At 71.9% G+C, this 57,671-nt stretch carries 36 protein-coding genes; 11 read left to right on the forward strand and 25 right to left on the reverse strand.

The genetic code is table 11. The annotated features are described in order from the left end of the window. Positions 1-1,071: 1,071 nt before the first annotated feature. On the forward strand, positions 1,072-1,824 hold the full coding sequence (gene mftE, locus MXD61_RS19890; protein WP_248814982.1) for a mycofactocin biosynthesis peptidyl-dipeptidase MftE: 753 nt from the start codon (positions 1,072-1,074) through the stop codon (positions 1,822-1,824). A gap of 45 nt (positions 1,825-1,869) precedes the next feature. Here the strand turns inward: mftE and MXD61_RS19895 are convergent, their stop codons facing one another. From MXD61_RS19895 to MXD61_RS19905, 3 genes are all read right to left on the reverse strand, one after another. After that, the gene (locus MXD61_RS19895; RefSeq protein ID WP_248814983.1) at positions 1,870-2,850 is read right to left on the reverse strand and encodes an ROK family protein; all 981 of its coding nucleotides are present in this window, start codon (positions 2,848-2,850) and stop codon (positions 1,870-1,872) included. A gap of 175 nt (positions 2,851-3,025) precedes the next feature. Further along, positions 3,026-3,988, reverse strand: a complete 963-nt coding sequence (locus MXD61_RS19900) for an electron transfer flavoprotein subunit alpha/FixB family protein (protein ID WP_248814984.1) — start codon at positions 3,986-3,988, stop codon at positions 3,026-3,028. Between the two features lie 12 nt (positions 3,989-4,000). Then, positions 4,001-4,786 carry an electron transfer flavoprotein subunit beta/FixA family protein gene (locus MXD61_RS19905; protein WP_248814985.1) on the reverse strand — a complete coding sequence of 262 codons (786 nt, stop codon included), beginning with the start codon at positions 4,784-4,786 and terminating at the stop codon, positions 4,001-4,003. A 612-nt stretch (positions 4,787-5,398) separates the two neighbouring features. On the opposite strand from MXD61_RS19905, the gene MXD61_RS19910 reads away from it, so the two are divergent. Next, complete coding sequence (locus MXD61_RS19910) at positions 5,399-6,802, forward strand: transcriptional regulator (RefSeq protein WP_248814986.1); 1,404 nt, start codon at positions 5,399-5,401, stop codon at positions 6,800-6,802. A 112-nt stretch (positions 6,803-6,914) separates the two neighbouring features. Continuing rightward, the gene (locus tag MXD61_RS19915) at positions 6,915-8,000 is read left to right on the forward strand and encodes an endonuclease/exonuclease/phosphatase family protein (protein ID WP_248814987.1); all 1,086 of its coding nucleotides are present in this window, start codon (positions 6,915-6,917) and stop codon (positions 7,998-8,000) included. Between the two features lie 12 nt (positions 8,001-8,012). Here the strand turns inward: MXD61_RS19915 and MXD61_RS19920 are convergent, their stop codons facing one another. Beyond that, positions 8,013-8,789 carry an enoyl-CoA hydratase/isomerase family protein gene (locus tag MXD61_RS19920; RefSeq protein ID WP_248814988.1) on the reverse strand — a complete coding sequence of 259 codons (777 nt, stop codon included), beginning with the start codon at positions 8,787-8,789 and terminating at the stop codon, positions 8,013-8,015. 269 nt (positions 8,790-9,058) lie between these two features. Here MXD61_RS19920 and glgX point away from each other — a divergent pair, with 269 nt between their 5' ends. Beyond that, positions 9,059-11,431: a glycogen debranching protein GlgX gene (gene glgX, locus MXD61_RS19925; protein WP_248814989.1), complete on the forward strand. Its 2,373-nt coding sequence runs from the start codon at positions 9,059-9,061 to the stop codon at positions 11,429-11,431. A 63-nt stretch (positions 11,432-11,494) separates the two neighbouring features. Here the strand turns inward: glgX and glgP are convergent, their stop codons facing one another. From glgP to MXD61_RS19990, 12 genes are all read right to left on the reverse strand, one after another. Continuing rightward, positions 11,495-14,053, reverse strand: coding sequence for an alpha-glucan family phosphorylase (gene glgP / locus MXD61_RS19930; protein ID WP_248814990.1), 2,559 nt, complete (start codon positions 14,051-14,053; stop codon positions 11,495-11,497). Positions 14,054-14,220: 167 nt separating this feature from the next. Continuing rightward, a complete protein-coding gene (acs, locus tag MXD61_RS19935; RefSeq protein WP_248815063.1) occupies positions 14,221-16,164 on the reverse strand; it encodes an acetate--CoA ligase in 1,944 nt (647 codons plus the stop codon). 127 nt (positions 16,165-16,291) lie between these two features. Beyond that, on the reverse strand, positions 16,292-17,191 hold the full coding sequence (locus MXD61_RS19940) for a sucrose-6-phosphate hydrolase (RefSeq protein ID WP_248815064.1): 900 nt from the start codon (positions 17,189-17,191) through the stop codon (positions 16,292-16,294). A 44-nt stretch (positions 17,192-17,235) separates the two neighbouring features. Next, the gene (locus MXD61_RS28970; RefSeq protein WP_374629250.1) at positions 17,236-19,854 is read right to left on the reverse strand and encodes a phosphoribosyltransferase; all 2,619 of its coding nucleotides are present in this window, start codon (positions 19,852-19,854) and stop codon (positions 17,236-17,238) included. Continuing rightward, on the reverse strand, positions 19,854-21,161 hold the full coding sequence (locus MXD61_RS19955) for an HpcH/HpaI aldolase/citrate lyase family protein (protein ID WP_248814991.1): 1,308 nt from the start codon (positions 21,159-21,161) through the stop codon (positions 19,854-19,856). The genes MXD61_RS28970 and MXD61_RS19955 overlap by 1 nt, the downstream gene beginning before the upstream one ends. Before the next feature lie 369 nt (positions 21,162-21,530). Beyond that, entirely contained in the window at positions 21,531-23,189 is a 1,659-nt protein-coding gene (locus MXD61_RS19960) for a glycosyl hydrolase (RefSeq protein ID WP_308222802.1), read from the reverse strand. A gap of 754 nt (positions 23,190-23,943) precedes the next feature. Next, positions 23,944-28,026: a zinc ribbon domain-containing protein gene (locus tag MXD61_RS19965; protein WP_248814993.1), complete on the reverse strand. Its 4,083-nt coding sequence runs from the start codon at positions 28,024-28,026 to the stop codon at positions 23,944-23,946. 372 nt (positions 28,027-28,398) lie between these two features. Continuing rightward, a complete protein-coding gene (locus MXD61_RS19970; protein WP_248814994.1) occupies positions 28,399-30,069 on the reverse strand; it encodes an Hsp70 family protein in 1,671 nt (556 codons plus the stop codon). 91 nt (positions 30,070-30,160) lie between these two features. Continuing rightward, on the reverse strand, positions 30,161-31,804 hold the full coding sequence (locus MXD61_RS19975) for a hypothetical protein (RefSeq protein ID WP_248814995.1): 1,644 nt from the start codon (positions 31,802-31,804) through the stop codon (positions 30,161-30,163). A gap of 563 nt (positions 31,805-32,367) precedes the next feature. Then, a complete protein-coding gene (locus MXD61_RS19980; protein WP_248814996.1) occupies positions 32,368-33,045 on the reverse strand; it encodes a Tellurium resistance in 678 nt (225 codons plus the stop codon). Positions 33,046-33,294: 249 nt separating this feature from the next. Next, positions 33,295-34,470 carry a DUF475 domain-containing protein gene (locus MXD61_RS19985; RefSeq protein WP_248814997.1) on the reverse strand — a complete coding sequence of 392 codons (1,176 nt, stop codon included), beginning with the start codon at positions 34,468-34,470 and terminating at the stop codon, positions 33,295-33,297. Between the two features lie 214 nt (positions 34,471-34,684). Then, positions 34,685-35,260, reverse strand: coding sequence for a TerD family protein (locus MXD61_RS19990; RefSeq protein WP_163547736.1), 576 nt, complete (start codon positions 35,258-35,260; stop codon positions 34,685-34,687). A gap of 662 nt (positions 35,261-35,922) precedes the next feature. On the opposite strand from MXD61_RS19990, the gene MXD61_RS19995 reads away from it, so the two are divergent. The 4 genes from MXD61_RS19995 (at position 35,923) to glgB (ending at position 44,245) form a co-directional block, all read left to right on the forward strand. Next, positions 35,923-37,938: an alpha-1,4-glucan--maltose-1-phosphate maltosyltransferase gene (locus tag MXD61_RS19995; protein ID WP_248815066.1), complete on the forward strand. Its 2,016-nt coding sequence runs from the start codon at positions 35,923-35,925 to the stop codon at positions 37,936-37,938. Further along, positions 37,935-39,746 (forward strand): maltose alpha-D-glucosyltransferase, encoded by a 1,812-nt coding sequence (treS, locus tag MXD61_RS20000; RefSeq protein WP_248814998.1) that lies wholly within the window; start codon positions 37,935-37,937, stop codon positions 39,744-39,746. Before MXD61_RS19995 ends, treS begins: the two co-directional genes overlap by 4 nt. Positions 39,747-40,049: 303 nt before the next feature. Continuing rightward, on the forward strand, positions 40,050-41,453 hold the full coding sequence (locus MXD61_RS20005) for an aminoglycoside phosphotransferase (protein WP_248814999.1): 1,404 nt from the start codon (positions 40,050-40,052) through the stop codon (positions 41,451-41,453). A gap of 560 nt (positions 41,454-42,013) precedes the next feature. Continuing rightward, a complete protein-coding gene (gene glgB, locus MXD61_RS20010; protein WP_248815067.1) occupies positions 42,014-44,245 on the forward strand; it encodes a 1,4-alpha-glucan branching protein GlgB in 2,232 nt (743 codons plus the stop codon). 203 nt (positions 44,246-44,448) lie between these two features. Here glgB and MXD61_RS20015 read toward each other — a convergent pair whose 3' ends face one another. Both MXD61_RS20015 and MXD61_RS20020 read right to left on the reverse strand, forming a co-directional pair. After that, the gene (locus MXD61_RS20015; RefSeq protein ID WP_248815068.1) at positions 44,449-45,393 is read right to left on the reverse strand and encodes a tetratricopeptide repeat protein; all 945 of its coding nucleotides are present in this window, start codon (positions 45,391-45,393) and stop codon (positions 44,449-44,451) included. A 196-nt stretch (positions 45,394-45,589) separates the two neighbouring features. Then, positions 45,590-45,895, reverse strand: coding sequence for an MTH1187 family thiamine-binding protein (locus MXD61_RS20020; RefSeq protein ID WP_163547740.1), 306 nt, complete (start codon positions 45,893-45,895; stop codon positions 45,590-45,592). A gap of 321 nt (positions 45,896-46,216) precedes the next feature. On the opposite strand from MXD61_RS20020, the gene MXD61_RS20025 reads away from it, so the two are divergent. Beyond that, positions 46,217-47,995: a hybrid sensor histidine kinase/response regulator gene (locus MXD61_RS20025; protein ID WP_248815000.1), complete on the forward strand. Its 1,779-nt coding sequence runs from the start codon at positions 46,217-46,219 to the stop codon at positions 47,993-47,995. Positions 47,996-48,077: 82 nt separating this feature from the next. Here the strand turns inward: MXD61_RS20025 and meaB are convergent, their stop codons facing one another. From meaB to MXD61_RS20045, 4 genes are all read right to left on the reverse strand, one after another. After that, positions 48,078-49,139, reverse strand: a complete 1,062-nt coding sequence (meaB, locus tag MXD61_RS20030) for a methylmalonyl Co-A mutase-associated GTPase MeaB (RefSeq protein WP_374629254.1) — start codon at positions 49,137-49,139, stop codon at positions 48,078-48,080. A gap of 71 nt (positions 49,140-49,210) precedes the next feature. After that, entirely contained in the window at positions 49,211-50,398 is a 1,188-nt protein-coding gene (locus tag MXD61_RS20035) for an acetyl-CoA C-acetyltransferase (protein ID WP_248815001.1), read from the reverse strand. A 256-nt stretch (positions 50,399-50,654) separates the two neighbouring features. Continuing rightward, positions 50,655-51,671 carry a VCBS repeat-containing protein gene (locus MXD61_RS20040; RefSeq protein ID WP_248815002.1) on the reverse strand — a complete coding sequence of 339 codons (1,017 nt, stop codon included), beginning with the start codon at positions 51,669-51,671 and terminating at the stop codon, positions 50,655-50,657. Further along, the gene (locus MXD61_RS20045; protein ID WP_251080282.1) at positions 51,668-52,225 is read right to left on the reverse strand and encodes a SigE family RNA polymerase sigma factor; all 558 of its coding nucleotides are present in this window, start codon (positions 52,223-52,225) and stop codon (positions 51,668-51,670) included. Before MXD61_RS20045 ends, MXD61_RS20040 begins: the two co-directional genes overlap by 4 nt. A gap of 196 nt (positions 52,226-52,421) precedes the next feature. On the opposite strand from MXD61_RS20045, the gene ccrA reads away from it, so the two are divergent. Both ccrA and MXD61_RS20055 read left to right on the forward strand, forming a co-directional pair. Continuing rightward, entirely contained in the window at positions 52,422-53,771 is a 1,350-nt protein-coding gene (gene ccrA / locus MXD61_RS20050; RefSeq protein WP_248815004.1) for a crotonyl-CoA carboxylase/reductase, read from the forward strand. Positions 53,772-53,845: 74 nt separating this feature from the next. Then, entirely contained in the window at positions 53,846-54,559 is a 714-nt protein-coding gene (locus MXD61_RS20055) for a sugar-binding protein (protein ID WP_248815005.1), read from the forward strand. 109 nt (positions 54,560-54,668) lie between these two features. On the opposite strand, the gene MXD61_RS28975 is transcribed toward MXD61_RS20055, so the two are convergent. The 3 genes from MXD61_RS28975 to MXD61_RS20070 all read right to left on the reverse strand — a co-directional run bounded on the left by MXD61_RS28975 (position 54,669) and on the right by MXD61_RS20070 (position 57,637). After that, complete coding sequence (locus MXD61_RS28975; RefSeq protein ID WP_374629256.1) at positions 54,669-55,007, reverse strand: hypothetical protein; 339 nt, start codon at positions 55,005-55,007, stop codon at positions 54,669-54,671. Further along, the gene (locus tag MXD61_RS20065; RefSeq protein WP_248815006.1) at positions 55,004-55,621 is read right to left on the reverse strand and encodes a YkvA family protein; all 618 of its coding nucleotides are present in this window, start codon (positions 55,619-55,621) and stop codon (positions 55,004-55,006) included. Before MXD61_RS20065 ends, MXD61_RS28975 begins: the two co-directional genes overlap by 4 nt. A 180-nt stretch (positions 55,622-55,801) precedes the next feature. After that, positions 55,802-57,637 carry a 3-hydroxyacyl-CoA dehydrogenase family protein gene (locus tag MXD61_RS20070; RefSeq protein WP_374629274.1) on the reverse strand — a complete coding sequence of 612 codons (1,836 nt, stop codon included), beginning with the start codon at positions 57,635-57,637 and terminating at the stop codon, positions 55,802-55,804. Between the last annotated feature and the right edge of the window lie 34 nt (positions 57,638-57,671).

Below are 57,671 nucleotides of genomic sequence, written 5' to 3' on the forward strand. Positions count from 1 at the left end.
CCAGAGCCATGAAAAAGGGGGCAGTACATATTGGCACTGACAATCGGCACGCTGTTGAGTTCTCAAGGAGCAGGCGCAACCAGAACTTTTGTTTTTTGTTCCGTTCTGGTGCTTCTTTAACTTACCGGGCTGTTCGTTCGGTGTCAAATCGCGGTTTTCGCTGCGATTGTGGCCCCGGTTGAACAGGTTCCTGCCGAGCTGTGCAAGTTCAAGTGCCTCGGGGCTTTCGTTTTTCCTTGCCCCGGTGCTTCTTTAACTTACCGGCCTGTTCGTTCGGTGTCAAATCGCGGTTTTCGCTGCGATTGTGGCCCCGGTTGAACAGGTTCCTGCCAGGAAGTACACACTCTGAAAGCTTTTCGAGAAGCTGTCGAGTGGTGCTTACCTTACGAGCTTTGGCGGGATTGTGTCAAACCGCTCCGGTCTATGCGGGTTTACCACCCGGCTAACCGGCGACTGCCACTTCCTCAACCATATCGCACCGTCCGCGGCCCGTTTCCTCGGGGGGTCTGTGCCCCCTCGGAGGAGATCTGGTCCTGCGCGACATCGAGCTCGTTGTGAAGCTCGGTGGGCGACGAAGGAGAACTCTACACGACGAAAGCCAGTGCGCACGGCTGCGCAGGCATAACTTTCTGGCACTGCCCGTGGACAGTGCGCTATCTGCCTCAACGTACGAGGCGTCCAGACGATTCCCGTCTGTCCGGATCGACCGCGGTCCCGCAGGTCAGAGCCGCTCTGTAGCTCACCTACCCGCTGGAACGCCGACCCAAACCGCCCTGGCGACCCGGATCCCGCGGCGTCGAGACCTCGCCGGTCGCCTGGCTTCGACAGCCACTGCGGCGGGCTGGGGGCCGGCTGCCCGGCGCAGGCGTGGTGCGCCGGGCTCCGCTGACGGGGCTGCGGTCACGCCGGCGGCGGCGTGGGTGCGCAGCGCGGCACCTGGGGTGAGCCGCTGCCGCCTGGTCGATCCCTGCCCGGTCTCCCCCGCTCCCGCACGGACGCACGGACGCACGGACGCACGGGACTGTCGGACTGTGCTGGGATGCTGCGCAGCGGCGGTGGCGAAGGGGGCACATGGTTCAGCTCGGTGAGGTGGCCTGGCCGGATCTTCGCGGTGGACGTCCGCTGCTGGTCCTGCCGGTCGGCAGCCTCGAGCAGCACGGTCCGCACCTTCCTCTGGACACGGACACCCGGATCGCGGTCGCGGTCGCGGTCGGCCTGGCCGACCGTCTGCGCCCGTTGCTGGTCGCGCCGGCGCTCGCGTTCGGAGCCAGTGGCGAGCACGCCGGTTTCCCCGGCACCCTGTCGCTGGGGACGCAGGCCCTCGCCCACGCGGTGGTCGAGATCGTCCGCTCCGCGGATGATCTGGCGGCCGGCGTGGTCCTGGTGAACGGGCACGGCGGCAACCTGGTGGGACTGCGCCAGGCCGTGGCGACGCTCGGCGCTGAGGGCCGGCGGGTACTGCTGTGGGCACCGACGGCCGCGCTCGCCCGGGTCGCCGGTGTGCCTGACACCGCCGCGGGCGGGGTGGGCGACCTGCACGCCGGGCGCAGTGAGACCTCGCTGCTGCTGCACCTGGCGCCCGAGCTCGTCCGGCTCGACCAGGCCTGCGCGGGTCCCACCCCGCCCCTGAGCGAGCTCATCGCCCGCGGCGTCGCACCACTGAGCCCGTCCGGTGTCCTCGGTGATCCGGCCGGGGCGTCGGCGCTGGAGGGCTCCCGGCTGCTGGGCGCCTATATCGACCATGCGACCGATCTCCTGCTGGCCTGGGCCGAACGTCGCGGTATCGCGGCGCCCCGGCGAAGCCCACCGGCCACGTCGACCTGACGTCCGGCCGGGCGGCCCTGGGGGTGTTCGTCCGTGGCGGCTGGCTCAGGCGTGCGCTGGCGGCTGGTCGGGCCAGCCGCCGTACTGCTCAGGGGCGAGGACGAAGGCGGCGGCGCCCCACAGGGCGACGCGGTCCGGGTCGGCGCTGCGCAGGATGCGTAGCCGCCGGGAGAAGGCCAGGCCGGCATGGCGGTCGAAACCAGCCCGCATCGCATCCCAGAAGATCGGGCCGGACTGGGCGAACCCGCCGGCCACCACCGCGGCGTCGAGGTCCAGCAGGTTCGCCGCGGACGCGAGCCCAGTACCGACCGCGGCCCCCGAACGGACAAGTTCCCGTCGGGCGATCCGGTCGCCGGCGGCCGCCGAGGTGGCCAGGGTCCGTCCGTCGGCGGGCTGCCCGGCCGGGGGAACCCAGCCGGCGGCCTGCGCCCGGCGCACCGTGTGCGGGCCGGCGGCCATGACCTCCAGGCACCCTCTGCTGCCGCAGGGGCACGGCGGTCCGTCGGCCGCGACAGTGACATGACCGATGTGCCCGGCGTTGCCCCATCCACCGTGGAGCAGCTGGCCGGCGAGGACCAGGCCACCGCCGACGCCGGTGGACACCGTGACGGCCAGCAGGTTGCGCACCCCGCGCCCGACGCCGGCCCAGTGCTCGCCGGCGGCCAGCGCGATCCCGTCGTTGTGGACGTACACCGGCGCACCGGCCACGAGGTCGCGCAGCCGTTCCCGCAGCGGGAACTCACGCCAGGCCGGGATGTTCAGCGGCGAGACGGCCCCCTCGGGCCAGCGCATCGGCCCGGCACAGCCGCAGCCGACACCGACCAGGTCGCACGGGTCGACTCCGGCGGTGGCCAGGCTCTCGGCCACACAGTCGCGCACCGCACCGAACACCTCCTCGGCGCCGGTCGGGTCGACGGCCGCCGGGACCGGCCGGCGGGCCGCACCGCGCAGGGTGCCGCCGGCATCCACCACCGCTGTCGCGATCTTCGTGCCGCCGATGTCGACGGCCAGGGCCTGGGAGCGCACAACCCCGACCTCATCATCCGCGGGCCGGGTCTGGCCACTGTGTCCCGTCCGCGTCGGGTCTCGCGGCGCAGGCCAGGCGGTCCTGCGAGAGCGGGGTCTCCCCGGGTGGGGGCACCAGAGGACAGCGCGGGCGGCAGAAACAGCGACGGCCGGGCAGGCGAGGGATCAGACCAGATCAGCCGGCCTTGCGCTGCTCGATCTCCGAGGTCAGCTGGGGCACGACGTTGAACAGGTCGCCGACCAGGCCGTAGTCGGCGAACTCGAAGATCGGCGCCTCGGGGTCCTTGTTGACGGCGACGATCGTCTTCGAGGTCTGCATACCGGCCCGGTGCTGGATCGCACCGGAGATGCCGACCGCGATGTAGAGCTGCGGCGAGACGGTCTTGCCGGTCTGACCGACCTGGTTCTGGTGCGGGTACCAGCCGGCGTCGGTGGCGGCACGGGACGCGCCGACCGCGGCACCGAGGGTGTCGGCGAGCTTCTCCACGAGGGCGAAGTGCTCGGCGGCACCGAGACCACGGCCACCGGAGACGACGACCTGGGCCTCGGTGAGGTCCGGCCGACCCGACTTGGCCTCGACGACCCGGTCGACGATCTTCGCGCCCCTGGCGGCGTCGGAGATCACGACATCCACGATCTGCTCCGTGGGGGTGCCGGGAGCGGCCTCGGGAGCCGTGGCGTTCGGCCGCACGACGACAACCGGCACACCCTTGGTGACCTTGGAGGTCACGATCGTCGAACCACCGAAGATGCCCTGGGTGGCGACGAGCTCCGGGGTGAGGGCGGTGGCGTCCCAGATCAGACCGGAGTCGATCTTGGCGGCGATCCGGGCGGCGACCTCGCGGGAGTCCGCGGTCGCGGCCACCAGGACCGCGGCGGGCGAGGCGGTACCGACGAGGCCGGCGACGATCTCGGCCGCCGGAGCCCCGACGTAACCGGCGATGTCGTCGGACTCCGCGACATAGACCTTGGCGGCGCCGAACTGGGCGAGGTAGTCCTTCGCCTTGGCGTAGGTGCCGGGGGCGCCGAGGAAGACCGCGGCCGGCTCACCGAACGAGCGGGCCAGGGTCAGCAGCTCGGCGGTGACCTTCTTCGGCTCTCCGTCGGCGTGCTCGACGAGTACGAGTACTTCAGCCATCGAACAAACCTCTCAGATGAGCTTCTGCACGGCGAGGAACTCGGCGACCTTGGTTCCGCCGTCTCCCTCGTCCTTGACGATCGTGCCGCTGGAGCGCGGCGGGGCGGGCTCGGAGGTGACCACCGCGGAGGCGGCGCCAGCGAGCCCCACGGCGGCGGCGTCGAGGCCGGCGTCCGCGGCGGACAGGGTCGTCAGCGGCTTCTTCTTGGCCGCCATGATCCCCTTGAAGGAGGGGTACCGCGGCTGGTTGATCTTCTCGACCACGCCGACGACCGCGGGCAGGCTCGCCTCGACCAGCGCGTAGCCGTTGTCGGCGAGACGCTCGATCTGGACGGTGCTCGAAGCCGGGTCCACCGTCACCTTGCGGGCCTGGGTCAGCTGCGGCAGACCGAGCCGCTCCGCCAGCAGGGCACCGATGACGCCGCCACGGGCGTCGGAGGCCTCCGACGACGTGATGACGATGTCGGGAGACAGAGTCGAGATCACCTTGGCGAGCGCCGCGGAGGTGGCCAGCGCGTCCGACCCGTGCAGGGCGTCGTCGGACAGGTGCACGGCCTTGTCCGCACCCATCGACAGCGCCTTGCGGATCGTCTCGACCGCCTTGGCCGGCCCCATCGTGACGACGGTGACCTCACCGCCGTGCGCTTCCTTGATCTTCAGGGCCTCTTCGACCCCGTACTCGTCCATCTCGTTCATGACGTTGTCGACGCTCTGGCGGTCAACCGTCTTGTCCGCCGCGTCGAGCTTCTTCTCCGCCCAGGTATCGGGAACCTGCTTGACGGTAACGACGATGTTCACGCCTTGGGGCCTCCGTAGCCAACTTCCGATGTCACTGCTCTTGACATCGTCGCATCTGGGGCGCTCCCGCGCTCGATGATCGTAAGCGTGACGCGGGCCGCACCAGGCCTCTGACCTGGACAGCCGACGACGTACCGATCACGGCTACACGCCGTCGTCGACGTTAGTCCGTACGCCTCTCCGGGGCCATCCCCAGTGACGGGGCTATCACGACACCAGGCCGTCGACCACCGAGCGTGACCAGCCCTCGCATCTCAAGCTATGGGAACCCATCGGACCCACCACATCCAGTGGCCCGCGTCCGGGCGATGTCCGGTACTGGCCCCCAGTCGTCTCCCGCCCTCGGATGGCCGCCCGTCGAGCGGCCATCTGGCCCATCTGCGGCCACTGGCGGGCGCTCGACCTGCATTTTCCCTGCACGGTCACGGCGGAACAAATACGGATCATGTCGAGTTGGCCAGAGGCTTCCGCCCCTGAACAGGCGTGCAATTCGGCCATCTTGTGCACGCCCCCTTCCCCCAAAAGTGAATGATCGACTACTTTCTGCCTCACGCGGTGCGCACAGCGCGACCGACTCGCACGACGGTCACCCACCACATCGACGGGGGAACTATGCCAAACAAACCTTCAGACGATTCCGTGGACACCTCGGCCTTCGCTCGGCTGCTGCGTGAGGCCGAGGTGTCCGACACCAGGTTCGCCGCCCAGGTCAACATCCGGGCCCGCCAGCAGCGCCAGATCGACCTGGGGCTGGCCCGCACGACGATCGGTCACTGGCGGCGCGGCATGCGCCCCCGGGATCCCATGGTCGCCGAGCTCGCGGCGGCCGAACTCTCGGCCGGACTGGGTTACCCCGTCCTGCCCAGCGACCTTGGCTGGCGTGGCGAGTCCTACCGCCACGACGAGCTGGGGCTGACCGGCGCGGGGGCTCCGGTGGAGACCCTGCGCACGCTCGCCGGACTCTCGGGACGTGACATGCACCGACGTGACCTTCTGCAGGAAAGCACGGCCTTCATCGCCACCGCCTTCGCCGACCCCGTCCTGTCCAGCCTCACCGGTGTGATCGACCGCGTCACCGGCGCGCACGAGCCGGTGGCGGGCAGCGGCGCGCTCATCCGCGACGTGACCGAGACCTTCCGCCGGCTCGACGCCAAGTTCGGCGGCGGCGAGATCCGCCCCCAGGTCGTCAGTTTTCTGCACGACCAGACCCGGGCCGCCCGGGACCGGCGGCCCGACCGCGATCTGTTCAGCGCGCTGGCCGAACTCACCCAGTTCAGCGGCTGGCTCGCCCAGGACAGCAGACGTCACGGCCTGGCGCAGCGTTACTACATCCAGGCCCTGAGCCTCGCCGAGCACGCCGACGACACGATGCTCGCCGGACGGGTGCTCTCCGGTATGAGCGACCAGGCCGCCCAGCTGGGACATCTACGCCAGAGTCTGGCGCTGGCCCGAGCCGCGATGAACCGCTCGGCTGACGACTCGACGTGGGCGGTGAAGGCGATGCTGTTCGACAAGCAGGCCTGGGCCCTGGCCCGCAACAAGGACGAGTACGGCTGCCGGGCGGCGCTGGACAAACTGGACGACGCGATCTCCCGCGTCGGTGACGACGACGCGGAGTCCCCGTCCTGGGCCGGGCACTACAACCTCGGCGACGTCGCCGAATGCCGGGGGCACTGCCTGCGGCTGCTCGAGCGCCCCGAGGAGGCCGAGCGGCAGCTGGTCGGCGCACGGGCGCTGCAGGGGGCCGCCCGGGCCCGTACCCGCAGCTACGCCGAGGCCGATCTGGCCCTGGCCTACCTGCAACGACGTTCACCCGAACTCGAGGGTGCGCTCGAGGCCAGCGACCGGGCGCTCGACGTCGCCGGTCAGGTCACCTCGCTGCGGATCGTCACCAAACTCACCGAACTCGACGACGCGCTCAGCGTGCACCCCACCGTCGCCGTGCGCGAATGGCGCGCACGGGCCCGTCCGCTGCTGTCCGCCGCCCGCCCGGCCGGCGGTCCCGCCGCCGCCTGAGACGTCCAGCGCCGCCGCTCGCTGGTCGCCGCGTGCCCGGCCGCTGGACGGGGAGCCCTGGACGGGGCACCCTGCGCGCGGCCGGGCGAGCGGGGCGGGCACTCTAGGAATCGTGAGCTCCACGCAGGAATCCGGGCAGACCACGCCGGACCCACCGTCCCCCACTCCGCCCTCGACGTCGTCGCCCGGCGACATTCCGGTCGCCGCCGCGGAACCCACCACACCGACGCTGCCCAGCATCCCGACGGTGATCACCATCGTGGCGTGGGTGGTGACGGGCGGCCTGGCGCTGCTCGCGCTCGGTCGTCTGGTCCACCTCGACGACGCGATCGACTGGCCCTACACCGTCGTCAACGCGCTGACACCGCTGCTGTACCTGCCGGCCTACGCCGCCGTCGCGGTGGCCTTCGCCCGGCGGCGCAACCTGCTGCTGATCGTCTCGGTGGCGCTGATCGCCGTCCACGCGTTCTGGACGGTTCCCGAGCTCCTGCCCGGACACGCCGAGAACGCCGCGTCCGGCTCGGCCCGGATCAGGGTGATGTCGGCGAACCTGCGCTACGACAACGCCCACGCCGACCGGCTGGGCGCGCAGATCCAGAGCGCCAACCCGGACGTGCTGGTCCTGCTCGAACTGACACCGCTGACGTTGGCGAAGGTGGCCTCGACCGGAGCGCTGCGTCCCTACGCCTACCACGAGGTGCGGGCGACGAAGGGCGCGTTCGGGGCGGGGATCTACTCCCGGTTCCCGCTGCGCGACGCCGCGGCACCGACGGTCGGTGACGGGATGTCGCTGCGCGCCACCGTCCAGGTCGACGAGAACCGGCGTTTCGTGATGTACGCCGTGCACACCATCTCGCCGACCTCCAGCACCTACACCACCCGCTGGCGGACGCAGCTGACCGAACTACGCCACGAGGCGCGCACCGCCACCCTCCCGGTGATCATGGCCGGGGACTTCAACGCCACCCGCGACCACCGCCCGTTCCGCCAGCTCGTGGACGCCGGTGTCCGCGACGCGCACGACGTGGTCGGCGGCGGCTGGGAACCGACGTGGAGCGCCACGGCCGTGATCGTCCCACCGGTCCTGCGCATCGACCACGTGCTGGCCTCCCCGGCCTTCGCGGTGACCGGTTTCAGCGTCGGACGCGAAGACGGCAGCGACCACCTGCCCATCCTCGCCGATCTGGCCATGCGCTAGCTCGGACGCCGGTCAGCGGCCGGTGAAGACGGCCTTGCCGGGGCCGTCCGAGACGAAGGAGGTCAGGCCGACCCGTCGGTCCTCGGTGGCCCACAGGCCGGCGAACAGCGCCGCCTCCAACCGCAGCGCCTCCGACAGGGCGAGCTCCGCCCCGTCGTCGATCGCCTGCTTGGCCGCGGCCAGCGCCTGCGCCGGACCGGCCACGTACCGTCCGGCGATCTCCCGCGCCCGCAGCAGGACCTCCGCGGCCGGCACGACGACGTCGGCGATGCCGATCCGCTCGGCCTCCGCCGCCCGCACCTGACGGCCGCTGAAGACCAGGTCCTTGGCCCGCGACGGTCCGATCAGCCGCGGCAGCCGCTGCGTGCCACCGGCCCCCGGGATGACACCCAGCGTGATCTCGGGCACGCCGACCTTGGCGTTGTCCGCCAGGACCCGTACGTCCGCGCACAGCGCGAGCTCGAGTCCACCGCCGAGTGCGAAGCCGGTGACCGCGGCGACCACCGGCTTCGGGATCCGCGCGACCAGCTCGAACGTCGAGGACAGGTCGCGCACCCAGGCGGTCACCTCGGCGAAGTCCATCGACGCCATCTGCTTGATGTCCGCGCCGGCCGCGAAGACCTTCTCCCCGCCGTAGAGCACGACCGCCCGGACCCCCGGATCCCGGGTGGCCTCGAGCGCGGCCGTCCGCAGCTGGCCGGCGACCGTCGCGTCCAACGCGTTCATCGGCGGTCGATCAAGCCGGATGGTCCCGATCCCGCCGTCGACCTCGAGCCGCACGACGCTCATCTACCTGGTCCTCCCACCGTCGGAAACCTCCCCCACCCCCGATCGCGGAGGCAGGCAGTGCTGTGCGTCCGGCCCCCGGGACGACGTCCCGTCCGAGCCGAACACGCGCCGTGGCCGGTCCATCCGTCCAGCCCGTCGCAGGCCACGATAGGGCGATCAGCGCCGATCTTCATCGCTCACGAACCGTCACGACAGTTCGAACATCGACATCGACGTCGACGTCGGTGTTCGAGCGACGCCGTGGCGGACGGTGGGCTAGCGTCAACCGAATGTCTGATGTCGGCGCAGCTGAGCGGGTTCGTGAGCTGGGTCAGGTAAGCCGGGCCGACCGGAGCGCGGCGGCGCCGCTCGGGGTGACGTTCGACGGCGCCGGGGTGAACATCGCGGTCGTCGCACCGGGGGCGGACGCGGTCGAGTTCTGTCTGTTCGACACGGCGGGCGCCGAGACCCGGCACCGTCTGCCCGAGCGCGACGGCGGGGTGTGGCACGGCTACCTGCCGGGGGTACGTCCGGGCACGCGGTACGGGCTGCGGGCCCACGGGCCCTACGACCCGGATCGCGGGCAGCGGTACAACCCGGCGAAACTGCTGGTGGATCCGTACGCGCGGCAGGTGACCGGCGCTCTGCGGGCCGACCCGGCGATCTACGGCTTCGGTGGTGGCGATCCGTACGGACGTGACCCGGACTCCCGCGACTCCGCCCCCTACGTCCCCCGCTGCGTGGTCACCGATCCGCACGGCGACGCCAGCGACACCGGCCACTCCGGCGACGCCGGCGACGCCGGACGTCCCGGGGACGGTGCGCGGGAGCGGGGTCAGGATGGTGGGTACGGGCATCCGGCGCGGAACCGGCCGGCGACACCGTGGTCGCGCACGGTGGTGTACGAGGCGCACGTCCGCGGGCTGACCCGTCGGCATCCGGGGATACCCCGGGAGCTGCGGGGCACCTACGCGGGGCTCGCGCATCCGGTGGTGGTGGAGCATCTGGTCCGGCTGGGGGTCACCGCGCTCGAGCTGCTGCCGGTGCACGCGTCGGTCTCCGAACCGGTCCTGCTCGAGGCATCAAAGATCAACTACTGGGGTTACAACACGCTGGCGTTCTTCGCACCGCACGCGGCCTACGCGGCCAGCGACGATCCGGTGGGCGAGTTCCGGACGATGGTGGCCACCCTGCACGCCGCCGGGATCGAGGTGCTGCTCGACGTCGTGTACAACCACAGCGCCGAGGGCAGCGAGCGGGGTCCCACGCTGTCGCTGCGCGGCCTGGACAACACGACCTACTACCGGGTCGAGCCCACCGATCCGCGGCGCTACCGGGATGTCAGCGGCTGCGGCAACACGCTCAACGTGACGAACCCGCACGTGGTGAAGCTGATCTGCGACTCGCTGCGGTACTGGGTCAGCGAGATGGGTGTGGACGGGTTCCGTTTCGACCTCGCCAGCGCCCTGGCCCGCAACCCCGACGGCTTCGACCCGGCGTCACCGCTGCTGACCGCGATCCACGCCGACCCGCTGCTGTCCGGGGTGAAACTGATCGCCGAGCCCTGGGACGTCGGCTCGGACGGCTACCAGGTGGGCGCGTTTCCCGCGCCGTGGGCCGAATGGAACGGCCGTTTTCGCGACACGGTGCGCGACGCCTGGAACGGACGCACCAGTGCCGTCGCCGACCTCGGCTATCGGCTCACCGGCTCGTCCGACCTGTTCGAACATGGTGGACGTCGGCCGTGGGCGTCGGTCAACTTCGTCACCTCGCATGACGGCTTTCCCCTGGCCGACCTCGTCTCGTACGCGACGAAGCACAACGAGGCCAACGGGGAGGGCAACCGGGACGGGGAATCCGACAACCGGTCAGCGAACTACGGCGTCGAAGGGCCCACGGACGATCCGGGCACCCTCGCTCTGCGGCGCCGGGTCCGCCGTGGACTGCTGACCACGTTGCTGTTGTCCGCCGGGGTACCGATGCTGCTCGCCGGGGACGAACTCGGCCGCACCCAGGGCGGCAACAACAACGGCTACTGCCAGGACAACGAGACGTCCTGGCTCGCCTGGCCCGACAGCACCTCGAGTGACAGCACCTCGAGCGACAGCGCGCAGGCGGCCGGAAGCGGCGATCCGGCCGGCGACGATCCGATGCTCATGCGCCTGGTGTCGGGGCTGGTCGACCTGCGCGGTGAACTGCGTTCGCTGCACCGCGACCGGTTCTTCCACGGCGGCGAGTCCGATGCGCGGGAACTCGCCGACATCACCTGGCTACGGGCGGACGGGCAGGTCATGTCGCAGGCGGACTGGTGGGCGGCCAGGCTGCTCACCCTCATCGCCCATATCGCCGGCGACCCGGCCGGCGACGAGCGGTCGGGGCTGCTGTGCGTCCTGCATCCGCACGGGGAGGACACCGTCGTCACCCTGCCGGGCGCCCCCTGGGCGCAGCGGTTCGAACTCCTGCTGGACACCGCCGAAGAGGATCTCGGTGGTTTCGCGGCGCCGCGGCCGGCGGGCGGGCGGGCGCCGGCGGGCGGGCGGGCGCTGGCGGGCGGGGAACAGCTGGCCGTACGCGCCCGCAGCGTCGTGCTGCTGCGGGCGCATCGACCGGCGACGACGGATGCGCCCGAGCACCGGCCGACGGCGACGAACCCGGACTGGTGAACACCACCAGCCGCGCGGAGTCCGACGGCCGGCGGGGAAGCCGGCCACCGGATCCGAGGGTGGTTACGGGTTGGCGACCAGGCCCAGTTCGGCGACGCTGGCGGCCAACGGGTGCCGGGGCAGGACCCGCACGGTGTAGCCGAACGGGCCGGTGCGACCCAGCGGAATGACACCCTCGTAGCGCAGGGCGCCCTCGGCGTCCTCGACCCGCTGCAACGACAGCGTGGCGGGGACGAGGATGCGGTCGGCGAGGTCCACCCGGCCGTAGGAGGCGATCACGTCGACGTCGGTCGGGGCGAGCCCACCGAGGTCGACCGTCGCGCGGACCACCAGCGACTGGCCCACCTGGGGGGTGTCGCCAAGGCCGGCGGAGTCGACGTTGAGCACCCGCACACCCGACCAGGCGCCGCGCACCCTCGCCTTCCACGCCGCCAGGTCACGTGCGCCGACGAGGCCGTCGGCGGCGACGGCGCGGGCGGACGCCCCGGCCGGCACGTAGTACCGATCGACGTACTCCTGCACCATCCGGCTGGCCAGCACCTGCGGGCCGAGGGTGGACAGGGTGTGGCGGACCATCGACGTCCAGCGCCGCGGCGGCGAGGTGGGCGTCTCACGGTCGTAGAACCGGGTGGCGACGGTGTTCTCGATCAGGTCGTACAACGCGGCGGACTCGATGTCGTCACGACGGTCGGGGTCCTCGACGCCGTCCGCGGTGGGAATCGCCCAGCCGTTCTGGCCGTCGAACATCTCGTCCCACCAGCCGTCCCGGATGGACAGGTTCAGGCAGCCGTTGAGCGCCGCCTTCATCCCGGACGTGCCGCAGGCCTCCAGCGGACGCAGCGGGTTGTTCAGCCACACGTCCGAACCGGAGTAGAGGAACCGGGCCATGCCGATGTCGTAGTCGGGCAGGAAGACGATACGGGCACGGACGGTTGGGTCGTCCGCGAACTGCACGATCTGCTGGACGAGCTGCTTTCCACCGTCGTCGGCGGGATGCGCCTTGCCGGCGATCACCATCTGGATCGGGCGTTCGGGATGCAGCAGCAGACGGCGCAGCCGGTCCCGGTCGCGCAGCATCAGGGTGAGTCGCTTGTAGGACGGCACCCGGCGGGCGAAACCGATCGTCAGGATGTCCGGGTCGAACACCGACTCGATCCAGTCGAGTTCACCCGGTGCCGCCCCGCGCTCCAGCCAGGATGCCCGCAGCCGGCGGCGGACCTCGGCGACCAGGCGTTCCCGCAGCACCCGGCGGGCCGCCCAGACGACGTCGTCGTCCAGGGTGGCGAGGGCGTCGAAACCGGCGGTGTCGTCGCCGAGCAGACCCGCGCCGGACGCCCGCTCGGCGAGTTCGAGCACGGTGCGCGACACCCAGGTCGGGGCGTGCACACCGTTGGTGACCGAGCCGATCGGCACCTCGGCGGAGTCGAATCCGGGCCACAGGCCGGCGAACATCTCCCGGCTGACGATCCCGTGCAGCTTGCTGACACCGTTGGAACGCTGTGCCAGGCGCAGGCCCATGTGCGCCATGTTGAACACGTTCGGGTCGGGTTCGACACCGAGGTCGAGGATGCGCTCGACGTCCACCCCGGGCCAGGCGTTGTCCCCGCCGAAGTGGCGGGCGACCAGGTCGCGGGGGAACCGGTCGATGCCGGCGGGCACCGGGGTGTGCGTGGTGAACAGCGTGCCGGCGCGGGCGGCCTCGAGCGCCTCGTCGAAGCTCAGGCCGGTCTCGACCAGTTCGCGGATGCGTTCGAGCCCGAGGAAGCCGGCGTGCCCCTCGTTGGTGTGGTAGACCTCCGGTGCGGGCGTCCCGGTGACCGCCGCGTAGGCGCGCAGGGCCCGCACACCGCCGATGCCCAGCAGCATCTCCTGTAGCAGCCGATGGTCGGTGCCGCCGCCGTAGAGCCGGTCGGTGACGCCGCGTTCGGCCGGCTGGTTGTCCTCGACGTCCGAGTCGAGCAGCAGCAGCGGTACCCGGCCGACCTGCGCCTTCCAGATCTGCGCGTGCAGGGTGCGGCCCTCGGGCAGGCCGACGGCGACCTTGACCGGACGTCCGTCGGCGTCGGTGAGCTGGGTCAGCGGCAGACCGTGCGGGTCGATTCCCGGGTAGCGCTCCTGCTGCCAGCCGTCCCGCGACAGCGACTGGACGAAGTACCCCGCCCGGTACAGCAGGCCCACGCCGATGATCGGCACACCGAGGTCGCTGGCGGTCTTGAGGTGGTCGCCGGCCAGGATGCCCAGGCCGCCGGAGTACTGCGGCAGCACCTCGGTGATGCCGAACTCCGGGGAGAAGTACGCGATCGCCGACGGTGCGCTCGCCGCGTGCTGCCGCTGGTACCACAGGTCCGCACTCAGATATTCCTGGAGGTCGTCGGCGAGGTCGGTCAGCCGGCGGACGAACCGGCGGTCAGCCGCGAGCGCGACGAGCCGGTCGTGATCGACCTCGCCGAGCAGGCGAACCGGGTCACCCTTGGTAGCCCGCCACAGCTCCGGATCGACCGTCTCGAACAGGTCGAGTGTCTCGGGATGCCAGGACCAGCGAAGATTCAGGACTAGTTCCCCCAGCGGAGCAAGCTGCTCCGGGAGCTGCGCACGGACGGTGAACCGTCGGAGGGCTCTCACGAAGTGGTGAGCCTAGACAGTCCGGGTGACGTCAGCACACGCGGGTTCGACGTGCGGGTTACGTTCACCGAACAACTCACGTGGTGGCGTGCCGATCGGTCACGTTCCTGCGCGGTTCGCCCGGCCGGACGGCTCATCTGACCGTCCGGCCGGGCGCGCCGGGGCGGCTACTCCTCGTCGTCGTCGCGGGCGCCGCGGACCCGGTCGGCGATGACGGCCATGACGGCCGGGTCGCGCAGGGTCGTGACATCCCCGAGTTCGCGGCCGGCGGCGACATCGCGCAGCAGACGGCGCATGATCTTGCCGGAGCGGGTCTTGGGCAGGTCGTCGGCCCAGATGATCCGACGTGGCCGGGCCAGTTTGCCGATCCGCCGGGCGACATGGTCGCGCAGCTGCGCCTCGACCTCGGCGTCACCGATCCGCTCCCCGGCGAGCGTCACGAACGCGACGATCGCCTGCCCGGTCTGCTCGTCGGGTTCGGCGACGACGGCGGCCTCGGCCACCGCCTCGTGGGCGACGATCGCCGACTCGACCTCGGCGGTGGACAGCCGATGCCCCGACACGTTGATCACGTCGTCGATCCGGCCGATGATCCAGAAGTAGCCGTCGGCGTCCAGCCGGGCCGCGTCGCCGACCACGTACGTCGACGGACCGAACCGGGAGAAGTAGGTCTCGACGAACCGTTCGTCGTCCTTGTAGAGGGTGCGCAGCATCGACGGCCACGGTCTGGTGATCACCAGGATGCCGGTGCCCTCGGTGAGCGGCTTACCGTCCTCGGCGAACAGCGCCGGGCTGATGCCGGGCAGCGGACGGGTCGCCGACCCCGGCTTGGTCGCCGTGACGCCCGCCAGCGGTGAGATGAGCACCGAGCCGGTCTCGGTCTGCCACCAGGTGTCGACGATCGGGCAGCGGCCGCCGCCGATCACCAGGTGGTACCACAGCCAGGCCTTCGGGTTGATCGGCTCGCCGACCGTCCCCAGCACCCGCAGCGACGACAGGTCGTGGCGGCCGGGAAACTCCGGCCCCCATTTGATGCAGGTCCGGATCGCGGTCGGCGCCGTGTAGAACACGGTGACCCGGTACTCCTCGATGATCCGCCACCAGATATCCCGATCCGGATAGTCCGGGGCCCCCTCGTACATGACGGACGTCGCGCCGTTTGACAATGGTCCGTACACGATGTACGAATGGCCGGTGATCCAGCCGACGTCGGCGGAGCACCAGTACACGTCGGTGTCGGCGTCGATGTCGAACACCATGCGGTGGGTGTAGGTCGCGCCCAGCAGATAGCCGGCGGTGGTGTGCAGAATACCTTTCGGTTTCGCCGTGGAACCGGAGCTGTACAAGATGAACAACGGATGTTCGGCGGGCAGCGCCACCGCCGGGCAGTCCGGTTCCGCGGCGGCGAGCAGTTCGTCGTACCAGACGTCGCGCCCCGCCGTCATCGGCACCACACCGGGGTGTTCTCCCGGCCCGCGCACGACCACGATGTGCGCCAGCGCCGGCAGCTCGCCGAGTTCGGCGTCCACCGCCGCCTTCACCTCGGCTCGTTTCCCCTTGCGCCGCGCCCCATCGACCGTTACCAGCACCTTCGCCTCGGACACCGCCATCCGCTCCGCGACGGCGGACGGCGCGAACCCCCCGAACACCACGTTGTGCACCGCCCCGATGCGGGCGCAGGCCAACATCGCCACGGCCACCTCGGGAATCATCGGCAGGAAGATCCCGACGACGTCCCCGGCCTGGACACCCAGCTGACGCAGCCCGTTCGCGAACGCCTGCGTGTCGGCGAGCAGCCGCGCGTAGGTGACGTCGCGCCGTTCCCCCTCCTCCCCCCGCCAGTGGAACGCGACGCGTTCACCGCGACCGGCGGCGACATGCCGGTCGAGGCAGTTCACCGAAAGATTCAGCGTCCCGTCGGCGAACCAGGTGTAGAAGGGCGGATTACTGTCGTCGAGTACCTGGGTGAACGGGGTCTCCCAGGTGAGCAGGTCACGGGCGGCGTCGGCCCAGAACCCCTCGAGGTCGGCGTCCGCGGCGGCCTGGTCGGCCTCGATGTGACGGCGGCGGGTGAATCCGGCCGGTGGCTCGAACCGCTCCACCGCCAACATTGCCTCGAGTGTGCGCTCGAGTGAGACCTCGGTTCTGGCCTCGGGCGTGGCTTCCACGTCGGTCACGGTTCCTCCCACGTCGCTGTGTCCTGGGAACGGCTCTCCGGTATACCACGATTGTTCACCGTCAGGCCGGCACCACCGCCCCGCCATCGCAGCGGCCGTCGGCGCGGACCTGGGCCAGCAGGGCGCTCAGGAGCTGCTCACCGGCCCGTCCGCCGGCGTCCGCGGTGATCGTGACATGGGGGGCTGTCCAGGCGAGTTCGTGCAGTTCGCCGTGTGCCGGTCGGACGGCGGCGTCCGCGGCGAGCAGCATCGGGATGTCGAGCACGGAGTCACCGGCGGCCAGCTGGACCCGGGTGCCGGTGCGACGGCGCACCTCGTCCACCGCCCGTTGCTTGGTCAGGGCGGTGGGCACCAGGTAGACCTTGCGGCCCTGCTGGGACACCGACCAGCCGCCCGCCTCGACCTGGGCGGTCAGGGCGGCGAGATCGGGGATGTCGAGGCGGTCGTGGGCGACCACGTAGACGAACAGGTCGTCGGCGGCGCGCACCGTGCGGGCCCAGCCGGCGGCGAACCGCTCGGCGAGCGCGAGCATCGTGGCAGGTGGGGCGCAGTCGGTGAGGTCCGCGGCGACGGTGGCCGCCCAGGCGGGGTCCGGCTCGCCGTCGACCAGCAGGTGCCCGCCGTTGGCGGCGATCGCGTACCTCGGCCGGATGCCCAGGTCGACCCGGCGGTACTGGGCCAGCGTCCGGGTGGTGACGGGGACGACGACGGCGACGCGGTCCAGTTCGGCGAGCAGGTCCAGTTCCCGCGCGGTGGCGTAGGACTGCGGCGCGCCGTTGTACCGCTCCACCTCCCGCACCACCACCGCGGCACCCGCGGCACCCGCCGCACCCGCTGTCTCCGCGGGTGCGACCGGGATGGGCAGCAGCAGCGAACGGGCGGAGAAGATCAGCGTCTTGTCCAGGTCAAGGGCGGCCAGGTGGAGCGGCCCGGCGCCGGCGGTCGCCGAACCGGCGGTCACGGAACCGGGCAGGCACGACCCGGCGGCGACCGGTTCGACGGTGCTCACGTGGTCGGGGGACGCCAGCGGGCCCCGGGGGTGTGGAACGTGGGGGTGGCACCGAGTGGACGGACCAGGCCGACGCAGGAGAAGGGCAGGTCGGCCCGCTCCTCGACGGGGACCCCGCGGTCGGCGGCGAGGGCGAGCACATGGGCGAGTTCGTCGAGGCGGTCGGGGGCGACCAGGATGCGCCAGGGCACCCGGCGCAGCAGGACCCGGGTGGCCTCGCCGACACCGGGCTTGACCATGACCACGTCGGGGATGTCGTAGTCGGCGGCGATCCGTTCCACCGCCGCCCAGCCCTCCCAGGTCGGCGTGCGGTCGGCGGCCCACAGGGCCGGCCAGGTGGCATCGACCTCGTCCGCGACCGCGTCGAACTGCGCGGCGACCGTCTCGATGAAGTGGCGGGACAGGTCGTGCGGGGCGAGGTCACGGTAGAACTTGGCGCCGTGGAAGTCGTCCGGGCCGATGTGCTCGGCGTTCAGGACGGTGCGGCTGACCAGGCCGCTGACGGTCGAGTTCAGGCAGGCGCTGGGGATGAGGAAGTCGTCGCGGGTGCCATAGAGGGACACGCAGCGAGCCGGGTCGGCGAGCACGGCGAGGGTGTCGTCCAGGCCGAGACCTGCCAGCGCCTCGGTGAGCACCCGGGTCATCACGCCCTTGCCGGTCCAGCCGTCGACGAACTGGAGCGCGGCGCGGTCGAAGCGGTCGGTGAGGTGGCGCACGGCGTTCATGTCCACCCCCCGATCCTTGATCACCGAAATGGCGTGGTGGGGGACGTCCAGGCCGTGGCGGAAGCCGTACCAGCGACGCATCAGGATGCCGACCGGGGTGCCGGCCCGGGCGATCGACACCAGCACCGGCTCCGGCTTGGTCACCCGCACCAGTTCGGCGACCACACCGGTGGCCAGGGCCACCCGCCGGGCCGACCGTTCCAGTGCCTGGTGGTAGAGCCGCAGGTAGCTGTCGTCGGGCTGGTACTCGACCGGGAGATCCTCGGAGTAGTGCCGGCCGGCCTGCATCGCCTCCTCCCGGTCCTCGGTGGGCCGTTCGAGGTCGACGTCGCTGAGGTCGGTGAGCAGGAACGTGACGTCCGCCGGGTCGTAGGACCCCGACCCGATCGTGCGCACTGGCGTGGTCATGGAAGCGTTCTGTCCCCTCAGAGGGAGGCCACCATCGGCGCTGGTCGCGGCGGTGTCGGGACCGGTTGGACGGGCGGCGGCGGGGGGTGGCGGCGACGGTGCGGCCGGGCGGGGGGCCGGAGGCTGGGCGGCGATGGTGAGCACGGTGACGGGGGCGTGCGCGCGGAGCCGGGCGACGAGCCCGGACGGGTCGGCGACCGGGATCGGGGCGCTGGCGTCCACACCCGCGTCGACGATCACGACGATGTCGTCATAGCGGCCGGGACGCACGTTGTAGACGTGGCTGACCCGGCGCGGGTCGTCCGGTGCGGGGAAGGTGAGCGCGCTGCGGATCGCGCAGCCGTCGGCGTCCAGGGGATGCACCGGGGAGCGCGTCGTCGACTGGTAGCGGACGTCCCCCGCACCGCCACGCGCGAGCGCCCGCGCGATGCGCATCGGCACGTACATGAACTCCTCCGTGCCGAGCACCAGCGTGCGCCCGGACGGCACGGTCAGGGCGGCCCGCACGGTCGCGGCGAGGGGGTCGAGCAGCGCGTCGAGCCGGCGCCCGTCATGCGACGACCAGCCGAACCGCCCGCCATCGGGCAGATCCGCCGGCCACGACGCGCTCAGCCGGCGCACCGGCGAGGAGGAACCGAGAGCGAGCCCGGACTCGCGGCCGGACTCGGAGTCCGACTCGGGGGGGAGCGGGGCGAAGCGGGCGCGGATGCGGGCGGCCCGCTCGGCGATGTCCGGTGGCACGGCGACGGTGGCGGCGATCAGGGAGACGACGTCGATGCGGACCGCGAGTTCGGCGGCGAGCTCCGCGAACGCCACCTGCGCGAGCGCCGGACGGGCGTCGACCAGCGCCGCCACCACGTAGTGGCCGCGGGGCGCGTGGGCGTGCAGGCTGCGGATCGTGCCGAGCGCGGTCCGTCCGGTGGACAGTTCGTCGTCCACGAGCACGATCGGACGGGTGTCGTGCAGGATCGCCGGGTCCCGTGGGACCAGCCAGTGGAACGAGGCGTGGGAATGCGACTCGGTGAACTCCAGCACCGGCGGCACACCCGGGGTGTCCCGGCGGGTGGTGTGCAGGTAGTGGCTGCCCGGCAGGCCGTCGGCGACCACGTGGCCGAGCGCCGTCGCCGTCTCGCAGTAGCCGATGACCAACGGCCCGTCCTCGACGGCACCCTGGCCGACGGCACCCTGGCCGGCAGCAGCCGGGCCGAGGGCGGTGAGACCGGGGGCGGTGAGGCCGGGCAGGCGTCGGACCTGGGCGGCGAGACGGGCCCCGGCGGCCAGGGCCGTGGCCGGGTCGACCGGCAGGTGTTTGCCGAGCACCCGGCTGACCAGCAGGTGCGCCCGGCGGGGGTTGCGCCGAAGGGCGAGGCCGACGAGGGCGTCCAGACCGCCGCCGTCGATGTCGGCGGTCACCTCGGCGACCAGGCCGAGTTCCGACCACAGCCAGCCCGCGTCCGTCGCCGGACCCGCGGTGGTGGTCATCAGAGCACTCCAGCGTTCTCGGCGGCGACGTGGACGGCGGCCGGCTCGCGGCGGTCAGAGCCACCAGAGCCGACGGAGGCGACAGAGCCGACGGAGGCGATGCTCGCGGCGGCCGCGGCGGTCGCGGCGAGGACCTCGACGAAGGTGTCGCCCTCCCGCAGCACCCCGAACGCACGGGCCCGGCGCAGGACGGCCTCGGCCCAGGCCCGGTGCGGGCCGAGTTCGTTCATCTTGTTGGCGTAGGCGGAGCGGCGCACCCCACCGGCGTTCCCGGTCTGGGCGTTGCCGGTGAGGATGGTCTCGGCGTCGGCATACTCCTCCTGGCTGACCACGTGCAGGGCGTGCACGGCGGGGATGTGGCTGGGATGGATGACCGTCTTGCCGCACAGGCCGTTGGCCCGGTCGAGGACGACCTCGCGGATGAGCCGGTCCAGGTCGGAGGAGACCAGAGCGCTGCGCATCCGCACGGCCTGCTCGCCGTCGACGCCCTCGACCTGTTCGAACGGGGTGACCCGCAGGGAGCTGACGAACAGCCGCTCGGCGGCGGCGAAGTACTCCCACACCGGGCCGGTCACGATGTGGTCACCGCCGCGGGCGCAGATGTTCACGATGTCGGCGATGCAGTCGCGGACCACGGCGATGTCGTAGATCGTGAGGTCGCGGTCACGGCGCAGGCCGAACAGGCCGCACAGGTCGGTGGCGCCCAGGCGGATCGCCAGCACGTGGTCGGCGTGTTTGTCCACCAGCCGGCGCACGGCGCCAAGCGCCTCGACCCGGGTCTCCCGGTTGATCACCGGTGGGCTTTCCAGCACCGGCATCGCCCACAACGGCCGGCCGATCGTGTCGGCGGCTCGCAGCACCGCCTCGAGCGCCACCTCGCCGCCCTCCTCGGAGAACTTCGGCAGGACGAACCCGGCCAGGCAGGCCGCCCCGGCCGCCCCGAGCCGCCCGATCAGATCGGGGATCTGGCTCACGGCGCGGACCCGGACGAACAGCAGTGGCATGCCGGCGCCGGAGCGCGGCGGATCGTCGGCGAGGTCGCGCAGCGCCGCGACGACGTTCGTCTCGGCGGCGGCGACCTCGGTGTCCGCGATCGCGTCCTCCAGGCACAGCACCATGGACGTCACCCCGGCGGCGGTCTGGCGCCGCACGTCGTGGGCCAGCTGGAACCGGGTGCCGGGCGCGTAGAGGGTGGCGCCGAGCGCCGTGGCGAGCAGCCGGCGGTCGCCGTCGGCGGGGATCTCCTCCGGCGGCCGGTAGAACAAAGCCTCGACCACCGAGGGGTCGAGGAAGGCGAAGTGGCGCACGCGGCGATCTCCTCGTCTCCCGCGGCGACGTCGCCCGACCCTCGTCCTGACCTTCGTCCTGACTGTCGCCCGCGCGGCGCCCGGTGTCCCATCCCCGGACCCCGCCCCGAAAACGACAAGATCGTGAAACGTCGCGTTTGGGGTGACGCTACCCGTCCGGGTAGGCCCAGCGACAGACCATGACGACCCTCAACCAGATGACACTCTTCTGTCACTCGACGGTCATCATCGCGTCCACCCGGGGCCTGGCACGGAGAAGGACAGCAGGGGCCACGCCGCCCACATCGGGAGGCGTGGCCCCTGGGTGACCGGCCGCGCTTCGCCCGCGCGGGGCGCGGGACCGGCGGCCGGGATCAGCAGCTGCCGGGATCAGCCCGAGCCGCCACCGAACAGCGTCTTGTACTCGGCGGCGGACTTGGGGTTCTGACCCCCGTTCATGATTGTCGAGCAGACGTTGCCCGGGGCCGCGTCGGCGAAGTAGGCGTCGTAGCCCATCGTCGTCCCGGCCGACCTGAACGTGTCGTACATCTTCTTGATGTAGAACGGGTTGTCCCCGCCGCCGTCACCGGAGCAGGACGCCACGCCCCACTCGCCGACGCCGACCTTCTTCCCGTGCTGCTGGGCGAACCGGATCACGTAGCACAGGCCGTTGACGTCCTCGCACTGCTTGTTCCAGGTCGCGTCGTCCTTGGACGGCGGGAAGTGGTCGTAGGAGTCGATCCCGACGTAGTCGACGTACTCGTCGCCGGGGTAGGCGCTCCACGGGCTGTTACCGCTGGGCACCGGCGAGGCGTGCGCGTTGAACGTCCAGTCGATCTTGACCTGCGGGTCGGTGGAGCGGATCGCGCTGGAGATCTTCTGGAAGCAGGTCTTGAACGCTGCCGCGTCCGAGTCGCTGTGCCAGTACATGAAGGTCCCGTTGAACTCCCAGCCGATCCGGACGATCGAGTCGGCTCGGTTGTGGGCGACCAGGGAGGTCCCGAGCTTCTTCCACTGCTCGTCATAGGCGCCCTTGGCGCACTCGCCGTTGCTGCCCTGCCCCTGGGGGTAGGTCGGCTCGCTGATGAGCAGTTTGCCCGGGAAGGACTTGAACTGGTCCATCAGCGAGGTCGGGTCGACCAGGCCGCTCCACCCGGCGGTGCGGGTGGTGTAGACGTGCACCAGGTCGTTGGCCCGGCCCCGCCAGTTGCCGAACTGGGTGAGCGAGGCCAACTGGTGCGACTGGTAGCCGGACATCCAGGGCAGACCGGACTGGGCGCCGCGGGTGTCACCCGCGCCGCTGCCCGCGACCGCACCGGACGAGGTGCCGCCCGCGGCCGCCGTGGTGGCGACTGCCGCCGGGGCGGTCGCGGGCGTGGTCGCCGCCGGAGTCGCGGGCGAGACGGTCGGGGGCCCGGTCGTCGGAGTGGTCGGGCCGGTCGTCGGGCGGGCCGAGGGTGTCGGCTTCAGCGTGACCGAGGGAGTCGCGGCGGTCGGGCGCGGGACGTCCGCCGTGCTCGCGTCGGAGGTGGCTGGGGTGGCCGTCGCCGTCGGGGCCGCGGTGGCGGACCCGGTCGTACCGGAGGAGGTGCCGCTGGAGCCGACGGGAAGGTTCGGCAGCGGTGGCGCGGCCTTGAACTCCGCGGCGGCGGCCTCGGGACCGACGACGTCCAGGGAGCCGTCGGCGGCGGTGCCGCCCTGGGTCGCCTTGACGTTGACCGCGCCCTTGAAGTCGGGCGGGACGCGGAAGCCGAGGATGAACCGGCCGTCGGCGTCGGAGCGGATCAACGCGCTGCCGCCGAGCCTGGTCGTCAGAGCGGCGACGGAGACGTCGCCGTCGGGCGCGAAACCACGACCGCCGACGAGCACGATGTCCTCGTCGAACAGCACCAGCGCGATCCGGCTGGTGGTGTTCGGGGTCATCGTCGTGAGCGGAACACCGGGGACCGGCGTGGCCGAGGCGGCGGTGTCGCCACCCGGGGTCGAGGCCGCGGTCGGGGCCGGGGGGGCCGCGGTCGCGGGGGAGATCGTCGCCTGGAGCAACCCCACGATGAAGACCGTGGCGAGGCCGAGACGGGTGCCGGCAAGGATGGGTCGACGGGACGGTCGGGATCGACGGTGGGCGGCACGGGAACGGCCCGGCCCACCACGGGACAAGGGAGAGACCGGGCGGCCGACCAGAGGGGTAGGTCGGCGACGAGGGGTCGAGGCCATGCTCGCGCGCTGCCTTTCGGTGAGGGCGAGAGTCGACACACCTGTCGGAAACGGCACCGATCGACCACCGAACCGGGCCGCATCACGACCGCCGCTGGAACGTCCCCTCCGCGCTGGCCGCGATATGCGACCGCTCAGCGTTCCCTACGGGTTCGACGGCACAGCGTTGTGCTGCCAGGCGGGCTGCACGGAGCAGCCCGTTCGTGATGCCGGCCGACCCTTGCCACGCGATCAGGACGAACCGACAGGTGCCCCGATCCGATGTCAGATACCCACCAGATCGGTACTGGAACTGCACGTGATGGGACCAATCGTAAACGCACCGCAGGCGTCGAGGAACGTCGCTTGGGCGAATACTTTCCGTGGTAGCACCATCATTGCCGATCTGGCACGACATCTCCACATATGAACTACACCAAGACAACACAAGGCCGATATATGCACTCCGTACGCCCGGCCATGTGACCCCGGTGTGATCTCCGTCCGAACACGGGCCCTTCGTCCTGGCCCCAACGTCCGCCTGACCGGGCCGCCGCACCGGCCCGGCGGCCCCCGGCGAACCGCGCGGAACCCAACAGGCCCAGCGGACTCAGCGGACGATCAGGTCCTCGTCGGCGGGATGTGCCACCGTCCAGCCGCTCGGGTGCAGCGCCGGCAGCAGCCGCACACCCCACGGCAGTTGGGCGCCGTCCAGGGTGACGTCGATGGTCCGGGTGACGGACTGGTCCACCGCGGCGAGCCGGGACAGCTCGTGGGCCTCGGCGGCGGCCCGCGGCGGGGCGGTGCCCGGCCGGGCGTACAGGATCAGTTCACCGACCGGTCCGGAGGTGTGGACCTGCACGCGCATCGTCCGGCGCCGCCAACCCGACCGGCTCACCGAGTAGGTGACCATGGGCAGTGCCGTCCCGGCCGGCGCGCCCTCTCCCGCTCCCCCGGTCCCCGGTCGCGCCGCCGCGGTGAACGCGGCCCCGGCGCCGAACGCCCGGGCGAGTCCGATCTCCTGCGCGACCTCCGGCTGGCCCCCGTCATCGGCCGGGACAGGGGGAAGCGGCCCGGTGGCGGGCACCGTCGGCCCGCCCGCCGCGATGGCGAGCTCCTCGGACGGTCCCGTGCCGGTCGTCGGGCCCGTGCCGGTCGTCGCGGCCTGCGCGCCGGCCCCCGCCTCGGCGGCGGGTGCGGCCACCGGTGAACCGGCGGGTACGAAGGAGGCGGCCGCGGTCGGCCCGGTGCTGGCCGGGCCGGCCGGGATGACGGGCATCGGTCCGCTGGCCGGACCGGCCAGGTTCGCGGGCGAACCGAGCGGGGCCGGCGAGGCCGCGGGGGCGGGCGAGGTGAGGGGAGCGATCGGGCCGGCCGGCGCGGTGGGCTCGTCCCGCACGGGCAGTGGCCCGGTGACCGCGTCCAGGGGTGCGAACGGGCTGGGCCGACGCCGTGGCAGTGGCCCCCCGGACCCGGTACTACCGGACCCGGCGCCGCCACCACCCGCCGTGGCCGGCGCCGCGTGACCGGGACGCGGTCCCGACATGGTCCGCGGTCGATGCGTCGGCGCGGTCGGCAGGGCGGTGTGACCGACGGGTCGCACCCCGCCGACCGGTTGCAGCCGGCCCGCGGCGGCCGGCCCGCTCATCGAGTGGACGCCACCCAGGGGATGCGGCGCGGTGATCGGGTCGGGGTCGAGCGGATGCCCACCGGTGGTCGTCGTGGCCGACCCTGCGGGCGCCGCCATCGGCGGCGGGTCGACGCGGGTGGCGGCTCGGGCCAGGACGCACACGCCGGTGCCGGCGACCCGGACGATCCCGCCGGCCCGGTACATCGGGTACGCGGCCACGTGGTAGGCCCAGCCGTCGGCGGGGGCGGCCAGATGCCAGCCGCCCTTGATCTCCAGGCTGGTGTTGGTGACCCGGGCGCTGGCGGCGAGCGGATCGTCGGGACCGCTCGGCGCACGGTCGCGCCGCCACAGCACCCTGGCCTCGGTCACCCCGGGTGGCATCTGGAACGACAGCACGATCGCGTCCCCGCGGTCGTTGGCCCGCAGGTCGCGCACCGGTTCGATGACCACGTGGCGCAGCGCCCGGCCGACGACCACGACGTCGCCGTACACCGTCACCGGGGTGTAGACGACCTCGCCGACCGGCGCCGACTCGACAGCCTGCCCGCCACGGCTCGCGGACACCAGACGCACCGGGCCGGTGATCGCCCCGAGCGGCACCTCGTCGCCCTCGGCGCCGAGTCCGCCCAGGGGCAGCGGACCCGATCCGGGGACGGTCAGACCGCCCGGGCCGCCCGGGACGGGCGGGACGGACGCCGCGTAGATCCGAACCTCCAGGCCAGACGGTGGCGTCCAGCGCAGGGTGGTGCGCCCACCGGCGGTGACGGCGCGCAGGTCCTGCACGGGCCGCGGACGGTCGGTCACCTCGATCTCCGCCTGGATGCCCTCGGTGTGCGCGGGCGCGCCGGAGGCGTCGGGGTACTCCACGAACACGCGGTAGCGGTAGGTGACCCCGGCGACCACGTCCAGGTCGTGGAAGCCGTTCCCGGCGATCCTGGCCTGCCGCGGTGCCTCGTGGTCAGCGCCCACACCGGCTCCGGCGGGGGCCGGCGCAGGCGGGTTCACCGACTCCGGGGAACCCGCCTGCGTATCCGCCGCGGCGGGCGGGCGGCTGGCGAGGGAGGCGGTGCGCACGGTCCGTTCGATGGTGACGGGCGGAGTTCCACCGTCCAGACGCCATTGCAGGCGGACGCCGGTGGCGGTGCGTTCGGCGCGCAGTTCGCGGACGTCCCGGGTGCACACGACGGGGGCGGTGACGACCGGCTCGGAGCGGCGTTCGCCGCACACGGCGGTCACCTCGTAGCGCACCGGTGTCCAGGCCGGCGCGCCCGCGTCCGACAGTTCGCTGGCGCGGGTGGCACCGAGGCCGCGCCGGGCCAGCGCCGCGCCACCGCCGTCGACGAGCAGCAGCCGCTCGACCCGGTAGGACACCGGTGTGCACACCGACGGCGACGGCCGCCAGCGCAGCTGCACCGAGCCGTCCGGGCCGGGGGTGGCGGTGAGGTCGCTCGGTGGTGGCAGGGGCAGCGCGGCCAGGGCCGCCAGGGCCTCCCGGTTGTCGGCGGCGCTGGCGAGCACGGCGACCAGGGCCGCCTCCTGGTCCTGCGGGGGCAGGCCACGGGCGGCCTCGACCCGGCGGCCGATGACGGCGGCGGCGGCGACGAGTTCGCCGAGGACCTCGCCGGGGGTGCGGCCGTCGGGGCCGGGCACGTCGGCGGCCTGGGCGGCAAGCCAGCGGGCGTCGGCGAGGGCCGCGTCGGCGCGGCTGGCGGCGCGGGCCTCGACCAGGGCACGCCAGCCGGCGTCGGCGGCGCCGAGGGCGGCGGACAGCCGGGCGCCGAGTTCCTCCGCGGCGCCGGCGACCGGGCCGCCGACGGCGACCAGCACCGGACGCGCGGCGGCGAGCAGCTCACCGGCGGTTCGCGGTTGGCCGCCCTCGAGGGCCCGGCGTACCGCGGCCAGCGCCTCGGCGGCCTCCTTGGCCTGGCGCAGGCTGTGCCCGCAGTGCCGGCAGACCACGGCGGCGGCCTCGGTGAAGGTGCCGCACGACGGGCAGGTGGTGTAAAGGTCGGTGTCGCAGTAGCGGCAGTGCTGGGCCGTGCCGGCGGCCTCGGGACGACCGCAGCCGGGACAGACGACGTAGTCGACGACCCCGCCGACGTTCACCGCGGCGCCGAGCTCCCGGGTGACCCCGAGGACGACCGACTTGGCCTGGGCCGCGGTCAGGCCGCGGCCGGTGGCCAGCGCCGCCCGGACCAGTCCCTCGAAGGCGACTGCGGTGAGCTCGCCGTCGAGCACGACGTGCTCCTCGACGGCGGGGCGCAGTTCGTCGGCGGCGTCGGCCAGCAGGCCCACGGTGTAGGCGGCGGGGTCGCCCTCGATCAGCCGGGCCCAGACCAGGGCGAGCAGGTCGGCGGCGACCGTCTTCTCCCGGTCGTGCGGGCGGCGGTTGTTGGCGGCCGTGGCCGCGGCGTGCGCGGCGCGCAGTCGTTCGGGTGAGGCGTCCGGGGTCAGGCCGAGGAACGCCCACAGGGAGGCGCTGGAGACCCGGTCGCCGCCGCGCAGGCTGCGCAGTTCACCGAGGCGCTGGGCGATCTGGCTGCGCACCTCGCGTGGCAGTGGCTTGATGCCACCGCCGGCCCCGTCGACGATGAGCTGTTCGCGCCCGAGCCGGGCGTCGAACTCCGCGGCGGGCACACCGGCTGCCGCGGCGAGCCGGCGCAGGCCCTCGACCCGGGAGGCCGGGATGCCACCGAAGCGCTCCCGCACGGTGGCCAGGTAGCCGTCCACCTTCGCCAGCCGCTCGACGTCACCGCTGCGCCGGGCGGCCAGCACCCGGGCCCGTACCTGTTCACGCGAGTAGGCCTCGCGCAGCGGCTCCTCCCACTCGGCCCGCCGTCGCACGAGTTCCGTGGCCAGCGTCGCGTACTTGGCCGAGTTGCGCTCGCGCTGCAGAAAGGCGAGTACCCGGACCAGTTGCGTGCCGACCTCGAAGTCGCTGTGGCTGACCGTGGGGTCGAGGCCGGCGATCAGGAAGGGATCAGCGGTCTCCACCGAGGAGCTCGCCCGCAACGGCGCCAGCACGCGCTGGCGGTACCCGCTGCCATCGAACGCCGCGCTCAACGATCCACCTTCGTCCCACCTGCCCGTCGGACCGGTCGGTGACCCGCCCGGCCCCCCGGGCGCCGAACGCGGTACGCGGAACGGCAGCTCAACCGTTCCACACCCGCAGGCCCACATCCGAGAGTAGTGAGCGACGCCGGGCCAGGTGCCTGGACGTCGCGGACATCGCGGTCAGGTTCGGGATCGAGTGGCATCGGCATGGCCGTCGCACTCGTTCCCGAACCCAACCTGGTGCCCGGGCCAGAACCTTACTGACTTCTCCAGCGACGCCCGTAAGCGCGGGTGAAAGTGGATTACTACAAATTCGTAACTGTTAGCGTTTTGTTAGTTCGTTAATACTGTTAAGAAGTGCAGGTAGTCGGCCTGTCCGGTTCAGTCCCGGCGCTTGAGCAGACTTACCTTGGCCGATTCCGTGGCCCGCATCCGGTCCGAGCCGACCCCCGCCTCGACCTGCAGCACCAGCGGAGTGGCGGCACCCTCGTGCGATGCGGTAACCCGGATGGTCTGGTCCCCCGCCATCGCGAAGGTGACCTCCACGGGTGTCCCACGCTGGTGACCGGGGGGAATTCCGGTGATCGCGCCGGCCACGATCACCTTGTTGTCCTCGATCTCCTTGGATTCCGTGGTGGTGCCCTGCTCGAAGACCCGGATATCGACCTCGGCCTGGTCGTCGGTGACCGTGTAGAACGTGCGGACCACCGAGATCGGCAGCGGGTCGTTCTGATGCGCCAGGAACGCCGCGACGGGAACTCCACGGTCCTCGGCGAAGATCCCGAATCCCCTCGATGTGACGTTCGTCACCTTGGTGCGGACGAGATCCACGACGGACGCGGCCGCCAGCCCCGCCTCGTCGGCGCTGGCCGCGGCCGCCCGCTCGACGTCGGCGTCCTGGGCCGCGGCCAGGTCCTGATCCGGGCGCAGCGCGCCACTGGCCACCAGGTCCGAGTGGACGGCCAGCTCCAGCGCCTTCTTCTGCCCGTAGACCGCGGCGCCCTTGGCCACGGCCAGGTCAGGGTCGACCAGCCGCGAGGTGAGCCCGAAGGACTCCTGCAGGCCGCGTCCGACCATCGGGGTCTTGCTCATCCCCCCGACCAGCAGACACAGGTCGATCTGCTCGACGCCCTTCTCCCGCGCCCGGGCCAGCACCGACCCGGTCAGCTCCAGGGTGCGACGCAGCAACGGCCCGGTGATCTCCTCGAAGGTCGCCCGGGTCACCGGCACACTGACCCGGTGCCCCTTGTGCACGACGAGGACGTCCACGCTGTCGCGTCCGGAGAGGGCGAGCTTGGCGTCCTCGGCCGCCGACAGCAGCTCCTGCTCGTCGTAGACGTCGTCGAGCGGGTCACCCGCCGTCGGCTCCGCCTCGGTGAACTTCTGCGCCAGGTACCGGACGAGCTCGTTGTCCCAGTCCGCCCCGCCGAGCTCGTGGTCGCCGTCGGTGGCCACCACCGTGATCGCGCCCTCGCTGAGCCGGATGACGGTCGTGTCGAACGTGCCGCCACCGAGGTCGTAGACCAGCACGGTCGACTCCTGGGCGCCCTCCTGGCCGAAGCCGTAGGCGAACGCGGCCGCGGTCGGCTCGTTGATGATGTCGACGACGTTGAGCCCGGCGAGTTCACCGGCGAGCTTGGTCGCCTTGCGCTCCTCGTCGCCGAAGTACGCCGGCACCGTGATGACGACGTCGGTCACCGGCACACCGGCCGCCCGCTCCGCGTCGGCCACCAGCGCCTTGAGCACCAGGCTCGACACGGCCGCGGCGCTGTACTCGACGTCGTGGGCGACGAACCGCCAGTCGGACGTGCCCATGTGCCGTTTGACCAGCCGGGCGACGTCGTCCGGGCGAATCCGGGCCTGGCGTTTCGCCTGGGTCCCGACCACGAAGGACGTCTCGCCCTCGGTGCCCTCGTCGAAGAGCACGACCGACGGTGTGGTCGGCTGCGACTCGATGTTGCGGATCACGTCCGGCCGACCGTACTCGTCGACCTGGGCGATGCAGGAGTAGGTCGTGCCCAGGTCAATCCCGAACACCTTGGTACCCGCCACCGTTTGGACTCTCCCTTTCACACAAGGTCAACATCTCACGCCCGCGCAGGGGCGGGGCTCTGTCAGCCCGGGCAGGCGAGCGGGCGAGCCGTCAGCGCGCGCGGTAGACCTCGGTCTCCGCGGGTCGCACGACGGTCGTCTCGCCGCGGACGAAGCCAGGGCGCACGGTGCGCGCGATCGTGCCGTCACGCCCGGGATCGTCCGTGGGCACGCGGCGCACGCCCAGATGCCGGGCCGGATCGAAGGTTCCGCCGGGAACGGCGGTGTAGGGACGCACGTCCACCGCGAAGTCGAGCACCTGCAGCAACTGCTTGCGCAGGATGCCCGCGACGCTCTGTGGATCGTCCGCCCCCAGGCTACCCATCTGATCGTGCAGCCTGATCAGCCCGCGCAGCAGCGGCGCCATCGCCTCGGTCAGCTCACCGGAGCGCAGCCGGCTGTTCTCCGAGTGCAGCCGGTCGACCAGTTCGGCGTCGTGGCGGCGCAGCCGGGCCAGTTCGTCGACCCGACCGGCCAGCCGCTCCAGCGCCACGGCCTGGACCGCGCCCACCGAACCCGCCAGCAGATCGACCGTCGGCAGGATCGCGGTCGGTACATCCGGTTCGTCGCCGTCGCCGTCGCCATCGCCATCGCCGTGGTCAGCGGTCGTCGCGGCGGTGCCCGGCGCGTCCTCGACCGGGTCCGGCCGCGACGCCGCCGCCTCGAGCGTCTCGACGACGACCAGCCCGTCCCCGTCGCCGGCCGGGGAACCCTCACCCATCCCACGCCCGGCGTAGCCCGATCCGGGCGGCTCTTCTATCCCGCTGGGGGCGCCCACCTCGGCCCCACCCGACCCCTCCCCGACGGCCCGCTGGTCATCCACGCGGGCACCCCGGTCATGATCGGGACGGCCGCGGTGATCGAACTCCGCACCGCCACCGCGGTCCGGCTCAGCGGCGTATGCCGGGGAGGCGTCGTGGTCCTGACCGGTGTCGTATGTCGGCTCGGAGCCGTATTTCTGGTCGGAGCCGTATGACCGGTCGGAGACGTATGACCGGTCGGAGACGTATGCCGGGTCGGAGACGTGGTCCCGCTCGTCGGATGGACCCCGGTAGCTGGACGCATCCGCGTGGTCGGCGCGGCTCTGGTAGCCGTCCGACCTGGGGTAGACGTCCGACCTGGGGTAGACGTCCGGCTCGGGATAGCTGTCCGACCCGGGGTAGCCAGCCACCTCGGGGTAGCCGTCCGACCCGGGGTAGGCAGGCGACTCCGGGTATCCGGCGGGCTCCGGGTATCCGGACGGCTTCGGGGGGTGCGCGTAGTCGAGATAGCGCTCGGAACCGGGGTACTCGCCGGCATACCCACCGGTCTCGGTCGGCTCACCGTCGTGGTCGTCGTACGGGACACGGCCACCGTAGGCGCCGTCATCGTCGGAGTACCTGCGGTACCCCCCTGACCCCGCGCCGTCCACCGGCCCGGCGGTCCCGGTCGGCCCCGCGGGGAAACCGCGGATGCCCACCGGCACCGAGGGGGCGTCCCAGTCCGGCGGGCCCGCGGCGGCGGAGTCATCGACCGGCGTGGGCCGGACGGGCGCGTCGTCGTCGTCGGCCCGCTCCACCTCGGGCTCCTCGTCCTTGCCGGGACGTCGGTCGGCCAGGCGACCGAAGAAGCTGCTGAGGCTGGCCGGCTGCCCGGACGGGCCCCAGGGTCGGTGTGCCCCGGGCGGGGTCGGGCCGGCGTGGCCAAGCGGGTCCACGGAGCGCCCCCGGTCCGGATGCTCGGCCGCGCTCGGATAACCCGACGGTCCGGTCGGCGGCGAGACCTCCGGGTACCGCCCGCCCCCCGACGGGTCCGCCGGCGACGGCGCACCCGCGGCGGAAGCCGACGCGGCGGCCAGGTCCCCGGGGTGTCCCAGGCCGGTAGGGACCGGACGCGAAGCCCGCGGACACCCGCGGATCCGCGTGCCGTGGACGGACGTCGAGCGGGTCCACGGACGTGCCGGGACCCGCCACCCCCCCGGCACGCGGGTTGGCGTCACGTACGTCGCGCAGTTCGTGTGGGTCGGTCCCCGCCGACCCGGCGTCGCGTGGGTCGGTCCCGCCGGGGGCGGCGTCGCGCGGGTCGGCGCCGTGGGAGTCCGGATACGCGACAGGGTCGTCACGCTCCTGCGACGACCCGTGGCGCGCCGACGCGGTGGGAAACCAGCTCGTCCGCTCGGTTCGTGGGGCGGGGTCGCGGCGTGGCTGGAACATCGGAAAACGATCCTCCTCGCCGCCGGGCGGCGGGACCGGGGGGGTCATCGCGAGGTACCGGCGTGTCCTACTTACTGCCGGCGGTCCAGTTCAGACCCCATGCGTATGCCTTGTCGAGCTCACGATGCCCGCTGACATACCGGACCTCGCGGCTGACGCTGAAGTCGTTGCCAGTATTCGTCAACAGCGCGATCGCGCACATCCGGGACCCGCCCGCCTGCTCGTCCAGCCGTACCTCGATCGGGGCCCCCTGCGCGGGGGTCAGGGTGACCACGGCGGCGGCCTGGTCGAAGGACGCCACACCCTCGTAGATGAAGGCGAAGACGAGCACCCGACGGATCTGGGCGATCTGGTTGAGGTTGACGTAGAGGTTCTCCCCGCCGGTCGCGGCACCGGTCCGGTCGTCCGCGTCGAGGTTGAGAAACGGCGCCGCGTCGAACGAGCCGAACGCGTTGCCGAGCGCCTGCACGACGCCGGAGCGGCCGTCGGAGAGCTCGAACAGCGCGGCCAGGTCGAGGTCGATGCCGCCGGAGCCGGCGCCGAGGACACGCTTGAGGAAGCCACCCTTGGGGGCGCCGGACGCGGGGTTCTGGTTCCAGTTCAGGTTCACGTGCAGTCGACCGCCGCCGCCCTGCTTGCTCAGCGAGACGGTCGGGGTGGATTTGGTCAGCGTCACCTTGCTCAACGACACCGGGCCGGAGCCGGCCGGTGGCGTGGCCGGACGCTTCGAGTAGTCAATGCCCATGGATCCGCTCCCTCGCGGTCGCCGGGTACCTGCGCGGTCGCCGGGCGCCTGCGCGGATACCGGATGTCAGTCAGATCACTGGATGCTCCCGACGATGTCACATCCGTTGCGTGCTGCTCCAGACCCTGTCCGTCGTCCCACGGACAGGGCCGTCCCAGAAGCAGCGCGGTCAAGCGGGCCGTGCGATAACGCCGTGTGCCCAGGTGTTACAGGAGGTGCGGGCAGTGCGGTGACGTGCGGGAAGTGCGGTTACAGCGGGGCCGGGGCCGGCTCGCGGGACGTGTCGGGTTCGTCGTCCCGCCCGGCGTCGTCACCCCCGGCCACGGCCTCCTTGCGGCGGTGTCGGATGGAGGACACCAGCGCCAGGCCGATGAAGGCGACGCCGACCAGGCCGGTGATGATCTCCGGCACCTCGGTCTCGATCGAGATGGCCAGAATGATCGCCAGCGCGCCGATCGCGTAGTGCGCACCGTGCTCGAGATAGATGTACTCGGACAGGGTGCCGCGCCGGACCAGGTACACCGTCAGTGACCGGATGTACATGGCACCGATGCCGAGACCGGCGGCGATGACGAAGATGTTCTGGGAGATCGCGAACGCGCCGACGACCCCGTCGAAGGAGAACGAGGCGTCGATGACCTCCAGGTAGAGGAACAGGAAGGCGGCGGCCCGGCCGGTGGCGAGCACCAGCTTGGGCGTCCCACCGGAACGGGCGGGTGCGGCCGTGTCCCCGGCCGCCACCGCGCCGCCCACGGCGCTGTCGTCGTCAGCACCGTCATCCTCGGCGCCGATCCCCTGCGCCTCGAAGAACTCCCCGAGACCACGCACCGCCAGGTAGGTGGCCAGACCCGCGACACCCGAGGTGAGCACCTGCTGGGTGTGGTCGCCGGAGAAGGCCTCACCGACGACGAGCAGCGCCACGAGCGCGACCACGATCGGGATCACGTCCAGCTGGCCGGCCCGACGCAGCGGCTCCTCCAGCTTCCTGATCCACTGGATCTCCCGCTCGGGATCGAACAGGAAGTCCAGGAAGATCATGAACAGGAAGATCCCGCCGAACGCGGCGATGGCCGGATGCGCGTCCCCGAGCTTCTCCGCGTACTGCGCGCTGTCGTTGAGAGCCAGGTCGAACACATCGACCGGGCTCAGATGCGCGGTCAGTGCCACGATCACGATCGGGAAGATCAGCCGCATGCCGAACACGGCGATGAGCACGCCGAGCGTCAGGAAGATCTTCTGCCACCACTCGCTCATCCGGCGCAGGATCGTGGCGTTGATCACCGCGTTGTCGAAGGAGAGGCTGATCTCCAGGATCGCGAGGATGGCCACGACGGCCGCGTCCCGAGGCCCGCCGAGCACCCCGGCCGCGGCCACCCCCAGCGCGGTTATTGCAAAGGACCATCCGAAGATCCTCAAGGCGTGCACGCCCACCAACACCTTTCCGGACCGATCGCCAGACCACGGTCACCCGGCCACACCGCGCGGGTGGATCCGCGGTCCGTCGGATCCACCGGGTCGCTCGAAGTCACCGGAGACCGCGTCGATCCCGAGGCCATCGGCCCAGGTCGGCGGTCGACGGCATCGTAGCCGCTCACCAGGGGTGCGCGACCTGACAAATGGGTTACAGCAGGCGCCGGATTCAGACGTTTACGCCGAAGTCCCGGGCGATGCCGGCGAGACCGGAGGCGTAGCCCTGGCCCACGGCGCGGAACTTCCAGTCGCTGCCGTGCCGGTAGACCTCACCGAAGACCATCGCGGTCTCGGTGGAGGCGTCCTCGGTGAGGTCGTAGCGGGCGATCTCGGTACCACCGGCCCCGTTGACGACCCGGATGAAGGCGTTGCGGACCTGGCCGAAGTTCTGCTGGCGCGACTCGGCGTCGTAGATCGACACCGGGAACACGATCTTGTCGATCTCGGTGGGCAGCGAGCCCAGGTTGACGGTGATCGCCTCGTCGTCGCCCTCGCCCTCACCGGTGAGGTTGTCGCCCTGGTGCTCGATCGCGCCGTCCGGGCTCTTGAGGTTGTTGAAGAAGATGAAGTGCCCGTCCGAGACGACCTTGCCGTCGGCGCGGCAGGCGATGGCGCTGGCGTCCAGGTCGAAGTCGGCACCGGTCGTGCTGCGCACGTCCCAGCCCAGACCCACCAGGATGCTGGTCAGACCGGGGGCCTCCTTGGTCAGCGAGACGTTGCCGCCCTTGCTGAGGCTTACTCCCACTGTGCTCTCTCCTCCTGCGTCCGCCGACCACCGTCGAGGTTCGGTCGGCTGCGATGTGTGTGCCCTGTGGTCACCCGGTGCCATGGTTCGGACCAGGCGCCGGCAGCGTACTGCCGGGCGCGATCGCCCCCGTGCGGCCGCACCCGGGTACGCCCGCGCACCGCCGCGGCCGTGCCCGGCCGTGCGACAGTGGCCTCGATGCGGTGCCCGTCAGCGCAGATCCCCCAAGCTCCGTGTGCACTGCGGGACGAACGAGCGCCGCGCAGGGTTCCCGGCGACCCCCCGAGGAGATTGGTCACGTGGCCGTAACACGCGGGGCCGCCGTAACACGACTGGAAACTCGGCCACCGACCCGATGGACGCATCCACACCGTGCACCCAACGCCCGGGCACCTGCGGTGGGCTCGGCCAGACCGCCGCGTGGCCGCGGTCTGGCCGCGAAAGTCCACGCCGAACCGCACAACAGACGCGGTTCGGACGTTCGTACGCCTGGCAACTGGGGAACATCGGCAGCAGTGCAGACCATCCGGACGGTGCCGACTGACCCACCTCGACGCCAACATTCACCCACGCGATGGTCGCGGGCAGTTCACGTAGAGGTGTCGCTATTCGCCACGTGCAGGGCGGACCATTGAGGCGTGGTTCGTCTGGATAAGGTCGCCATGATGATCGGACGTTCAGTAGGCCGGGTTGTCATCTCCGACGTGACCCCGGTCGTGTCGTGCGGCCAGTGGCCCGCGCGCGCGGTCGTGGGCGAGAGAATTACCGTGGGCGCGACCGTCTTCCGGGAGGGTCACGATCTCATCGGTGCGAACGTGGTGCTGTCCGGGCCCGACGGCCAGGGCACGCCCTACGTTCCGATGCGGGTGGTCGGCGCGGGCACCGACCGCTTCGAGGCGGAAATCACCGTGGGCGGAAGTGGCCTGTGGGGATTCCGCGTCGAGGCGTGGGCGGATCCCGTCGCCACCTGGCGCCACGGCATCGAGCTGAAGGTCGGCGCGGGGCAGGGCTGTGACGAGCTCGCGGTCGACTTCGAGGACGGTGCCCGGCTGCTGCTGCGGGCGCTGCCAGGGGTACCGGAGGGGCGGCGGGCGGAGATAGCCCGGGCGGTGGCCACGCTACGTGACGATGCGCTCGGTGATCCTCATGATCGGATCGCTGCCGTGCTCGACGCGCACCTGGTGAGCCTGCTCGACGCGTTTCCGCTGCGCGAGCTGATCACCCGCTCCCCGCTGTACCGGGTGTGGGTGGACCGGCCCAGGGCGCTCTACGGGAGCTGGTACGAACTGTTCCCGCGCTCGGAGGGTGCCACTCTGGACCCGCCGCGCTCCGGGACGTTCCTGACCGCCGCCGAGCGGCTGCCCGCGGTCGCCGCGATGGGCTTCGACGTGGTGTACCTGCCACCGATCCATCCGATCGGCGAGGTCAACCGCAAGGGCCCGAACAACACCCTCACTCCGGGTGAGGACGACCCGGGTTCCCCGTGGGCGATCGGCAGCGAGCACGGCGGCCACGACGCCGTGCATCCGGACCTCGGCACGATCGAGGACTTCGACCTGTTCGTCGCGCGGGCCCGCTCGCTCGGCATGGAGATCGCCCTCGACCTCGCCCTGCAGTGCGCGCCGGACCATCCGTGGGCCAAGCGCCATCCGGAGTGGTTCGTCGTGCGCAGTGACGGATCCATCGCCTATGCCGAGAACCCGCCGAAGAAGTACCAGGACATCTACCCGCTGAACTTCGACGCGGACCCGAACGGTCTCTACCAGGAGATCCTTCGGGTGGTTCGGTACTGGACCGGGCACGGAGTGCGCATCTTCCGGGTCGACAATCCCCACACGAAGCCGGTCGAGTTCTGGGAATGGCTCATCGGCCAGGTGAAGGCGACCGAACCGGACGTGCTCTTCCTCGCCGAGGCCTTCACCCGGCCGGCGATGATGCACACACTGGCCAAGGTCGGTTTCACTCAGTCATACACATACTTCACCTGGCGCAACGAGAAGTGGGAACTGGAGGAGTACGCGACCGAACTGGTCGCCTCCGCGCACTACATGCGGCCGAACTTCTTCGTCAACACCCCGGATATCCTGCCCGGTTTCCTCCAGGACGGCGGGCCGGCGGCGTTCCGCCTGCGGGCGGCGCTCGCGGCGACGCTGTCGCCGACCTGGGGTGTCTACGCCGGGTACGAGCTCGGTGAGAACCTCGCGGTCCGACCGGGCGGCGAGGAGTACCTCGACTCCGAGAAGTACCAGTACCGGCCGCGGGACTGGGCGGGGGCCGAGGCGGCCGGGCTCTCGCTCGCGCCGTACCTGACCCGGCTCAACCAGATCCGCCGGGCCCACCCTGCCCTGCACTGGCTGCGCAACCTGCACCTGCACCAGGCCGACAGCGAACAGATCATGGTCTATTCCAAGCGCCTGCCCGCCACCGACGCCGCCACCGCCACCGACACCGACACCGACACCGACACGGTGCTCGTCGTCGTCAACCTCGATCCGCACCAGGCCCACGAGACCACGGTGCATCTCGACCTGCCCGCGCTCGGTTTCGGCTGGGACGACACGATCGAGGTCACCGACGAGATCACCGGGGCGACCTACCAGTGGGGCCGGCACAACTACGTCCGGCTCGACCCGACGGTGGAGTCCGCGCACATCTTCACGGTGCGGACCCGGTCATGAGCGACGCGCTCGGCCCCGGCCGGCCATCCGAAGGCGCGTTCGTCGAGGCGGAGGTCATCGTCAACACCGAGCCGGAGCCGTTGAGCGAGCGGATCGGCGCCGAGGCCCCGCGCCCGGCACCGGGACCGGGGCCGGCACCGTCCGGGCCGGTCGGCCCGTCCCCCCGCGACCCGCACTGGTACAAGCGCGCGGTGTTCTACGAGGTGCTGATCCGCGGCTTCGCCGACTCCAACGGGGACGGCACCGGCGACATCCGCGGACTGATCTCCAAGCTCGACTACCTCGAGTGGCTCGGCGTCGACTGCCTGTGGCTGTTGCCGATCTACTCGTCGCCGCTGCGCGACGGTGGCTACGACATCGCCGACTACTTCCAGGTCCTGCCCGAGTTCGGCGACCTGGGCGATTTCGTGGCTCTCGTCGACGAGGCCCACCGCCGCAGCATCCGGATCATCGCCGACCTGGTGATGAACCACACCTCGGACGCGCATCCGTGGTTCCAGGCGTCCCGTTCGGACCCGGACGGCCCCTACGGCGACTTCTACGTCTGGTCCGACACCGACACCCGCTATCCGGAAGCCCGGATCATCTTCGTCGACACCGAGAAGTCGAACTGGTCGTGGGATCCGGTGCGCGGCCAGTACTACTGGCACCGCTTCTTCTCCCACCAGCCCGACCTCAACTATGACAATCCGGACGTCCAGGAGGCGATGCTCGAGGTCCTGAGGTTCTGGCTGGACCTCGGCATCGACGGGTTCCGCCTCGACGCGGTGCCCTACCTGTACGTGCGGGACAACACCAACGGCGAGAACCTGCCCGAGACGCACGAGTACCTGCGCCGCGTCCGCAAGGAGGTCGACGCCAAGTACGCCGACCGGGTGCTGCTCGCCGAGGCCAACCAGTGGCCCTCCGACGTCGTCGAGTACTTCGGCGCCGACGACGAGTGCCACATGGCGTTCCACTTCCCGTTGATGCCACGCATCTTCATGGCGGTCCGGCGTGAGTCGCGCTACCCGATCTCGGAGATCCTGGCGCAGACCCCACAGATTCCGACGAACTGTCAGTGGGGCATCTTCCTGCGCAACCATGACGAGCTCACCCTCGAGATGGTCACCGACGACGAGCGTGACTACATGTGGGCGGAGTACGCCAAGGACCCCCGCATGAAGGCGAACATCGGTATCCGCCGCCGGCTCGCGCCGCTGCTGGACAACAGCCGCGACCAGATGGAACTGTTCACCGCGCTGCTGCTGTCGCTGCCGGGTTCCCCGGTGCTGTACTACGGCGACGAGATCGGCATGGGCGACAACATCTATCTGGGTGACCGCGACAGTGTTCGCACCCCGATGCAGTGGTCGCCCGACCGCAACGCCGGGTTCTCCACCTCCGACCCGGCCCGCCTCTACCTGCCGCTGATCATGGACCCGGTCTACGGCTACCAGGGACTCAACGTCGAGGCCGGGCAGCGCACCCAGACCTCGTTCCTGTCCTGGACACGGCGGATGATCGAGGTACGCAAGCGGCATCCCGTCTTCGGCCTGGGCAGCTTCGAGGAACTGGGCGCGTCCAACCCCTCGGTGTTCGCCTATGTGCGCGAGTTCGGCGACGACAGTGTGCTGTGCGTGGCGAACCTGTCACGCTTCGCCCAGCCAGTGGAGCTTGACCTGCGCCGCTTCGAGGGAATGCTCCCCGTCGAACTGCTGGGACGGGTGCACTTTCCGCCGATCGGCGACCTGCCGTACCTGCTGACCTTGCCAGGTCACGGACATTACTGGTTCGCGCTGTCCAGACCGGGGGAATTCACCCCCTGAGCCCTGTCCACGTCCAGTCCGTACACTGCCGCTCCGGTTGCCCCGCCGATCGCCCCGCCGACCATCCCGATCCGTCCGGACCTGTTCGATGCCGGATGGGTCGGGCTGGCCGTCGTCGGCGTCGGTGTCGGCGTCGTGGCGCGGCCAACGGATGCTCAGCTGAGGGACGACCGACGCGGTGGGGATGGTCCGGACCGGTGTCGGCGCGCTGCGTAGGCGTAGTACGGACAAGGAAAGGTATTTTCGGGATATTCGACGTTAGGTGCGATGATGATCGTCGACTGCGGGACCGGGAGGCCGGGGATGGGTGACCACCATGGTGAACTGACCGGCCTGTTGACGGACTGGCTGCCGCGGCAGCGCTGGTTCGCCGGCAAGGGCCGGGCCGGCGGCAGGCTGCGGATTCACCGGGACATCCTGGTCAGCGAGCCGTTGCGGCTGCTGATCATCGAGGTCGACTACGACCGCGGCCCCGCCGAGTTCTACCAGGTCCCGCTGGTGCTGCGCCATGACGCGCCGCACGGGCACGAGGGCTTCCTGATCGGCGAGTGCGCCGGCGGCCTGGTGTACGACGGGCTCGCCGATCCCTCCGGCGCGGCCACACTGTTGGACTTCCTCGCCCGGGCCGTGCACCGCGACGACCTCGTCGCCGAACGCTTCCCGGCGCCGGACGACGACACCCGGGTACCGCTGGTCGACCTGCCCGCGGCCCCGATCGGGGCCGAGCAGTCCAACTCCTCCGTCGTCTACGGCGACGCCTACATCCTCAAGGTGTTCCGCCGGCTGTGGCCCGGCGAGAACCCCGACCTCGAGGTGACCCGGGCGCTGGCCGCCGTCGGCAGCCAGCACGTGGCCGCACCGGTGGCCTGGTACACCGGCGAGGTCACCGGCGTCCCGACCACGTTCGGTTTCCTGCAGCAGTACCTGCGCAGTGGCAGCGAGGGCTGGCGGATGGCGCTGGCCAGCGTCCGCGACCTGTACGCCGAGGCCGACCTGCGCGCCGACGAGGTCGGGGGTGACTTCGCCGCCGAGGCCGAACGCCTCGGCGCCGCCACCGCACAGGTCCACGCCGACCTCGCCCGCGCCCTGCCGACCCGCCCGCCGACCGCGGACGACCTGCGCGGGCTCGCCGCCTACCTGCGCGGCCGCCTCGACGCCGCCCTCGACGGGGTGGACGCGCTGCACCCACACGCGGAGGCGATCCGCACCGTCTACGACGCGCTGCACGCAGCGCCCCCGGCCCTCGTGCACCCCCGGCCCTTCCAACGCCTGCACGGCGATCTGCACCTGGGTCAGGTGCTGCGGGTCGACTCCGGCTGGGTGCTGTTCGACTTCGAGGGCGAGCCGGCCCGGCCGGTCACCGACCGCGTCGGCCTCGAGTCCCCCCTGCGCGACGTCGCCGGGATGCTGCGTTCCTTCGACTACGCGGCCCGGTCACTCCAGCTCGAACGGGACGACGAGCCGGGCCTGGAGTACCGCGCTCGGGAATGGGCGCAGCGCAACCGGGACGCCTTCTGCCAGGGCTACGCCGCCACCGCCGGACGTGACCCGCGCGACGACGCGACGATGCTGCGCGCCCTGGAACTCGACAAGGCCGTCTACGAGGTGCTCTACGAGGCACGTCACCGACCCGGCTGGATTCGGATCCCGCTGGCCGCGGTCACCCGGCTCACCGCGACCGCGGCACCCGCCGCACCCGCCGGTTAGCACTCCGCCCGTCCGACCATCCAGGCCCGTCCGACCATCCAGGCCCGTCCGACCATCCAGGCCCGTCCGACCATCCAGGCCCGTTCGACCATCCAGATCACCTGATCCCCCACGCGGAGAGAGGCAGGGGTGTCCCCGTGACCAACGGCGACGTCACCAACGGCACGGCGCGAACGGGGCGCCGAGGCGCGCAGGGAGCCATCGGTTGGCCGGCCCCTGCCGGTCCCGCCGGACCCGCCGGCCCCGACGCGTCGATCCGTGACCGGGAGGGCCGGGTGGCCCTGGCCGATCGCGCCGCCGAGCGGTTCAGCCACCCCGGCGAGCCGACCACCGCCACCACCGAACGAGCCGAGACCGAACAGACCGAGACCGTGCCGTCCGCCGAGTCCGCCGGCGCCACCCCCGCGGGCGACGGGACCGGCAGCGCCGACGGATCGGGCAGCGCCGACAGGTCAGGCAGTGGCGACAGGTCAGGCAGTGGCGGGGTACCGACAGGCGAGGGTGACGTGGATGAACCGCAGCGGCCGGCCGAGGTGAACGGCACGGCGCGGGCGACGGCCATGGCCGAGCCGCCGCCGCTGGACGTACTGCCCGGGGTGCTGGACCGGCTGGTGGCCGGCACCCATCACGACCCGCACTCGGTGCTCGGCGCCCATCCCAGCGGCGACGCGACCGTCGTACGCGTGCTGCGCCCGGACGCGAGCTGCGCGACCCTGCTCGTCGGCGAGGCGCGCTACCCCGCCACCCGGCTGCACAGCGGCGGGGTGTTCGCCGCCGTGCTGCCCGGCCACCTGCCCGACTACCAGGTCGAGGTGACCTACCCGCACGCCACCGGCGTCATCGACGATCCCTACCGGCATCTGCCGACCGTCGGCGAGATCGACCGGCATCTGATCGCCGAGGGACGCCACGAGCAGCTGTGGAAGGTCCTCGGCGCCCACCCGCGCACCCTGCACACCCCCGGCGGCCAGGCGGTCACCGGTGTCAGCTTCGCGGTGTGGGCCCCGTCCGCGCGGGGGGTGCGCCTGGTCGGCGACTTCGACTTCTGGGACGGCCGCGCCTTCCCGATGCGTTCGCTGGGCAGCTGCGGTGTGTGGGAGCTGTTCGTCCCCGGTGCGGGCGCCGGCCTGCGCTACAAGTACGAGATCCTCGGCTTCGACGGTGTCTGGCGGCAGAAGGCCGATCCGATGGCCTTCCGCACCGAGGTTCCGCCCGCGACCGCGAGCGTCGTCACCCACTCGACCCACACCTGGTCGGACGGGGACTGGATCGCGCGTCGGGCCAGCACCGCCTGGCACACCGAACCGATCAGCATCTACGAGGTGCACCTGGGCTCCTGGCGGCGCGGACTGTCCTATCTCGAGCTCGCCGAACAGCTCACCGCCTACGTCCAGGACAGCGGTTTCACCCACGTCGAGCTGCTGCCCGTCGCCGAGCATCCCTTCGGCGGCTCCTGGGGATACCAGGTCTCGGCCTACTACGCGCCGACGGCCCGCTTCGGCAGCCCGGACGAGTTCCGCCACCTCGTCGAGACCCTGCACCAGGCCGGTATCGGCGTGATCGTCGACTGGGTGCCCGCGCACTTCCCCCGCGACTCCTGGGCGCTGGGCCGCTTCGACGGCACCCCCCTGTACGAGCACCCCGATCCGCGCCGCGGTGAGCAGCCCGACTGGGGCACCTACGTCTTCGACGTGAGCCGTCCCGAGGTGCGCAACTTCCTCGTCGCCAACGCCGTGTACTGGTTCGAGGAGTTCCACGTCGACGCCCTGCGGGTCGACGCCGTCGCCGCCATGCTCTACCTGGACTACTCCCGCCCCGACGGCCAGTGGCTGCCCAACGAGCACGGCGGCCGGGAGAACCTCGACGCCGTCGCCTTCCTGCAGGAGACCAACGCGACGGTCTACCGCCGTTTCCCCGGCGCCATGATGATCGCCGAGGAGTCGACCGCCTGGCCCGGTGTCACCCGCCCGACGCATCTGGGCGGGCTCGGCTTCGGCTTCAAATGGAACATGGGCTGGATGCACGACACCCTGGACTACACCTCCCACCAGCCGGTGCACCGCAGCTTCCACCATCACCAGATGACGTTCTCCATGGTCTACGCCTACTCGGAGAACTACATCCTGCCGTTCAGCCACGACGAGGTCGTCCACGGCAAGGGTTCGATGCTGCGCCGCATGCCCGGCAACCGCTGGGAGCAGCTGGCGAACCTGCGCGCCCTGTACGCCTACATGTGGGCGCATCCCGGCAAGAAACTGCTCTTCATGGGCAGTGAGTTCGGCCAGGACAACGAGTGGAACGAGGCCGCCTCCCTCGACTGGCCCCTGCTCGACGAGCCCGGTCACCACGGTCTCGCCGCCCTTGTCCGCGACCTCAACGCCCTCTACCGGGCCTCCCCCGAGCTCTACCGCCGGGACGTCGACCCCACCGGCTTCTCCTGGATCGACGCCAACGACACCGGCAACAACGTCTTCTCGTTCCTACGCTGGTCCGGCGCCTCCGACACCGCCGGCACCGGCTCGGGTGACGCGACCTCCGGCGGCTCCGGTGTGATCGCCTGCATCACGAACTTCGCGGGCATCGCCCACCACGAGCACCGGATCGGGCTGCCGTTCCCCGGCCGTTGGCGGGAGGTGCTCAACACCGACAGCCAGCGCTACGGCGGCGCCAATCTCGGCAACCTGGGAGCGGTCGAGGCCACCGACCGGCCGTACCACGGCCTGCCGGCCTCCGCGTCCGTCACCCTGCCTGTCCTCGGCGCCATCTGGCTCCGCCACGACCCCACTGTCTGACCCGCACCCCACCGCCCCTGACCCGCACCGACACCCGGCGGACCCCATGCGGAACCGGGCGGTCCGGGTCCATGACGCCGGGGCCGCGACCAGGGCAGTGTCGGCCGGGGCCTGCGCAGGGATCGAAACAGCGGATTCCTCGGCAGGCCCCGGCAAGAACGATCATCTGGCCACGGTGCGGGTGGGCCAGAACGGAGCGGGGGTCAGAACAGGGCTGCGGCCAGGGATCTGCGGGCGGGGGCCACGGCGGGGTCCTCCTCACCCAGGGCCTGGAAGAGACCGACCAGGTGGGCTCGGACCTGCTCGCGCTCGGGGCCACTGGTGCGCCGGACCAGTGCGACCAGGTCGGCCAGGGCACCGGGGGTGTCACCCTCGGCCAGACGCAGGTCGGAGGCGGCGATCGCGGCCTCGAGGTCGTCCGGATCGGCGGCGAGACGAGCCCGGATACGGGCCGGGTCGTGATCGCGTACCCGGCGCAGCAGCTCGGCCCGGGCCAGGCCCAGCGTGGCTTCCGGGTCGCCGGGCGCCTCGTCGAGACGAGCGCGGTAGGACTCGACCGCCGTGTCGAGATCGCCCTGGGCGAGGGCGTCCTCGGCGGCGGCGAGGTGCGGGTCCTGTTGGGGCGCGCCGCCGGGTACACCACCGGGCGCATCGCCGGTCGCCTCGGCGACGGCGGACAGCAGCTGGTCGAGCCAGGCGCGGGCCTCCCGCTCGGGGACGGCGCCGGTGAACTCGCCGATGATGCGCCCGCCAACGACCGCCTTGACGGTCGGAATGCCCTGCACCCCGGCCGCCTGGGCGAGCTGCGGGTTGGCGTCGACGTCGATCTTCGCGAGAATCCAGCGCCCGCCGTCGTCCGCCGCGAGCTTCTCCAGCACCGGGCTGAGCTGCTTGCACGGGCCACACCACGAGGCCCAGAAGTCGAGCACGACCGGTACCCGCATCGAGCGGTTGACCACGTCCGCCTCGAAGCTCGCTTCGGTCACGTCGATCACCACCGGGCCGGTGGTGGTGCCCGCGCCGGCCGGGGCGCCGCCGCCCGCTCCCGCGGGGGCGGGACCCGGGTTGGGTGGTGGGGGCGCAGCGGCCGGCTTGGGGTCGAGCGGAACGGCGCCGGCGAGGCGCAGGCCGCCGAGGCTGTCGGGCAGTCGCCCGGGTCGTCCCGGGCCTCCCGCGCCCCGCGGCACTCCGGATGGAACTGGTGGCCTACGTTGCATGCCTCCATCGTGACATCCGGCGCGCGTCCACGGAGGTGCTGGCCGGCGCCAGTTCGCGTCCGGCTGTAGCTCCGCTCGTCGGCCCGCGCGTCAGACCGGGCTCGTCCGGCCGGGTCAGGCCGGATCGTCAGGCCGGATCGTCGGCGGCGAGGATGCGCTCGATGCTGGCCACCTTGCTGTGCAGCGCGTCGTCCACGGAGTCCCGCAGGTCGGCTTTCAGGACGAGGCTCACCCGGCCCGCGTGGGCACGGACGGCCTCGGTCGCGCGGCGCACGACCTCCATGACCTCGTCCCAGTCCCCTTCGATGGTCGTGAACATCGCGTTGGTCTCGTGCGGCAGGCCGCTGGCGCGTACGACCCGGACGGCCTCGGCTACCAGCTCCGCGACCCCCTCGCCGGCTCCGATGGGCGTGACACTGAAGGCAACCAGCATGAACCACACCTACCACGCGAAGCCCCGTCCGACCATCCGATGACCCTCCCCGGTGGACGACGTCCCACGCCGGACGACGGCGATCGGCGGGTGACGGCGGCCGGAGTGCGGCCCACGGGCCGGCGGACCGGCGTCTCCGGAGGGCCGACAGCCGCCTGCTACCGTGACAAATCCGGGCGGCCGGTAAGCTGTCGACATGTCACCAGAAGTCACGGGTGGCGCACCGAACGGGCGATTGCGCAAACCCGGGACAACAGGGCCTGGCGACACGCCCTACCATTGCCCGCCGTGGGGTGGACGAAGACGGATAACGAGGCGTAGGTGGGGCCACGCACGCTGCTCGACGCGCTGACGGACCTTGCGGTGGTCGTCGGCGCGGACGGCCATGTCACCGACATGGGTGTGGCCGCCCAGGCGTTCCTGGCCGACCGTGTGCCGCGCGATCCGCATGTCACCGATCTGGTCGAGGTGGTCGACCCGGCGTTCCGGGTGGCCCTGGTCGAGGCGGTCACCGCCGGGCTGGCGCACAGCGATCAGTGGCGCGGGTCGGTCGGCCTGGTCACGGGCTCCGGGGCCACCGCGCCGCACCACGTCACCGTCCGGCGCGATCCCGAGGGCGGGCTGGTCGTCATCGCCCGGGACACCAGCGACAGCCGGGCCCGTGAGGTCGCCGAGAACGAGTCGCGCGCCAAGGACGAACTGATCGCCCGGCTCGGCCACGAGCTGCGCACACCGCTGAACGCGATGCTCGGCTTCGCCCAGCTCCTCGAGCTGGAGCCGCTCTCCCCCGATCTGCACGACGATGTCGAACGCATCATCACCGGCGGCCGGCACATGCAGGCGCTCATCGACGACGTGCTCGACCTGGCCCGGTTGCGGGCTGGCCGCGGCGACATCAGCAAGGGTCCGGTGAACGTCCTGGACATCGTCAAGGGCGTGGTGGAGCTGGTCGAGCCGCTGGCCGCGCCGCGCAGCATCCGCCGGGTCATCCATCCGGCCGAACCGCTGATCGCCGACGCGGACCGTCGCCGACTCTGGCAGGTTCTGCTGAACCTGGTCGGCAACGCGCTGAAGTACGGCCGCGAGGGCGGCTGCGTCCGGGTCGGCGTCGTCCCGATCACCGGCTCGCGGATTCGCATCGAGGTCGAGGACGACGGCGTGGGCCTCTCGCCCCGCGCGATCGACCGCCTGTTCCGACCGTTCGAACGCCTCGGCGCCGAACGCACGGGCATCGAGGGCAGCGGCCTGGGCCTCGCCCTGTCCCACGCCCTGGTGACAGCGATGGGCGGTGTGCTGACGGTCGCCAGCCGGCACGGTGTCGGCAGCGTGTTCGCCGTTGTGCTGGACGCCGTCGACATGCGCTTCGAGGACCCGGACGCCTACGACGACGACGGCTTCGACCAGCCCTACAGCGGTGGCTCGGGCGGTTACGGCTCCTCGGGCGGCTACGGCTCCTCGGGCGGCTACGGCTCCTCGGGCGGCTACGGTGCCTCGGAGGGCTACGGCTCCTCGGAGGGCTACGGCGGCGCGGGAGATCGCACCGGCACGGGCAGCTACACCGGCGCGAAGGGATACGGGAGCACGAGCGGTCCCGCCGGCGCCGGAGCACAGGGTTCCGCTGGCGGGGTCGGCTGGAGCGCGGGTGCCGCGAGTGGGTACAGCGGTGCGGCGGCGGCGCTGTCGGGCGGTTCGAACGGGCGGCGAGCACCCTCGGACGACCTGCGGGTGGTCCATGTCAGCGGCGATCCGGCGGTGCGCTCCGCCGTCGCGAAGGTCCTCGCCGACACCCTTGGCGCCGACACCGTCACCGTGCCACGGGCAGGGCTGGCCCTGGACGCGGTGCGCCGGGCCCGGCCGGCGTTCGTCCTGATCGACCAGGATCTTCCCGACGCGTCCGCGCCGGAGCTGCTCGCGCAGCTGGCGGCGGACCCGACCGGCGCCGCCATCCCGGCGTTCGTGCTGGCGGAGGATGCCGACTCGCCCGAACGCACCCGACTGCGCCGGTCCGGCGCCGTCGACGTCCTGGACCTGCCGCTTGTTCCCGCGAGCCTCACCACCGTCACCGCCGCGCTGACCGCCACGGTTCCCGCCCACCGCTAGCGCGCTGTCCACGATCGTTCAAGGACGGCGTTGTCGTCACGGGCCGTCGTCGCATCACCCCACCGGTGGTGGGTGGCAGGGGTCAGTCGGTCGACGCGTCCGCCGGGGGTGACCAGGCGGCGGACAGCAGGCGCTCGGACGCCCGGGCGGGGTCGATCGTCGCGTCGACCACGGCGCCGGCGAGTGCGGTGAGTGCGGCTTCCATCGCCGGGTCGGCGAGCCTGGCCCGCACAGTGGCCAGCGCGAGCGTGCGGATCTCGCCGCGGGCGCGGGCCAATCGGCGCCGTCCGAGCTCGCCGGAGGCGACCAGCCACTGGTAGTGGTCCGTGATCCGCCCGAGGAGGATGTCGATCCCCTGCCCGTGGACGGCCGCCAGCCGGACCACCCCCGGACCGGGACCGTCCGCCTCCGGCGTCCGTCGGCCCAGGCGAAGCATCGCGGTGAGGTCGGCGGCGGTACGGTCGGCACCCGGCTGATCGGACTTGTTCACGACCAGGATGTCGGCCACCTCGAGCAGACCGGCCTTGACCGCCTGCACGCCGTCTCCGGCGCCGGGCGCGAGCAGCAGACAGGTGGTGTCGGCCAGCGCGGCGATGTCGGCCTCGGCCTGGCCCACCCCGACCGTCTCGACCAGCAGCAGGTCGTAGCCGGCGGCCCCGAGCACACGCAGCGCCTGCGCGGTCGCCAGAGCCAGACCGCCGAGCTGACCACGGCTGGCCAGGGAGCGCACGAAGACACCCGGGTCACCGGCGAGCTCGGTCATCCGAATCCGGTCGCCCAGCAGCGCGCCGCCGGTCACCGGGGAGGACGGGTCCACCGCCAGCACCCCCACCCGCCGCCCGGCGTCCCGAAAGGCACGAGCGAGTGCCGCGGTCGTCGTCGACTTGCCCACCCCAGGTGGCCCGGTCAGCCCGACGATCTGCGCGGGCCTGGCCGGCCCGGAGTGGACCGCGTGCGCGGTGAGGGCGGCGCTCAGCTCCGGCCATCCGGCCGGGTTGTTCTCGGCCAACGACAGCAGCCGGGCCACGGCCCGCCGGTCGCCCTCGGCCGCCGCGGCGACCAGACCCGCGATCCCGGCGCCGGCCGCGGCGGGCCGTACCGGCCCGGTGTCCCGCTGGTTCGCCCGCACCGATCCAGTGTCCACCCGGCCGTCCGGTTCCCGGGGACCTTCAGCGAACCGAGGCTGTGACCCGGTCAGGGCCGTCGGGGACCCGGTCAGGCCGTCGGGACGCGCAGGATGAGAGCGTCGCCCTGGCCGCCACCGCCGCACAGACCAGCGGCACCCAGGCCGCCACCGCGGCGGGCCAGCTCCTTGATCAGAGTCAGGGCGATGCGGGTGCCGGAGGCGCCGAGCGGATGACCGATCGCGATCGCGCCGCCGTTGACGTTGACGATCTCGGGGTTGAGGCCGAGTTCGCGCACCGACTGGACCGACACCGCGGCGAACGCCTCGTTGATCTCGACGAGGTCGAGGTCGGCGGGGGTCAGGCCCTCCTTGGCCAGCGCCGCGGTGATCGCGTTCGACGGCTGGGAGTGCAGGGTGGCGTCGGGGCCGGCGACGAAGCCGTGGTGGCCGACCTCGGCGAGGATCGGCAGGCCGAGCTCCTCGGCCTTGGCCCGGCTGGCCACGATGACCGCGGCGGCGCCGTCGGAGAGCTGGGAGGCGGAGCCGGCGGTGATCGTGCCGTCCTTGCCGAAGGCGGGACGCAGGCGGGCGAGCGACTCCGCGGTGGTGTCGGCGCGCACCCCCTCGTCGGCGCTGATCACCAGTGGCTCGCCGCGACGCTGGGGCACGGTGACCGGGACGATCTCGTCGTCGAACAGGCCGTTCTTGGCGGCGGCGGCGGCCCGCTGGTGCGAGCGGGCGGCGATCTCGTCCTGCTCGGCGCGGGTGATGGCCAGCCGGCCGTTGTGCCGGTCGGTGCTGGCGCCCATCGAGACCTGGTCGAACGCGCACAGCAGCGCGTCGGTGTCGATCGAGTCGGTCAGGGCGGTGTCGCCGTACTTCACCCCGGCGCGCAGGGAGCGGACCAGGTGCGGCGCGGCGGTCATCGACTCCATCCCGCCGGCGACGACCAGGTCGAACTCGCCGGCGGCGATGTAGGTGTCGGCCAGGGCGATCGCGTCCAGCCCGGACAGGCACAGCTTGTTGATGGTGACCGCGGGGACCCGCATCGGGATGCCGGCCTCGACAGCGGCCTGTCGGGAGGCGATCGGACCCGCGCCGGCCTGGATGGCGTGCCCCAGGATCACGTAGTCGATCTGGTCGCCGGTGAGCCCGGCCCGCTCCAGCGCGCCGCGGATCGCGATGCCGCCGAGCTGCGCCGCGGTGAAGCCCCTGAGCGCCCCCGAGAGCTTCCCGATCGGTGTCCGCGCACCGGCCACGATCACGGAACCCGGCATGCCTGCCTCCTCATCGCCCCGCCGGCAACGTGCCCGCCGGTATCCAGCCCGCCGGCATCGTGCCCACTGGGCCTCGCCCCTCTGACTCGGGACACCACGCTCGTTCCCGTGGACACCACGATAACGTGATCTTGCTCGTGGCGCCCGCGTCGTGTGGCCCCACGGCCCGGCCACACGACGGGCTCGGGCCGCTGCCACCCGGACCGGGACACCCCGCCCGCGGCGGTCGTGGCCGGGCGTCCCGGGGGCGCCGCCGTCAGGACAGCGAGCCGCAGCCTGGGACGAAGGGAGACGTGTCGGAGGGCAGCCGCACGGTGCTGGTGGCCGGGCTGCCGGTCACGGTCAGGCCGTCCCTGCTCAGGGTCAGCGCCGTGGTGGTGACGGAGAACGCGTTTCCGTCCGTGGAGGTTCCGACGCTGATCTCGAGGTCGTGGTCGCCGCAGCGAAAACCGCTGGCGGTGTTGGTGTGCGTCCCTGAGGTCAGGGTGAGCCCGGTGGGCAGGGCGACGGCGACCAGGGTGTCGAGGCCGATGTAGTGCAGCAGCGCGTAGCTCTTCGTGCCGCCGCTGTCGCTGGTCTGCACCAGCAGCTCACCGAAACCGTCACCGTCGATGTCGACGACGGCGCTTGTCAGCGGCACGGAGATCTCGGGCAGGGTCACCCGGGCGACAACCGCGTCCCGCGAGAACGTCACCCTGACGGTGGCGCCGTCGGACGACACGTCCTCGGAGCGACCGTCCCCGTCGATGTCACCGGCCCCCGCCGGCCTGGCGGCCGGGCTGGGCAGCGGCGGACTGTTGACACCGGGGCCCGTCGAGGACGACGGTGAGCTGGGACTCGCCGACACCGTGGGCGAGATGGTCGCCGGCGAGGTCGGCCGGGTGCCGGGCGATCTGGACGGTGTGCTGGTGCCCCCGCCGGTGCCGGTAGCCGAACCGCCGCCACCGGATGACTGGCCACCACCATGGGTGGAACCCGAGCCGCTGGGCCCGGAGCCGGTGCCGGCCTGGGTCGGACCGGTGTAGTTGCTCGGCATCACCGGGGGGGCCGCGGGTTCGACCAACTGGTTGGACGGACTGGGTCGGATCGCGACCACGGCCAGCGCGATCAGCGCGGCCATCACCATCCCGCCAAGGGTGAACACCGGCAGCCGCCAGCGGCGCCGACGATCGATACCGGCCCGGATCTGCCGGTAGGCGTCCGCGGAGGGCCGGATCGGGTCGACCGCCTCGCTGAGCAACCGTGTGAGCTCGTTCGGTTCCAACGTGCTCACCGCAGCCCTTCCAGCTTGCCGCTGAGCGCGGACAGCCCCCGGGAGGTGTAGGCCTTCACCGAGCCGACGCTGCAGCCCATCACCGCCGCCGCGTCCGCCTCGGACATGTCGGCGTAGTAGCGCAGGACGACCGCCTCTCGCTGACGCCGCGGCAGCTCACGCAGTGCCTGGATGACGGCGGCCCGCTCGACCAGAGAGTAGGCCCCCTCCTCGGCACTCGCGGCATCGGGCATCGGCTTCGGGGCATGCTTAAGAGCGACGAGTCGACGACGCAGCGTGGAGCGTGCGAGATTGACGACTGTCTGCCGAAGGTAGGCCAGGGCCTTGTCCCGGTCCTGGAGCCGCCCCCAGGCCGCATGCACCCGGATGTAGGCGTCCTGGACGACCTCCTCGCACAGGCCGATGTCGTCCAGCAGCAGCGCGGCGAGACGCACGAGCGACCGGTAGTGCTCGGAGTACAGGGCGGTCAGGGCGGCGTCCGCGTCCCGCGCGACATCGCTACGGGCGGCGTCGCTCCGCGCAGGCACGGGCCGCCACCCTTCTACGACAGTCATGGGCGCGGTCACGCCACGTTGGACGCCGACCTGGCCCTCGAAGTTGCCCCGAACTCACCACGGGTTGTCCGAATCGTTCTATCGCGTCGCGTGCCAAACAGACAGCCCCCACCCCCTGCCACCGCATCGCGACACGCCGCCGCGCTCCGCCACCGTGCGGCGCCCGGGACCCATCACCCGCCGCTGGAGGCCGACCGTGAAGGACATCGTCGAGGCGATCATCGCCGGGCTCCCGCCGTCCGAGGCCCGTCATGCCGAGTTCGCCCAGTTCACGGTGCCCGATTCGTACCGTGCCGTGGTGGTTCGCCGGGACGAGACGGCCATGTTCGACGGCCTGCCCACCCAGGAGAAGGACCCGCGCCGCTCGCTGCATGTCGACGAGGTACCGACCCCGGAACTCGGCCCCGGTGAGGCGCTGGTCGCCGTCATGGCCTCCTCCGTGAACTACAACACTGTCTGGACTTCGATCTTCGAGCCGGTGCCGACGTTCGGGTTCCTGTCCCGCTATGGCCGGACGTCCGCCCTTGCGGCTCGTCATGACCAGCCGTATCACGCGGTGGGGTCCGATCTGGCCGGAGTCGTGCTGCGGACAGGACCAGGAGTACATGTCTGGTCCCCGGGGGACGAGGTCGTGGCGCACTGCCTGTCGGTCGAGCTCGAACACGCCGATGGTCACAACGACACGATGCTGGATCCCGAGCAGCGGATCTGGGGTTTCGAGACGAACTTCGGTGGCCTGGCCGAGCTTGCCCTGGTCAAGGCCAACCAGCTCATGCCCAAACCCGCGCATCTCACCTGGGAGGAGGCCGCCGCCCCCGGTCTGGTCAACTCGACCGCCTACCGGCAGCTGGTCTCCACCAACGGGGCGACGATGAAGCAGGGCGACATCGTGCTGATCTGGGGTGCCTCGGGCGGGCTGGGCTCCTACGCCACCCAGCTGGCGCTGCGCGGTGGCGCGATTCCGGTGTGTGTGGTCTCCTCGCCGGCCAAGGCGGCGCTGTGCCGGGCGCTCGGTGCCGACCTGGTCATCGACCGGGCCGCCGAGGGCTACCGGTTCTGGCGCGACGAACACACCCAGGACCCTTCGGAGTGGCAGCGGTTCGGCCGTCGCATCCGCGAGCTCACCGGCGGGGAGGACCCGGACATCGTGTTCGAACACCCCGGACGGGAGACCTTTGGCGCCTCCGTCTATGTGGCCAGGCGTGGCGGGACGATCGTCACCTGCGCGTCGACGAGTGGATTTCGCCATGAGTTCGACAATCGTTACCTGTGGATGCACCTCAAGCGGGTGATCGGCACGCATTTCGCGAACTACCGGGAGGCGTGGGAGGCCAATCGCCTGGTCTGCCGGGGGATGATCCACCCGACCCTCTCCCGGGTGTACCCACTTGCCGAAACCGGCCAGGCCACCCGGGATGTGCACCGCAACGTCCATCAGGGCAAGGTCGGTGTCCTGTGTCTGGCTCCGTCCGAAGGGCTGGGTGTGCGCGACGAACAGCTACGCGCCCGCCACCTGAGGGCAATCAACCGGTTCCGTGGCGTGTAGTCGCGGAATTCGCGACGGGCCCAAACACCGGCTGGCCTCACGCTGTGCCGCAGCGTCTGAGATGCTCAGGTCCTATGACCGAACACACCGATCTGATCCCGATGGCCGGCGAGTCCGGCGGGACCCCCGCGTTCGACCTGGTGCGTCGTGGCTACGACCCCAACCAGGTCACACACCACGTGAACTGGTTGACCGAACAGCTCCACGAGGCCGAGGCGCACCGGGCGGCAGCCGAGGCCGCGGCGTCGGAGGCGGCGAGCGAGGCGGCCCGGGTCCGTGACGACCTGGCCGCCAACCGTCCCGCCTGGGAGGAGTTCGGTGGCCGGGTCACCCAGATCCTCCAGCTCGCCGAGGAGGAGGCCGCCACCGTCCGCGCCGAGCGGACCAGGGAGGCCGAGGCCCGGCTCGAGGAGGCCCGGCGCATCGTCACCGAGGCCGAGGCCGCGCGGGAGAAGACCCTGCGCGACGCCGACGAGCAGGCCGCCTCGATCGTCTCGACGGCGCGCGCCGAAGCCGAGCGGATCGTGGACCTCGCCCGTTCGACCGCGGCCGCGGCCGAGGACGAGTCCCGGCGGCGTCTCGGCGACCTCGAACGCCAGCGTGAACAGGTCACCACCCAGCTCGCCGCCCTGCGCGACCAGGTGACGACCCAGCTCGGTGCCCTGCGCGACAAGCTGACCGCCGCGAGCGCCTCGATCGCCTCGATCGAGGCCACCCCGATGGACGACCGCAAGGCGCTCACCGCCGAGCCGCAGGCCCTGCCGGCCCCCGCCGGGCGCGGCGCCTGACCGCACCCGCACGGCCCTCGGGCGTGGCGCCGTCGGGCGCCGTGGTCCGTTCGGCGGTCCGGGTGGTTCATGGTGGCCCCAGGGGTCGGTCAGCCCTGCGGGCCGGGCGTCAGCCTGCCTGGTTCGGCCGTGGCCGGGACGCGCGACAACGGCGCTCCCAGCAGCCGCGGTGCCAGTGCCGGCGGTCGTCGACCCGCTCCGGCTGCCACACGACCAGATGCGGCGTGCCCGGTCTGATCTCGTGATCACAGCCGGGGCACCGGTACATCTTCACCGACGCCGCCCCGCTGAGCGACCGGACGGTCCACTCGCCGTCGCGCAGCCGCACCACCGGGTCCGCGATCCACCACACACCCGGCCGCGGCCCCGTGTCCCGTTCACGTTCACGCTCGTGCCCGGATCGCCGCCGTCGCTGTACGCCCCCGCCACGGCGTGCCCCGCGGGTCACGAGCGTGTGGTTCCACCTGCCGGACCGGAGCCGCCCCGGCCACGATCCCGGTCCCTGTCCCGCCGCCCTCGCCACGGGCCGGACCCGGCACCGCCACCCGCCGGACCGGCATCGGACTCGGTCACCCAGTCCGCCCGGCTCACGACCTCACCGTCGACGATGCGCGGGGCTTCCCCGCCCGACGCACCGCGTGCCGCGTGCCCCGGCCGGACCCGGTCGATGCCGGCCACGACCAGTGACCGTGCCACCTTCGCCTTGCGCACAGCTCCCGCGGGGCTCGCCAACGCCGCCGAGGCGCCGATGAGCACCTGGAAACCACGGTCGCTGCCGCGCCAGTGCTCCCGCAGAATCGGCTCGCCGGCGCCGACCACCAGCCGACGGAACGCGAACGCCACGATCGCCACATCATCGAGCTGGCCGACGACGGGGATCATGTTCGTCACCCGGTTCTTCGGCGACGCCAGATAGGCCAGCGCCACCGCGGCCTCCACCTTCGCCGAGTGCGGCACCCGCGGATCGGCGACCACCCGACGCAACATCACGACGAGGTCGGGCAGAAAGGTCACGACCTCCCGGCCAAAGGTCAGCAGAGCGTCCTTGTCGAGCGTGGCCATCGCCGCCGTGCCACCTCCCAGCTACCCGCCAGTACCCAGCTACCCGCCGGTACCTGTGATCACCTGTACCAGCGATCACGCATCCGCAAACCGGGCATCCGGTCGACCGACCACATTCTAGTGCGCGTCACCGACCCTCCTCGGCCGCCGACACCACCGGGTGGGGGCCTCCCGGTGGCCTCACACCGGCGCGCGACGGCTGTGTTCCCGAAAGCCCCGTCCCGTCTTGCGACCGAGAAAGCCAGCACGAACCAGCTGCTCGAGCAACGCGGCGGGTGCGAGGCCCGGCTCGCGGAACTGTTCGTGCAACGACCGGGTGATGGCCAGGGTGACGTCCAGTCCGATCACGTCCGCGAGCGCGAACGGCCCCATCGGATGGGCACACCCGAGCGTCATCGCCGTGTCGATGTCCTCCATCGTGGCGTAGTGGGCCGCCACCATGCGGATCGCGTCGCCCAGATACGGGAACAGCAGTGCGTTGACGATGAAGCCCGCCCGGTCGGCGCAGCGCACCGGCTGCTGCCCCGCCGCTCGGGCCAGCGCCAGTACCGTCTCGGTCGCCGCCGCCCCCGTGAGCACCGTCGGCACCACCTCGACCAGACGCATCGCCGGCGCCGGGTTGAACCAGTGCATCCCCACGACATCCCGCGGCCGGCTCGTCGCCGTGGCGCATTCGATCACCGGCAGGGATGACGTGGTCGTCGCGAGCACCGCCCCCGGTCGGGCCACCTTGTCCAGATCGCTGAACAGCGCCCGTTTGACCGCCAGATCCTCGACCACGGCCTCGATGAGGATGTCGCAGTCGCCGAGATCTCCCAGGTCGGTCGTGGTCCGCAGCCGGCCGAGCGCCGCCGCACGCTCGTCCTCGGTACACCGTCCACGGGTCACCGCGGCCGCCAGCGCGGCGTCCAACCGTCCCCGCACTCCCCCGGCCGCGGCGGGATCCGCCTGGTCGGGACGGCGCACCCGCACCACCACCTCATGCCCGCTGCGCAGCAGCACCTGCGTGATCCCCAGCGCCATCGTGCCGCCGCCCACCACCCCGCACACGCGTACCGGCCGGGAGGGCGGCGCTGCCGCTGCCGGTACCGCTGCTGGTGTCGGGTCGCCCGGCACCGTCCCGTTCGAGTCCGGGCCGGTGGCCGGCGGGTAGGTGTGGAAGCCCCGTCCGGACTTGCGTCCCAGCAGGCCGGCGGCGACGAGCTGGCCGAGCAGCGGCGCCGGCGCGTGGCGGCGATCGCCGGTCTGGGCGAACATCGAGTCGAGGATCTCCCGGGCGGTGTCCAGCCCGATCAGGTCGAGCAGGGCGAGCGGCCCCATCGGATGCCCGCAGCCCAGCCGCATCGCGGTGTCGATGTCGGACGCGGTGGCGAAGCGGGCCTCGGCCATCCGCACCGCGTCGTTGAGATAGCCGAACAGCAGGGCGTTCGCGATGAACCCGGCCCGGTCGGCGGTCACGACCGGTGTCTTGCCGGCCGCCTCGGCCACCTCGACCACCATCGCCAGCGCATCGGGGTCGGTCACCACCGTGCGCACCACCTCGACCAGGCGCATCACCGGCGCCGGGTTGAACCAGTGCATGCCCAGGACGCGCTGCGGTCGTCCCGTCCCGGCGGCGAGCTCCAGCACCGACAGCGAGCTGGTGTTGGTCGCGAGCACCGTGTCCGGCGCGGCCAGCTCGTCCAGCCGGGCGAGCAGTGCCGCCTTGGCCTCCAGCCGCTCCTCGACGGCCTCGATGACCAGTCCGCAGCCGCTCGTCCCCGCGGCGGCGACCGCCGCGAGATCGGTGCCAAGCCGCAGCCGGGCGACCACGGCGTCGTGCCCGGCGGCATCAAGCTGACCGTGCGCCCTGGCCCGTTCGAGCGATCGCGCCACCCGTTCACCGCCGCGGCGCAGCGCGTCGGCGTCCCGCTCGATTCCGACCACCGTGAACCCCGCCCGGGCGAGCGCCTCGGCGATCCCCGCGCCCATCGTGCCCAGTCCCACGACGGCGATCGGCCGCTCCGACAACGACATCTCGGCCATGCCACGCTCCCCGCTACCGACGGTG

It is taken from the genome of Frankia sp. AgPm24 (assembly GCF_023243055.1).
GTDB classification, from domain to species: Bacteria; Actinomycetota; Actinomycetes; order Frankiales; family Frankiaceae; genus Frankia; species Frankia umida.

Excerpts from the sequence above, each read along its gene's own strand:
- mftE (WP_248814982.1), top strand. The coding sequence starts at position 1,072 with ATGGTTCAGCTCGGTGAGGTGGCCTGGCCGGATCTTCGCGGTGGACGT.
- MXD61_RS19900 (WP_248814984.1), bottom strand. The coding sequence starts at position 3,988 with ATGGCTGAAGTACTCGTACTCGTCGAGCACGCCGACGGAGAGCCGAAG.
- MXD61_RS19910 (WP_248814986.1), top strand. The coding sequence starts at position 5,399 with ATGCCAAACAAACCTTCAGACGATTCCGTGGACACCTCGGCCTTCGCT.
- MXD61_RS19920 (WP_248814988.1), bottom strand. The coding sequence starts at position 8,789 with ATGAGCGTCGTGCGGCTCGAGGTCGACGGCGGGATCGGGACCATCCGG.
- glgX (WP_248814989.1), top strand. The coding sequence starts at position 9,059 with ATGTCTGATGTCGGCGCAGCTGAGCGGGTTCGTGAGCTGGGTCAGGTA.
- acs (WP_248815063.1), bottom strand. The coding sequence starts at position 16,164 with ATGTTGGCGGTGGAGCGGTTCGAGCCACCGGCCGGATTCACCCGCCGC.
- MXD61_RS28970 (WP_374629250.1), bottom strand. The coding sequence starts at position 19,854 with ATGACCACCACCGCGGGTCCGGCGACGGACGCGGGCTGGCTGTGGTCG.
- MXD61_RS19980 (WP_248814996.1), bottom strand. The coding sequence starts at position 33,045 with ATGGGCATTGACTACTCGAAGCGTCCGGCCACGCCACCGGCCGGCTCC.
- MXD61_RS19995 (WP_248815066.1), top strand. The coding sequence starts at position 35,923 with ATGATGATCGGACGTTCAGTAGGCCGGGTTGTCATCTCCGACGTGACC.
- treS (WP_248814998.1), top strand. The coding sequence starts at position 37,935 with ATGAGCGACGCGCTCGGCCCCGGCCGGCCATCCGAAGGCGCGTTCGTC.
- MXD61_RS20005 (WP_248814999.1), top strand. The coding sequence starts at position 40,050 with ATGGGTGACCACCATGGTGAACTGACCGGCCTGTTGACGGACTGGCTG.
- glgB (WP_248815067.1), top strand. The coding sequence starts at position 42,014 with ATGGCCGAGCCGCCGCCGCTGGACGTACTGCCCGGGGTGCTGGACCGG.
- MXD61_RS20020 (WP_163547740.1), bottom strand. The coding sequence starts at position 45,895 with ATGCTGGTTGCCTTCAGTGTCACGCCCATCGGAGCCGGCGAGGGGGTC.
- MXD61_RS20035 (WP_248815001.1), bottom strand. The coding sequence starts at position 50,398 with ATGCCGGGTTCCGTGATCGTGGCCGGTGCGCGGACACCGATCGGGAAG.
- MXD61_RS20045 (WP_251080282.1), bottom strand. The coding sequence starts at position 52,225 with ATGACTGTCGTAGAAGGGTGGCGGCCCGTGCCTGCGCGGAGCGACGCC.
- MXD61_RS20055 (WP_248815005.1), top strand. The coding sequence starts at position 53,846 with ATGACCGAACACACCGATCTGATCCCGATGGCCGGCGAGTCCGGCGGG.
- MXD61_RS20065 (WP_248815006.1), bottom strand. The coding sequence starts at position 55,621 with ATGGCCACGCTCGACAAGGACGCTCTGCTGACCTTTGGCCGGGAGGTC.
- MXD61_RS20070 (WP_374629274.1), bottom strand. The coding sequence starts at position 57,637 with ATGTCGTTGTCGGAGCGGCCGATCGCCGTCGTGGGACTGGGCACGATG.